Origin of the sequence: Streptomyces subrutilus, assembly GCF_008704535.1 — a bacterium.
GTDB lineage: Bacteria > Actinomycetota > Actinomycetes > Streptomycetales > Streptomycetaceae > Streptomyces > Streptomyces subrutilus.
In genome coordinates, this window is sequence record NZ_CP023701.1 from 5,253,437 (window position 1) to 5,309,973 (window position 56,537).

General features: G+C 74.4%; 48 protein-coding genes and 2 pseudogenes (2 of these 50 running past the window's edge). 21 read left to right on the forward strand and 29 right to left on the reverse strand.

Features of this window, described 5'->3' with window-relative positions; all coding sequences use genetic code 11:
• Positions 1-416 carry the 3' portion of a peroxide stress protein YaaA gene (gene yaaA, locus CP968_RS23265; RefSeq protein WP_150519839.1) on the forward strand. 388 nt of this gene lie to the left of the window's left edge, so the window shows 416 of its 804 coding nt (coding positions 389-804); the start codon falls outside the window, past its left edge; it ends in the stop codon at positions 414-416.
• Between the two features lie 111 nt (positions 417-527).
• Here the strand turns inward: yaaA and CP968_RS23270 are convergent, their stop codons facing one another.
• Together CP968_RS23270 and CP968_RS23275 are read right to left on the reverse strand one after the other, a co-directional pair.
• The gene (locus CP968_RS23270; protein ID WP_150519840.1) at positions 528-1,277 is read right to left on the reverse strand and encodes a bifunctional DNA primase/polymerase; all 750 of its coding nucleotides are present in this window, start codon (positions 1,275-1,277) and stop codon (positions 528-530) included.
• Positions 1,278-1,447: 170 nt separating this feature from the next.
• The gene (locus CP968_RS23275) at positions 1,448-2,059 is read right to left on the reverse strand and encodes a TetR/AcrR family transcriptional regulator (protein WP_150519841.1); all 612 of its coding nucleotides are present in this window, start codon (positions 2,057-2,059) and stop codon (positions 1,448-1,450) included.
• A 15-nt stretch (positions 2,060-2,074) separates the two neighbouring features.
• Between CP968_RS23275 and ddaH the strand changes: the two genes are divergently transcribed.
• Positions 2,075-3,016 (forward strand): dimethylargininase, encoded by a 942-nt coding sequence (gene ddaH / locus CP968_RS23280; RefSeq protein ID WP_341873775.1) that lies wholly within the window; start codon positions 2,075-2,077, stop codon positions 3,014-3,016.
• Positions 3,017-3,034: 18 nt separating this feature from the next.
• Here the strand turns inward: ddaH and CP968_RS23285 are convergent, their stop codons facing one another.
• Positions 3,035-4,051, reverse strand: coding sequence for a small ribosomal subunit Rsm22 family protein (locus CP968_RS23285; RefSeq protein ID WP_150519843.1), 1,017 nt, complete (start codon positions 4,049-4,051; stop codon positions 3,035-3,037).
• A 201-nt stretch (positions 4,052-4,252) separates the two neighbouring features.
• On the opposite strand from CP968_RS23285, the gene CP968_RS23290 reads away from it, so the two are divergent.
• Positions 4,253-4,972, forward strand: a complete 720-nt coding sequence (locus CP968_RS23290; RefSeq protein WP_150519844.1) for a DUF4232 domain-containing protein — start codon at positions 4,253-4,255, stop codon at positions 4,970-4,972.
• Between the two features lie 50 nt (positions 4,973-5,022).
• Here CP968_RS23290 and CP968_RS23295 read toward each other — a convergent pair whose 3' ends face one another.
• On the reverse strand, positions 5,023-6,417 hold the full coding sequence (locus tag CP968_RS23295; RefSeq protein ID WP_150519845.1) for a Bcr/CflA family multidrug efflux MFS transporter: 1,395 nt from the start codon (positions 6,415-6,417) through the stop codon (positions 5,023-5,025).
• Positions 6,418-6,525: 108 nt separating this feature from the next.
• On the opposite strand from CP968_RS23295, the gene CP968_RS23300 reads away from it, so the two are divergent.
• On the forward strand, positions 6,526-7,287 hold the full coding sequence (locus CP968_RS23300; protein ID WP_150519846.1) for an SDR family oxidoreductase: 762 nt from the start codon (positions 6,526-6,528) through the stop codon (positions 7,285-7,287).
• Between the two features lie 86 nt (positions 7,288-7,373).
• A complete protein-coding gene (locus tag CP968_RS23305; RefSeq protein WP_150519847.1) occupies positions 7,374-8,234 on the forward strand; it encodes a PhzF family phenazine biosynthesis protein in 861 nt (286 codons plus the stop codon).
• Between the two features lie 75 nt (positions 8,235-8,309).
• Here the strand turns inward: CP968_RS23305 and efeU are convergent, their stop codons facing one another.
• The 6 genes from efeU to CP968_RS23335 form a co-directional block, all read right to left on the reverse strand.
• Positions 8,310-9,164, reverse strand: a complete 855-nt coding sequence (efeU, locus tag CP968_RS23310) for an iron uptake transporter permease EfeU (protein ID WP_150519848.1) — start codon at positions 9,162-9,164, stop codon at positions 8,310-8,312.
• A 24-nt stretch (positions 9,165-9,188) separates the two neighbouring features.
• Positions 9,189-10,496, reverse strand: coding sequence for an iron uptake transporter deferrochelatase/peroxidase subunit (gene efeB, locus CP968_RS23315; RefSeq protein WP_150519849.1), 1,308 nt, complete (start codon positions 10,494-10,496; stop codon positions 9,189-9,191).
• 36 nt (positions 10,497-10,532) lie between these two features.
• Positions 10,533-11,684 carry an iron uptake system protein EfeO gene (gene efeO / locus CP968_RS23320; RefSeq protein ID WP_150519850.1) on the reverse strand — a complete coding sequence of 384 codons (1,152 nt, stop codon included), beginning with the start codon at positions 11,682-11,684 and terminating at the stop codon, positions 10,533-10,535.
• Positions 11,685-11,871: 187 nt separating this feature from the next.
• Positions 11,872-12,759 carry a heme ABC transporter ATP-binding protein gene (locus CP968_RS23325; protein WP_373304141.1) on the reverse strand — a complete coding sequence of 296 codons (888 nt, stop codon included), beginning with the start codon at positions 12,757-12,759 and terminating at the stop codon, positions 11,872-11,874.
• Positions 12,756-13,925: a FecCD family ABC transporter permease gene (locus CP968_RS23330; protein ID WP_229886920.1), complete on the reverse strand. Its 1,170-nt coding sequence runs from the start codon at positions 13,923-13,925 to the stop codon at positions 12,756-12,758. Before CP968_RS23330 ends, CP968_RS23325 begins: the two co-directional genes overlap by 4 nt.
• A 1-nt stretch (position 13,926) precedes the next feature.
• Positions 13,927-14,967 carry a heme/hemin ABC transporter substrate-binding protein gene (locus CP968_RS23335; protein WP_150519851.1) on the reverse strand — a complete coding sequence of 347 codons (1,041 nt, stop codon included), beginning with the start codon at positions 14,965-14,967 and terminating at the stop codon, positions 13,927-13,929.
• A gap of 120 nt (positions 14,968-15,087) precedes the next feature.
• On the opposite strand from CP968_RS23335, the gene CP968_RS23340 reads away from it, so the two are divergent.
• From CP968_RS23340 to CP968_RS23350, 3 genes are all read left to right on the forward strand, one after another.
• Complete coding sequence (locus CP968_RS23340; protein WP_150519852.1) at positions 15,088-16,587, forward strand: HtaA domain-containing protein; 1,500 nt, start codon at positions 15,088-15,090, stop codon at positions 16,585-16,587.
• Positions 16,588-16,682: 95 nt separating this feature from the next.
• Positions 16,683-18,218 carry an HtaA domain-containing protein gene (locus CP968_RS23345; protein WP_150519853.1) on the forward strand — a complete coding sequence of 512 codons (1,536 nt, stop codon included), beginning with the start codon at positions 16,683-16,685 and terminating at the stop codon, positions 18,216-18,218.
• A 19-nt stretch (positions 18,219-18,237) separates the two neighbouring features.
• Positions 18,238-18,918 (forward strand): PhzF family phenazine biosynthesis protein, encoded by a 681-nt coding sequence (locus tag CP968_RS23350; RefSeq protein WP_150519854.1) that lies wholly within the window; start codon positions 18,238-18,240, stop codon positions 18,916-18,918.
• 275 nt (positions 18,919-19,193) lie between these two features.
• Here CP968_RS23350 and CP968_RS23355 read toward each other — a convergent pair whose 3' ends face one another.
• Both CP968_RS23355 and map read right to left on the reverse strand, forming a co-directional pair.
• Positions 19,194-19,841 (reverse strand): biliverdin-producing heme oxygenase, encoded by a 648-nt coding sequence (locus tag CP968_RS23355; RefSeq protein WP_150519855.1) that lies wholly within the window; start codon positions 19,839-19,841, stop codon positions 19,194-19,196.
• Positions 19,842-19,974: 133 nt separating this feature from the next.
• Complete coding sequence (gene map, locus CP968_RS23360) at positions 19,975-20,832, reverse strand: type I methionyl aminopeptidase (protein WP_150519856.1); 858 nt, start codon at positions 20,830-20,832, stop codon at positions 19,975-19,977.
• A gap of 72 nt (positions 20,833-20,904) precedes the next feature.
• On the opposite strand from map, the gene CP968_RS23365 reads away from it, so the two are divergent.
• The gene (locus tag CP968_RS23365; RefSeq protein ID WP_150519857.1) at positions 20,905-21,147 is read left to right on the forward strand and encodes a hypothetical protein; all 243 of its coding nucleotides are present in this window, start codon (positions 20,905-20,907) and stop codon (positions 21,145-21,147) included.
• Between the two features lie 81 nt (positions 21,148-21,228).
• Here CP968_RS23365 and CP968_RS23370 read toward each other — a convergent pair whose 3' ends face one another.
• On the reverse strand, positions 21,229-21,834 hold the full coding sequence (locus tag CP968_RS23370; RefSeq protein ID WP_150519858.1) for a hypothetical protein: 606 nt from the start codon (positions 21,832-21,834) through the stop codon (positions 21,229-21,231).
• A 125-nt stretch (positions 21,835-21,959) separates the two neighbouring features.
• Here CP968_RS23370 and npdG point away from each other — a divergent pair, with 125 nt between their 5' ends.
• Positions 21,960-22,676, forward strand: a complete 717-nt coding sequence (gene npdG / locus CP968_RS23375) for an NADPH-dependent F420 reductase (RefSeq protein WP_150519859.1) — start codon at positions 21,960-21,962, stop codon at positions 22,674-22,676.
• A gap of 109 nt (positions 22,677-22,785) precedes the next feature.
• Positions 22,786-22,974, forward strand: a complete 189-nt coding sequence (locus CP968_RS23380) for a hypothetical protein (RefSeq protein ID WP_150519860.1) — start codon at positions 22,786-22,788, stop codon at positions 22,972-22,974.
• Between the two features lie 34 nt (positions 22,975-23,008).
• On the opposite strand, the gene CP968_RS23385 is transcribed toward CP968_RS23380, so the two are convergent.
• Both CP968_RS23385 and CP968_RS23390 read right to left on the reverse strand, forming a co-directional pair.
• Entirely contained in the window at positions 23,009-23,683 is a 675-nt protein-coding gene (locus CP968_RS23385; protein ID WP_150519861.1) for a DUF4232 domain-containing protein, read from the reverse strand.
• Positions 23,684-24,056: 373 nt separating this feature from the next.
• The gene (locus tag CP968_RS23390) at positions 24,057-24,857 is read right to left on the reverse strand and encodes a site-2 protease family protein (RefSeq protein WP_150519862.1); all 801 of its coding nucleotides are present in this window, start codon (positions 24,855-24,857) and stop codon (positions 24,057-24,059) included.
• A gap of 73 nt (positions 24,858-24,930) precedes the next feature.
• On the opposite strand from CP968_RS23390, the gene CP968_RS23395 reads away from it, so the two are divergent.
• Positions 24,931-28,386 carry an AfsR/SARP family transcriptional regulator gene (locus CP968_RS23395; RefSeq protein WP_150519863.1) on the forward strand — a complete coding sequence of 1,152 codons (3,456 nt, stop codon included), beginning with the start codon at positions 24,931-24,933 and terminating at the stop codon, positions 28,384-28,386.
• Between the two features lie 56 nt (positions 28,387-28,442).
• Here the strand turns inward: CP968_RS23395 and CP968_RS23400 are convergent, their stop codons facing one another.
• From CP968_RS23400 to panB, 3 genes are all read right to left on the reverse strand, one after another.
• Positions 28,443-29,297: an ABC transporter permease gene (locus CP968_RS23400; RefSeq protein WP_150519864.1), complete on the reverse strand. Its 855-nt coding sequence runs from the start codon at positions 29,295-29,297 to the stop codon at positions 28,443-28,445.
• Positions 29,294-30,316, reverse strand: coding sequence for an ATP-binding cassette domain-containing protein (locus CP968_RS23405; RefSeq protein WP_189829201.1), 1,023 nt, complete (start codon positions 30,314-30,316; stop codon positions 29,294-29,296). The genes CP968_RS23400 and CP968_RS23405 overlap by 4 nt, the downstream gene beginning before the upstream one ends.
• 298 nt (positions 30,317-30,614) lie before the next feature.
• Positions 30,615-31,484 carry a 3-methyl-2-oxobutanoate hydroxymethyltransferase gene (gene panB / locus CP968_RS23410; RefSeq protein ID WP_150519866.1) on the reverse strand — a complete coding sequence of 290 codons (870 nt, stop codon included), beginning with the start codon at positions 31,482-31,484 and terminating at the stop codon, positions 30,615-30,617.
• A gap of 288 nt (positions 31,485-31,772) precedes the next feature.
• Between panB and CP968_RS23415 the strand changes: the two genes are divergently transcribed.
• Complete coding sequence (locus CP968_RS23415) at positions 31,773-32,801, forward strand: endonuclease/exonuclease/phosphatase family protein (RefSeq protein ID WP_150519867.1); 1,029 nt, start codon at positions 31,773-31,775, stop codon at positions 32,799-32,801.
• A 78-nt stretch (positions 32,802-32,879) separates the two neighbouring features.
• On the opposite strand, the gene CP968_RS23420 is transcribed toward CP968_RS23415, so the two are convergent.
• Both CP968_RS23420 and CP968_RS23425 read right to left on the reverse strand, forming a co-directional pair.
• Entirely contained in the window at positions 32,880-34,634 is a 1,755-nt protein-coding gene (locus CP968_RS23420; RefSeq protein WP_150519868.1) for an NAD+ synthase, read from the reverse strand.
• 92 nt (positions 34,635-34,726) lie between these two features.
• Positions 34,727-35,977, reverse strand: coding sequence for a DUF4190 domain-containing protein (locus tag CP968_RS23425; protein ID WP_150519869.1), 1,251 nt, complete (start codon positions 35,975-35,977; stop codon positions 34,727-34,729).
• Positions 35,978-36,160: 183 nt separating this feature from the next.
• Between CP968_RS23425 and CP968_RS23430 the strand changes: the two genes are divergently transcribed.
• Positions 36,161-36,556: an MTH938/NDUFAF3 family protein gene (locus CP968_RS23430; RefSeq protein WP_229886944.1), complete on the forward strand. Its 396-nt coding sequence runs from the start codon at positions 36,161-36,163 to the stop codon at positions 36,554-36,556.
• Positions 36,557-36,670: 114 nt separating this feature from the next.
• On the opposite strand, the gene CP968_RS23435 is transcribed toward CP968_RS23430, so the two are convergent.
• Positions 36,671-38,386, reverse strand: a complete 1,716-nt coding sequence (locus tag CP968_RS23435) for a multicopper oxidase family protein (RefSeq protein ID WP_150519870.1) — start codon at positions 38,384-38,386, stop codon at positions 36,671-36,673.
• 402 nt (positions 38,387-38,788) lie between these two features.
• On the opposite strand from CP968_RS23435, the gene CP968_RS23440 reads away from it, so the two are divergent.
• Together CP968_RS23440 and CP968_RS23445 are read left to right on the forward strand one after the other, a co-directional pair.
• Positions 38,789-39,490 carry a DUF998 domain-containing protein gene (locus CP968_RS23440; RefSeq protein WP_150519871.1) on the forward strand — a complete coding sequence of 234 codons (702 nt, stop codon included), beginning with the start codon at positions 38,789-38,791 and terminating at the stop codon, positions 39,488-39,490.
• A complete protein-coding gene (locus tag CP968_RS23445) occupies positions 39,487-40,443 on the forward strand; it encodes an alpha/beta fold hydrolase (protein ID WP_229886945.1) in 957 nt (318 codons plus the stop codon). Before CP968_RS23440 ends, CP968_RS23445 begins: the two co-directional genes overlap by 4 nt.
• A 65-nt stretch (positions 40,444-40,508) precedes the next feature.
• On the opposite strand, the gene CP968_RS23450 is transcribed toward CP968_RS23445, so the two are convergent.
• From CP968_RS23450 to CP968_RS23460, 3 genes are read right to left on the reverse strand one after another with little or no spacing between them, the layout of a single operon-like run.
• Positions 40,509-41,180 carry a DUF305 domain-containing protein gene (locus tag CP968_RS23450; RefSeq protein ID WP_150519872.1) on the reverse strand — a complete coding sequence of 224 codons (672 nt, stop codon included), beginning with the start codon at positions 41,178-41,180 and terminating at the stop codon, positions 40,509-40,511.
• Entirely contained in the window at positions 41,177-41,857 is a 681-nt protein-coding gene (locus tag CP968_RS23455; protein ID WP_150519873.1) for a DUF3105 domain-containing protein, read from the reverse strand. Before CP968_RS23455 ends, CP968_RS23450 begins: the two co-directional genes overlap by 4 nt.
• A gap of 57 nt (positions 41,858-41,914) precedes the next feature.
• Positions 41,915-42,397 carry a hypothetical protein gene (locus tag CP968_RS23460; RefSeq protein WP_150519874.1) on the reverse strand — a complete coding sequence of 161 codons (483 nt, stop codon included), beginning with the start codon at positions 42,395-42,397 and terminating at the stop codon, positions 41,915-41,917.
• Between the two features lie 173 nt (positions 42,398-42,570).
• Here CP968_RS23460 and CP968_RS23465 point away from each other — a divergent pair, with 173 nt between their 5' ends.
• Positions 42,571-43,932, forward strand: a complete 1,362-nt coding sequence (locus CP968_RS23465; RefSeq protein ID WP_150519875.1) for a glutamine synthetase family protein — start codon at positions 42,571-42,573, stop codon at positions 43,930-43,932.
• An 86-nt stretch (positions 43,933-44,018) separates the two neighbouring features.
• Here CP968_RS23465 and CP968_RS23470 read toward each other — a convergent pair whose 3' ends face one another.
• Positions 44,019-46,337, reverse strand: coding sequence for a PIG-L family deacetylase (locus CP968_RS23470; RefSeq protein ID WP_229886946.1), 2,319 nt, complete (start codon positions 46,335-46,337; stop codon positions 44,019-44,021).
• 173 nt (positions 46,338-46,510) lie between these two features.
• Here CP968_RS23470 and CP968_RS23475 point away from each other — a divergent pair, with 173 nt between their 5' ends.
• On the forward strand, positions 46,511-49,498 hold the full coding sequence (locus CP968_RS23475) for a bifunctional [glutamine synthetase] adenylyltransferase/[glutamine synthetase]-adenylyl-L-tyrosine phosphorylase (protein ID WP_150519876.1): 2,988 nt from the start codon (positions 46,511-46,513) through the stop codon (positions 49,496-49,498).
• Here the strand turns inward: CP968_RS23475 and CP968_RS23480 are convergent.
• Positions 49,495-49,986 (reverse strand): annotated as a pseudogene (locus CP968_RS23480) (TetR/AcrR family transcriptional regulator C-terminal domain-containing protein); the annotation flags it as partial. The gene CP968_RS23475 and the pseudogene CP968_RS23480 sit on opposite strands and share 4 nt — an antisense overlap.
• Here CP968_RS23480 and CP968_RS23485 point away from each other — a divergent pair.
• A pseudogene (locus CP968_RS23485) lies at positions 49,975-50,697 on the forward strand (amino acid permease); the annotation flags it as partial. The pseudogenes CP968_RS23480 and CP968_RS23485 sit on opposite strands and share 12 nt — an antisense overlap.
• The gene (locus CP968_RS23490; protein ID WP_150519878.1) at positions 50,619-52,208 is read left to right on the forward strand and encodes an amidohydrolase; all 1,590 of its coding nucleotides are present in this window, start codon (positions 50,619-50,621) and stop codon (positions 52,206-52,208) included. The pseudogene CP968_RS23485 and the gene CP968_RS23490, both read left to right, overlap by 79 nt.
• Before the next feature lie 90 nt (positions 52,209-52,298).
• Here the strand turns inward: CP968_RS23490 and CP968_RS23495 are convergent, their stop codons facing one another.
• The 3 genes from CP968_RS23495 to CP968_RS23505 all read right to left on the reverse strand — a co-directional run bounded on the left by CP968_RS23495 (position 52,299) and on the right by CP968_RS23505 (position 56,043).
• A complete protein-coding gene (locus CP968_RS23495) occupies positions 52,299-53,189 on the reverse strand; it encodes a phosphatase PAP2 family protein (protein WP_150519879.1) in 891 nt (296 codons plus the stop codon).
• A 92-nt stretch (positions 53,190-53,281) separates the two neighbouring features.
• The gene (locus CP968_RS23500; protein WP_150519880.1) at positions 53,282-54,313 is read right to left on the reverse strand and encodes a LacI family DNA-binding transcriptional regulator; all 1,032 of its coding nucleotides are present in this window, start codon (positions 54,311-54,313) and stop codon (positions 53,282-53,284) included.
• A gap of 26 nt (positions 54,314-54,339) precedes the next feature.
• On the reverse strand, positions 54,340-56,043 hold the full coding sequence (locus CP968_RS23505) for a glycoside hydrolase family 13 protein (RefSeq protein WP_150519881.1): 1,704 nt from the start codon (positions 56,041-56,043) through the stop codon (positions 54,340-54,342).
• Positions 56,044-56,264: 221 nt separating this feature from the next.
• On the opposite strand from CP968_RS23505, the gene CP968_RS23510 reads away from it, so the two are divergent.
• A protein-coding gene (locus tag CP968_RS23510) for an extracellular solute-binding protein (protein ID WP_150519882.1) crosses the window boundary here: on the forward strand, positions 56,265-56,537 show its beginning. 1,002 nt of this gene lie beyond the right edge of the window; only the first 273 of its 1,275 coding nucleotides appear in the window; its start codon is at positions 56,265-56,267; its stop codon lies beyond the right edge, outside the window.

A 56,537-nucleotide genomic window follows, 5' to 3' on the forward strand; every position in this document is an offset into this window, starting at 1 on the left:
GCTCGATGGGTGTCAAGCTGCCCGGCCTCGGGGCGCTCGGCGCGTACTGGCGCGGGCCGATGGCCGAGGTGATGCCGCAGGCCGCCGGGGACGGGCTGGTCCTGGACCTGCGCTCGTCGGCGTACGCGGCGGCGTGGAAGCCCAAGGGGGAGGTGGCCGGGCGGACGGCGACGGTGCGGGTGCTGCACGCGCAGTGGGTCGACGGGGTCGAGAAGCGGTCGGTGGTGAGCCACTTCAACAAGGCGACCAAGGGCCGGCTGGTCCGGGACCTGCTGCTCGCCGGCGCGGTGCCGGCCGGACCGGCGGAGCTGGTGACGGCCCTGCGGGACCTGGGCTACACCGTCGAGGCCGAGGCCCCCGCGAAGAGCGGCAGGGCGTGGTCGCTGGACGTGGTCGTGACGCAGATCCACCACTGACGGGTCCACCACTGACGGGCACGCCGGCACCCGCCACCAGCGGGCCCCGGCACGACCGAGCCCCTCGTACGGCCGGAGCGCGGCGGCCGTACGGGGGGCTCGGTCGTGCGGTCAGCGGCCCAGGGGCCAGGCGACGGCCGCCGGGGTCTGGGCCGAGCTGCCCGCGTACCGGGCGCAGGCGTCGGTCAGGGTCTCCAGCAGGGTCAGCGGGTCCGGCAGCGGGTGCTCCATGCCGCGCACCCAGGTGACGGCCTGGTCACCGGGCAGGGCCGCGGGCGGGACCAGGACGTAGCTGCCGCGGCAGTGCCAGCGCAGGCCCGGGTGCTCGTCCATCGTCTCGGGGTGGCAGTCCAGTTCGCAGGGCCACCACTCGTCCTCGTCCTCCGGGGTGCCCCGGGTGGCGGTGAAGAACAGCATCCGGGCCTGGTCGCCCGTGCCGCCCGACTCGGCGACCGGACCGACCTCGATCCCGGCCTCCAGCAGCCGGGCCAAGGCGCTCGCACCGGCTTCCAGGGGCACGTCGAGCACGTCGTGCACCATGCCGGTAGCGGTGACGAAGTTGGCCTGGGGCTGGTTGCGCGCCCACCGCTCGACCTGGGCGCGGTCGGTGGTGGACTGGGTCTGCCAGGCGAAGGAGACGGGGTGGCGGGCGGGCGTCGGACAGCCGATCCGGTCGCACGAGCACCGGTAGCCGGCGGGATGGGCGGCGGGGGCGAGCGGCAGCCCGGCGGCGGCGACGGCCAGGAGGAGCGCCTCGCGCTCGCGCGCGGGATCCTCGGCGGCGGGCTTCTGCCGCCGGCGCAGCCACTGGGACATCCTGCTCTGCTCGCCGCGCGTGACGCGGCCGGACTCGGACCCCATCTATCCCCTCACCCACACCGTTGCCCCGGAAGACCCTCACATGCTCCCACCATCCTGCGCCCCGGGTGACCGGACTCCTCAACCGGGGGGTTGGGGATGGGGAGGGGGTAACACCCAGATAATCATACAAATCGTGCGGATGTTCCCGGCCGGACGCGCTCCCCGGCCGGTCAGCCCGCGGTGACCTTGGCCACCCCGGCCAGCACCCCGTCCACGACGGCGTCGGTGTACGCGTGCGTGAGGGGGGCGGTGCGCAGCAGCCAGCGGTACGTCAACGGACCGAGGAGCATCTCCACCGTCAGGCGCAGATCGGTATCCGGCGCCAGCTGACCCGCGTCCCGGGCCGTGCGCAACCGTGCCTCGTACAGGGCGAGCTGCGGCTCCAGCACCCGTTCGGTGAAGCGGGCGCCGAGCTCGGGATCGGCGGCCCCGGCCGCCGTCAGGGCGCGCGCGGGAGCCTCGTACTTCTCGTCGTTGAACTCGTCCACCGTCGCCCGCAGCACGTACTTGAGGTCGGCGGCCAGGTCCCCGGTGTCCGGGAAGCCGGTCCAGCCGGACCCGGCCCCGGCGTCCCCGGACAGGGCCAGCGAGGCGTCCAGCAGGACGGCGGCCTTCGACGGCCACCAGCGGTAGATGGTCTGCTTGCCGACCCCGGCGCGGGCGGCGATGGCCTCGACGGTCAGCCGGTTGTAGCCCACCTCCCCGACCAGGGCGAGGGCGGCGTCGAGGATGGCGCGCCGGGATCGGTCGCTGCGGCGCGCGGGGTCGGGAGGCTTGGGCATGCCGAGAACGTACCAATGCGAGACGTCTCGTCTCCCGCGGGTCCGGTAAACCACCCGATCAGTTCACTGCGCGCGCCCCCCTTGAGGAGAGACGATTCTCTCCACACCCGTCGCGAGGCGGGTCGTGAAAGTCGTGAGGAGCCTTCTTTGCGCAGAGACGCCACACCCCGGCGCTACCTGATGTGCCCACCCGCACACTTCAAGGTCACCTACTCCATCAACCCGTGGATGGATCCCACGAAACCGGTGGACCTCCCGCTGGCGCTCGCCCAGTGGGAAGACCTGAGAGACCGCTACCGCGCGCTCGGCCACACCGTCGAGACCCTCGTACCGGACCCCGCCCTGCCCGACATGGTCTTCGCCGCGAACGGGGCCCTCGTCGTCGACGGCCGGGTGCTCGGCGCCCGGTTCGCCCACCGGGAGCGGGCCGCCGAGGCGGCGATCCACCTGGCCTGGTTCCGGGAACGCGGATACCGGGAGGTCCTCGAACCCTCCCACGTCAACGAGGCGGAGGGCGACTTCGCCGTCACCGCCTCCTACCTGCTGGCCGGCCGGGGCTTCCGGTCCAGCCCGCTCTCGCACGCCGAGGCGCAGGAGTTCTTCGGCCGGCCCGTCATCGGCCTGGACCTCGTCGACCCGCGCTACTACCACCTGGACACGGCGCTCAGCGTCCTCGACGGCGACGAGGTCATGTACTACCCGGACGCGTTCTCGCCGGGCAGCCGGGCCGTGCTCCGGCGCCTGTTCCCCGACGCCCTGATCGCGGACGGACAGGACGCGGCGGCGCTCGGCCTCAACGCCGTCAGCGACGGCCGGCACGTCCTGCTCCCCCAGGCGGCCACCGGCCTCCTGGCACCCCTGCGCGACCGGGGCTTCGAACCGGTCCCGATGGACCTGGGGGAGCTGCTCAAGGGCGGCGGCAGCGTGAAGTGCTGCACGCAGGAGCTGCGGCCCTAGGTCGTGCACGGCCGCCGGCTACTCGGCCGGCGGCCACTGCCGGCCCCAGTCGGCGTCCCGCGCCGCCTTGTAGAGGGCGCCGTGGCGCTTGGTCACGGTGGCCCGGGTCAGCCCCGTCTCCGGGCCCGCCCCGGCCTCCGGCGGGCCGCACAGGTCCAGCAGGACCAGGCCCTTGCGGATCTGCGGCCTGCGCGTGATCCGCGCGGGCACCGGCTCCACCGGGAAGCGGGCCGCGGCGACGTAGCTGAACTTCTCGTCCTCGTAGGCCAGGGAGCCGCCCTTGACCTGCCGGTGCAGCGAGGACCGGCTGACCCGCGCCGAGAAGTGGCACCAGTCCTGGCCCACCTCGATCGGGCAGGTCCCGTCGTGCGGGCACGGTGCGGCCACCCGCAGCCCGGCCGCGATCAGCTGCTCGCGCGCCTCGCGGATGCGCAGGTACCCCTCCGGCGTGCCCGGCTCGATCAGCACCACGGCGCGGCCCGCCCGGGCCGCCTCGGCCACCACGGCCGTACGGGCCTGCGCGGTCAGCTCGCCCAGTACGTACGACACCGTCACCAGGTCGGCGTCGGGCAGGGCCAGGCCGGAGCCGATGACGGCCCGCCGCCAGCCCGCGCTGCGCAGAGCCGGGGAGGCGGAGGCGGCCGCGAGCTCCTCGCCGAGGGCGAGGGCCGGCTCCGCCCAGTCCAGCACCGCGGTCTCGCGGGGTCCGTCCCAGGTGGCGTCCACCGCCCAGGTCGCGGCCCCCGTGCCGCCGCCCACGTCCACGTGCGAGCCCGGCACCCAGTCGGGAGCCGCCTGCGCGAGGCCGTCCAGGGCCGCGCGCACCGCCTCGAAGGTGGCGGGCATCCGGTACGCCGCGTACGCCACCACGTCGGAGCGGTCGCGCAGGACGGGCGCGTCGGTCGGGGTCTGCCCCCGGTAGCTGGCGATGAGCCGTTCGACGGCGGCCGAGGCCTGCTTGGGCGGGAGCCCGTCGAGCAGCCGGCCGAGCGTGCTGCGGAGGGTCTCGGCGGTGGTGGGGGCGGAGGCGTTCACCTGCGAAGTTTACGGCGCCGGTGCGGCGGCCCGGTCCGCGCCCGGCGCCGGACTTCGTGACCATGTCACCGCTCTGCGACAGCGTCGTCCGGGAACGAGGACGCCCGGCCCCGGGGGCCCGACGGCCCCGCATAGTGATCGAACACGCACCGGGGAGCCGAACCGCTTCCGCCGCGACCAGCGATCACCAAGGGGAACCCCATGTCCGGCAACCGTCGCAAGGCCCTCCTCGTCTCCGCCGCCCTCGTCGGCGGCGCCCTGCTGATGACGGCGTGCCAGAGCGCGGGTGCGGCCACGGACACCGGCGCCGCGCAGGGCGCTCCGGCCGCGGCCCCCTCCGCCCCGTCCGCCGCTCCCGCCGACGCCGCGGCCGCACCCGCCGGCGCCCCGGCCACGGGCGGCAACCAGGGCTCCGCGAACCGTGCGCCGAAGGGTGCGGCCAAGGGCTCCGACGCGTCGGCCAAGGGCACCGGCGGGGCCGGTTCCGGCGCCGACACCGGCGCGGGCGGGCGGCAGCCGGTCCGGCAGTCCTGCGCCGCGAGCGACATCGCGTGGAGCACCCGGTCCGAATCCCAGGCCGGCGGCTACGTCCTGATCATCGCGAAGGCGAAGCCGGGCGTCACCTGCGTCCTGCCGGGCACGTTCCCGATCGTGGCGTTCGGTTCCGACGGCACCGAGGCGGGCCCCGCGGAGCACTCGGTCGGCGAGCCGATCACGCTGAGCGGGAACACCGCCGCCTACGCCGGGGTCAACCCGAAGACGACCCGCGAGGACGGCGGCCGGGAACTCGACTTCCTCGTCGTCGCCGTCGACAGCGACGACCCCGCCCCAGTGTCCCTGCCGGTCGGTGCCCTCACCGTCGACAAGCCCGTCGTCACCAACTGGCACACCGCGCCGAAGGACGCCGTCCCCCTCGGCTGAACGGCCCCGGAGCCCCTGCGCGCATCCGTATCCGTACGCGCATCCGTCGCCTACGCCGCCTGCGGCTCGCGCTGCTGCCAGGGCCGGCACAGGCCGACGAAGCAGGCCACGGCCAGCAGCGAGCAGACCAACTGGACGACCGCCATGGGCACCGCGGTGGACTCGCCCGCGATCCCCACCAGCGGTGAGGCGACGGCGCCGACCAGGAACGAGGAGGTGCCGATGAGGGCGGAGGCCGATCCCGCGGCGTGCGGCGTGCGCATCAGCGCCTGCGCGTTCGTGTTCGGCATCACCAGGCCCATCGCCGACATCAGCACGAACAGCCCGGCGGCGATCGGGACCAGCCCCACCTCGCCGAAGACGCCGGTCGACATCAGCAGCAGCGACACCGACGCGGCCGTGATGACGCCCAGACCGACCGCCAGGGCCTTGTCCAGGCTGACCCGGCCGACCAGCAGCTTGCCGTTGACCTGGCCCACGGCGATCAGGCCGACGGAGTTCAGCCCGAACAGCAGGCTGAAGGCCTGCGGCGAGGCCCCGTAGATCTCCTGCACCACGAAGGGCGAGGCCGAGATGTAGGAGAAGAGCACGGCGAAGGCGAAGCCGCCGGCCAGGGTGTAGCCGGTGAAGACGCGGTCGCCGAGCAGTCCGCGCATGGTCCGCAGCGCCGCTCCCACCCCGCCCGTGTGCCGCCGTTCGGGCGGCAGCGTCTCGCCGAGGCTGCGCCAGACGACCAGGGTCAGCGCGAGGCCGACCACGGTGAGCACGGCGAAGACCCCGCGCCAGTCGGAGAAGCGCAGCACCTGTCCGCCGATGAGCGGCGCGACGATCGGCGCGACCCCGGAGATCAGCATCAGGGTGGAGAAGAACCGGGCCATCTCGACCCCGTCGTACAGGTCGCGCACGACGGCCCGCGCGATGACGATCGCGGCCGCCCCGGCCAGGCCCTGGAGCAGCCGGAAGGCGATCAGCGACCCGGCGGTCGGCGCGAGCGCGCACAGCGCGGTGGCCAGGACGTAGACGACCATGCCGGCCAGCAGGGGCCGGCGGCGGCCCCACTTGTCGCTCATCGGGCCGATCACGAGCTGGCCCAGCGCCATGCCGGCGAGGCAGGCGGTGAGGGTGAGCTGGATCGTCGCGGCCGGGCTGTGCAGGGCGTCGGTGACCTCCGGCAGGGCCGGGAGGTACATGTCCATCGACAGCGGGGGCAGGGCGGTGAGCCCGCCGAGGACGAAGGTGACCAGCAGACCGGTGCGGCGGGCGGCCGCCAGGGGAGCGGCCGCCGCGGGAGCCGGCCCGTCGGCCACCGGGGGTATCGGCCCGGTGGGGGCGCCGGGGGTGACCGGGGTCATCGGAGGGCTCTGGGTTGTGGGGGCTTCGGCGGCGGAGGGTGATGCGGGCGACGACGCGTGCGTGGGGGCCGCCGCGGGGCCTCTCTCCGACATGCGGAACTCCAGTCTTCTCATCTGATCGGTACACCCCTGACCGCCCCATGCTCTCAGCTATCGGAACGGCCGGGGCCGCACGGGCGCTGTGACGTACCCTGCGGCCCCATGAACGAAAGTGGGAAGAAGACCGCCGTGGTGACCGGGGCCGGCTCCGGGATCGGCCGTTCCGTGGCCCTGACCCTCGCCGCCGCCGGCTGGGCCGTGGCCGCGGCCGGCCGCCGGCCCGGACCGCTGGAGGAGACCGCGGCCGCCGCCGGGCCCGGCGCCGACGTGTTCCCCGTCCGGGCCGACGTCGGCGATCCGGACGACGTGACCGCGCTGTTCGCGGCGGTGCGCGAGCGGTGGGGCCGCCTGGACCTCCTCTTCAACAACGCGGGCACCTTCGGACCGGGCGGCGTCCCCCTGGAGGACATCACCTACGAGGCCTGGCGGACGGTGGTGGACGTCAACCTGACCGGCGCCTTCCTGTGCGCCCAGGCCGCGTTCCGCCAGATGAAGGACCAGGACCCGCGGGGCGGCCGGATCATCAACAACGGCTCGATCTCGGCGCACGTACCGCGCCCGAACTCCGTCGCCTACACGGCCACCAAGCACGCGATGACCGGACTGACGAAGTCCCTGTCCCTCGACGGCCGCCCGTACGACATCGCCTGCGGCCAGATCGACATCGGCAACGCCGCGACCGAGATGACCGAGCGGATGGAGACCGGCATCCTCCAGGCCAACGGAGAGCTCGCGGCCGAACCGGTCATGGACGCGGCCGACGTGGCCCGCACCGTCCTGCACATGGCCGAACTGCCGCTCGGGGCCAACGTGCAGTTCGCGACGGTGATGGCGACGAACATGCCGTACATCGGGCGCGGCTGACCCGCACCCCGGCCCGGACCGCCGGCCCGCGCGCACGCGCCCGGCCCCGCGGGAATCAGCTCCGGGGGGCCGGGGTTGTGGCACACATGACGAACGACGTGCTGCGCTACACCGCCTTCTCCCGCGACCCGCAAGGCGGCAACCCCGCCGGGGTCGTGCTCGACGCGGAGGGCCTGGACGACGCCGCGATGCTGGCCGTCGCCGCCGAGCTCGGCTACAGCGAGACCGCCTTCCTGACCGCGCCCCCGCGGGGACTGGCCGGCGAGCCGGGCCGGACCTTCACGGTGCGCTACTTCAGCCCCCGGACCGAGGTCCCCTTCTGCGGGCACGCCACCGTGGCCACCGCCGTCGCGCTGGGCGAGCGGATCGGGCCGGGAGAGCTCGTCCTCGCGACCCGGGCCGGGACCGTGCCGGTCTCGGTCACCTCCGAGGACGGGGCGCTGCGGGCCGTGCTGACCAGCGTCGAGCCGCACACCGAGGAGATCGCGGACGCCGACCTCGCCGAGGCACTCGCCGCGCTGGGCTGGCCCCCGGCCGACCTCGACCCGGCGTTCCCGCCGCGGATCGCCTACGCCGGAGCCCGGCACCTGGTGCTCGGCGCCGCGACCCGGGCCCGGCTCGCCGACCTCGCCTACGACTTCGACCGGCTGGCGGCCCTGATGCGGCGCATGGACCTGGTCACGGTCCAGCTGGTGCACCGGGCGGGCCCGACGGAGTTCCACGTGCGCAACCCCTTCCCGGTCGGCGGCGTCGTCGAGGACCCCGCGACGGGAGCGGCGGCGGCCGCCTTCGGCGCGTACGCGCGGGAGGCCGGCCTGGTGCCGGACGACGCGGTGCTGACCCTGCACCAGGGAGCCGACATGGGCCGCCCGGGGGTGCTCACCGTGGAACTGCGCGCGGGCGACCCGCGGGTGCGGGTCGGCGGCACGGGCGTACGGATCGGCTGACACGGCGCGGCCCGGCGCGGACGGCCGGCGTACGGGTGCCGGGGATACGGAACCCGTACGCGGGCCGTCCGGCCGTCAGCCGACGTCGGCCGTGGAGACGGGGGCGGTCCGGGGCGTCGGCGCGGGCGGCCGGCGCGAGCCGGCGAGGAACAGCGCGAGCACCGGGACCACGTACAGCAGCCACACGACGAGCTGGAGCACCGTCGGGTCGGGCTGGAAGTTGAACACGCCCTTGAGCAGGGTCCCGTACCAGCTGTCCGGGGGGATCGTGGCGCTGATGTCGAAGGCCCGGGAGTTCAGGCCGCCCAGGAAGCGGGCCTCCTGGAGGTCGTGCACCCCGTACGCGAGGACGCCCGCCGCGACGATCACCAGCATGCCGCCGGTCCAGGTGAAGAACTTCGCCAGGTTGATCCTGAGCGCGCCCCGGTAGAAGAGCCAGCCCAGCACGATCGCGGTGGCGATGCCGAGCAGCACCCCGATCAGCGGCGCCGAGGACCCCTCGCCGCTCGCCCGTACCGACGCCCACACGAACAGGGCGGTCTCCAGGCCCTCGCGGCCCACCGCCAGGAAGGCGGTGGCGACGAGCGCGCCGGTGCCCATCGCGAGGGCCGCGTCGAGCTTGCCCTGGAGCTCGGCCTTCAGGTGCCGCGCGGTGCGCTTCATCCAGAAGACCATCCAGGTCACCAGGCCCACCGAGACGATGGACAGGCTGCCGCCGAGCAGCTCCTGCGCCTCGAACGTCAGCTCCTGGCTGCCGAAGGTGAGCAGGGCGCCGAACGCGAGCGAGATCCCGCAGGCGATCGCGATGCCGGTCCACACCGGGCGCAGGGCGTCCCGGCGGCCGGTCTTGACCAGGTAGGCCACCAGGATGCAGACGACGAGGCTCGCTTCGAGCCCCTCGCGCAGACCGATCAGATAGTTGCCGAACACGCTGCTTTTCCTCTCCGGCGGGGACTACGCGAACAGCGTCCGGCCCCACCAGTCGTCCTTGTCGCGGACGCCCGGCGGGACGGCGAAGACGGCCGAACCCACGTGCTGGATGTATTCGTTGAGCGCGTCGTGGCGCGCCAGGTTGCGCTGGACGGGGACGAAGCCGGTGCGGACGTCCCGCTGGTAGGCGAGGAAGAACAGGCCCGCGTCGAGCCGGCCCAGACCGTCGGTGCCGTCGGTGAAGGAGTAGCCGCGCCGCAGCAGGGCCGCGCCGCCGTTGCTGTCCGGGTGGGCGAGACGCACGTGGGCGTCGGGCTTCATCGCCTTCAGGAACGGCTCGTCGCGCTCCTTCGGCTTGCCCACCGGGGCGCCCTCGCCCTTGTCGCGGCCGAAGACGTCCTCCTGCTCCTGGAGCGAGGCCCGGTCCCAGGTCTCGATGTGCATCCGGATGCGCCGGGCGACCAGGTACGAGCCGCCGGTCATCCAGTCGCTGCCGTCGCCCGGCCCGACCCACACGTGCCGCTCCAGGGCCGCCCGGTCGGTGCCCGCGACGTTCCGGGTGCCGTCCTTGAAGCCCATCATGTTGCGCGGGGTCTGCTCGTCGGGCGTGGTCGAGGAGGTCTTGCCGAAGCCGAGCTGCGACCAGCGGACGGCGGTGCGGCCGAAGCCGATGCGGGCCAGCTGGCGGATGGCGTGCACGGCCACCTGCGGATCGTCCGCGCAGGCCTGGACGCACAGGTCGCCGCCGGAGCGGGCCGGGTCGAGGTTGTCGCCGGGGAACAGCTCCAGGTCGACCAGGGCCCCGGGCCGCCGGTCCTCCAGGCCGAACCGGTCCTTGGCGAACAGGCCCGGCCCGAAGCCGATCGTCAGGGTCAGCCGGGAGGCGTGCAGGCCCAGCGCCTCGCCGGTGTCGTCCGGCGGGGCCTCGGGCAGGCCGCCGAAGCCGCCCTCGCCGACCGGCAGCCCGGCCGTCATCAGCCGGGCCGCGGCCGTCCAGTCCTTCAGGAGCGATACCAGCTCGGCGCGGTCCGCGGTCTTCACGTCGAAGGCCGCGAAGTGCAGCCGGTCCTGCACGGCGCTGGCGATCCCGGCCTGGTGCTCGCCGTGGAACGGCACGGCCGTCCCGGAGGAGGCGGCCGGAACGCCGTCGGAGGCGCCCCCGAACGCGGCCACCGCGCCGCCGGCCGCGGCGGCGCCGAGCGCGAGCCCGGCCCCGCCCCAGCCCAGCACCGACCGGCGCGAGGGCGCGGCGGCCGCGGGCACGGCCGCCGTCCGGGCCGCCGCGTCGTCGTTCCCGTGTCCCGGCTGCGCCGCCGGCTCCGACTCGGCCATGGTGTCCTCCTCTGCCTGCCCCGTGCTGCTCGGCGGTTACTTCGCGACGGACGCGGCGAGCTTGGAGAGCGGCTCGGCGAGCGCGTTGACGCCGTCCGACAGCTCCTTGCGCTCCGGCTCGCCGACCTTGTCGTACGAGGTGAAGTCGTAGCCCGCCTTGTCCGCGCGGTACTTGTCGAGCAGCGTGTTCAGGGCCGCGAAGCGGGTGTCGAGCTGCTGGGCGAGCGCCGGGTCGTTCTTCGAGGCGATCGGCTTGAGGAGCTCGTAGGCCTTCTCGGCGCCCTCCACGTTGGCCTTGAAGTCGACCAGGTCGGTGTGCGAGTAGCGCTCCTCCTCACCCGTGACCTTGCCGGTGGCTACCTCGTCGAGGAGCTCCTTGGCGCCGTTGGCCATCGAGGTGGGGGTGATCTCCGCCTGGCCGACCTTCTTCTGCCATTCGGTCAGGTCGGCGATCAGGGTGTCGGCGAGCTTCTTCTCCGCGTCGCCGATCGTGTTGTCGGCCCACAGGGACTTCTCCAGGCGGTGCCAGCCGGTCCAGTCCTTCGCCGGGTCCTGGCCGGCCTCCAGGCCGTCCTCGCGGACGTCGACCTTCGGGTCGATGTCGCCGAAGGACTCGGCGACGGGCTCGGTGCGCTCCCAGCCGATGCGCGAGGCGGCGTACGCCTTCTTCGCGGCCTCGACGTCTCCGGCCTTGACCGCGTCCGCGAAGGCCTGGGCCCTGGGGAGGGTCTCCTCGGCCTGCGCGACCACGTACTGGCGGTAGGCGGCGACCGCGGCGTCGGCCTCGGGGCTGCGCTTCTCGCCGGACGCCTGGCCGGTGACCTTGACGTTCGTGCGGATGCCGTCGCCCTTCATGCCGGGCTTGCAGACGACCTCGTAGTCGCCCGCCTTGATCTCGGCGGTGAGGGAGGCCTTGGTGCCGGGGCCGATGTTCTCGCGCTCGGTCACGATCCGGTCGTCCGGGAAGAGGACGTACAGCTCGGTGACCTTGGAGCCCTTGTTCTCGACGTCGATCTGCACCTTGCCCGCCGGGAACTCCGTCTTGGAGACGTCGCACGCGGTGTCGGAGGCGGCGACCTTGATCGCGCCGTCGCCGCCCGCACCGCTCTTCTCGGCGCAGCCGGTGACGGCGGTCAGCGCGGCCACCAGCGAGGCGGCGGCTACGACGGTGAGGCGGGCGGGGCGCATAGGGGGCTCCTGGGCGTCGGACGGGGGGCCGTCCCGAAGGGGAAAGCCTGGTGAGGCGGACCTAACTTAACCGAGGCTTACCTGACTCTTCCCCGGTCGTCCAGTGATTCGGCTCTCACCGTCGGCCCCCGGACACGGAGCCGTCACGGCTCGTCCACACCCGCCCCATGGACAGGTCAAGCAGGGGTCAAATCGCCCCTCCGGCCGCCGTGTCGGCCCCTCCCCGGGAGGCGGGCGCGACCCGTACCGGAACGACCATCGGGGCACCGCCGCGCGGGTGCGCGAAGACCTCCACCGGCTGCCGGTAGACCCGACTCAGGAGGGCGTCGTCGAACACCTCGGCCGGCGGCCCGGCCGTCGCGATCCGTCCGTCGTGCAGGACGGCGGCCCGGTCCGCGTAGGCGGCGGCCAGCCCCAGGTCGTGCAGGACGACGACCACGGCGTCCCCGGCGGCGGCCCGCTCGCGGCAGATCCGCAGCACCAGCTCCTGGTGGCGCAGGTCGAGGGCGGCGGTGGGCTCGTCGAGCAGCAGCAGCGGTGCCTGCTGGGCCAGGACGCGGGCCAGCGCGACCCGGGCCCGCTCGCCGCCGGACAGGGCGGAGAAGGGGCGCGCCGCGAAGTCGGTGACCTCGGTCGCGGCCATGGCCTCGGCCACCACCCGCTCGTCGGAGTCGGCGAAGGGGGTGCCGGCCCAGGGCGCGCGGCCCATCCGTACGACGTCCTCCACCGGGAACGGGAAGGACAGCGCCGCCGACTGCGGGAGCACGGAGCGGCGCAGGGCGAGCTCGGGGGCGCTCCAGTCGCCGACCGGGCGGCCGTCGATGCGGATCCCGCCGGAGGCCGCGGGCAGGTCGGCGGCGAGGGCCGCCAGCAGTGTGGACTTGCCGGCGCCGTTCGGCCCGACCAGCGCCAGCACCTCCCCGGCCCGGGCGGTGAGGTCGATGCCGGCGAGCACCTCCCGCCCGCCGAGCCGTACGTACAGGTCCTCGATCTCGGCGAGGGCCGCTCCGGGGACGGGCCGGGCCGGGACGGTCCGCTTGTTCCGGGCGAGCAGCCCGGTGAGCCTGCTGGTCACGCCCAGCCTCCTTGCTTGCGGCGGGTGCGGCGCAGCAGCCAGAAGAAGAACGGGCTGCCGATCAGGGCGGTCAGGACGCCGAGTGGCAGCTCGGCGGGCTGGGCGACGGTACGGGCGGCCAGGTCCCCGGCCACCAGCACGACGGCTCCGGCGAGGGCGCTGCCGGGGACGAGGAAGCGGTGGCCGGGGCCGTTGGCCATGCGCAGCAGGTGCGGGACCAGCAGGCCGATGAAGGTGATGACGCCGGCCACGGCGACGGCGGCCGCGGTGAGCAGCGCGACGACCAGGATCAGTGCGAGGCGCAGCCGTTCGACGTCGATGCCGAGGTGGCGGGCGGGCCGCTCGCCGAGCGCGAGCAGGTCGAGGCGGCGGGCGTAGAAGGGGGCGACGAGCAGGCCGGCGAGGGCGCAGGGCAGGACGGCGAGCACCTTCGGCCAGGTGGCCTGGGCCAGGGAGCCGAGCTGCCAGAAGGTGATCTGGTTGACCTGGCCGCTGTCCGCGAAGAAGACGAACAGGCCGATCAGGGCGCCCGCGAAGGCGTTGACGGCGATGCCGGTGAGGATGAGGGTGACGACCTCGGTCTTCCCGCCGTTGCGGGACAGGAGGTAGACGGCGCTCACGGTGACCAGACCGGCGACGAACGCGCAGACCGTGATGGTCCAGTTGCCGAAGAAGGTGAGCCCGAGCCCGATGGCGGCGACCGCGCCGACGGCCGCGCCGGCCGAGATCCCGATGACGCCGGGCTCGGCGAGCGGGTTGCCGAACACGCCCTGCATGAGCGCGCCCGCGCAGCCGAGGCTGGCGCCGACGAGCAGCGCGAGGACCACGCGGGGCAGCCGTACGTTCCACAGCACGCTCTCCCCGACCCGGTCCAGCGGCGCCCCGCCGAGGCCCGCGCGGTGCTGGACGGAGGCGAGCACGTCCCCGAGGGGGATGTCGTACGCGCCGGTTCCGGCGGAGACGAGCGCGAGGAGGGCGAGGGCGGCGACGAGGGCGCCGGTGAGCAGGACCGCCTTGCGGCCGCGGGGCCGGGGCGGGACGGGCGCGCCGCCCGGCCGCCTGCCGGGGGAGGGGGCGGGGGAGGGCGAGGGGGCGGCGTCGGCGGCCGGGGCCGTGGCGGCCGGGGCGGTCGCGTCCGCGCGCGGCGGGTCGTGGGGCAGGGTCACGTCAGGCGCCCTTGCCGTAGAGCTGGGCGACCAGCGAGGTCAGCACCTGGTCGGTGCGGGGGCCGTAGTTGAGCAGGACCCCGTCGTCGATGGTGATCACCCGGCGGTCCATGCCGGCCGGGGTCTCGGCGACTCCGGGGATCTTGACGAGCCCGTCGACGCCGCCGACGGACTCCAGGCCCTTGGACATGACGAGGATCGCGTCGGGGGCCGCGGCCGCCAGCGCCTCGCTGGTGATCGGGGTGAAGTCCTTGCCGAGTCCGGACTCCTTGCCCGTGTCGACCGCGCCCGCGGCCTCCAGCAGCGAGGCCGCGCCGGAGTCGGAGCCGCCGAGCAGGTAGACGGAGGCGGTGCCGCGCAGGTAAAGGAACGCGACCCGGGGCTTCTTCCCGGAGGCGGCCGGAACCTCCGTGCGGGCGGTGGCGATCCGCGCGGCGGTGCGCTCGTTGAGCCGGGTGCCCGCCTCCTTGACGCCGAGCGCGGCGGCCACGGCATCGGTGCGCTTCGCCACGTCCTCCAGCGTCTTGGCCGGGGCGACGACCAGGACCGGGATGCCCGCGTCGCGGATCTGCTGGACCGCTTCGGCCGGACCGCTCGTGGTCTCGGCCAGGACCAGGGTCGGACGCAGCGACAGCACGCTCTCGGCGGAGACGTCGTGGCCCCGCGTCACCACGGGCAGCTTGGCGGCCTGTTCGAAGGTGGCGGTGATGTCGCGGGCGACGACCTGGCCGCCGAGCCCGAGGGTGTACACGATCTCGTTGAGGCTGCCGGTCAGCGGAACGATGCGGTCCGCCGAGGCCACCGTGACCTGCGTCCCGTCGGCCGAGGCCACCGTCACGGGCAGCGCGGGAGCGGGCGGCGGCATCAGCGGCTCCACCCGGTCCGGGGCGGCGGCCGGTGCGGAGCGGGCGGCCGGGCCCGCTGGGGCGGCCGGGCTCCCGCACCCCGTCGCGGCCAGGGCCAGGGCGACCAGAGTGGTCGTCAGGGCCAGTCCGAGACGGGAGGGTCGGAAGGGGCGGGGTGACGCGGCGGGCGAAGGCACGAAGGCACCGTCCTGATCGTGCGACTGGTGAATGTTGCGGGGACCGGGGGGTTCCGCACCCAGCCGCCGGTAGTTTAGGTTAGCCTAACCTGACTTCGCTAGCCCCTGGAGGGGACAACCATGTCCGCAAGACCCGCCCGTGCCTGCGCAGTCGCCCTGCTCGCGGCCCTGCTGGGAGCGCTGCTCCCGGCCACCGTCGCACAGGCCGCCGACCGCGCCGTGCAGGGGGGCCGACTGGACTGGGGCATCAAGTCGTCCTTCCAGAGTTACGTCACCGGCCCCATCGCGAAAGGCGGGTTCACGCTGAAGGGCGGCGCCGCCACCGTCGGCGGCAGCCTCTTCCGCTTCCACTCGGCGGCCGGCTCCTACGACCCGGACAGCGGCACCTTCAGCGCCTCCTTCTCCGGCGGCGTGACCTTCCAGGGTCACCAGAAGCCGGACGGCACCAACGAGCTGGACATGACCGTCAGCCGGCCCACCGTCAAGATCTCGGGCGGCCGCGGCACCCTGTACGTGGACGTCTCCAGCAAGGCCAAGGACACCGGCGCGGTCAGCAACCGCTCCCAGGTGGCCTTCGCCACCCTCGGCCTGGGCGGCATCGACATGAAGGGCGGCGGCACCCCGATCGCCCTCACGAACGTCCCGGCCACCCTCACCGCCGAGGGCGCCCAGTCCTTCGCCGGCTACTACGCGGCCGGCACCCGGCTCGACCCGGTCTCGCTCTCCGCCGACGTCAAGGCCCCCGCCGCCGACCCGGCCCGGCAGCCCGCCGCGTCCCCGAGCGCCCGGCCGAGCACCTCCGCCGAAGCGCCGCAGGCCGGCGGCGCCTTCACCGACGCCGCCGTCGACTGGGGCGTGCGGCGCACCTTCCGCGAGTACGTCACCGGCTCCGTCGGCCAGGGCAAGTGGACCCTCGCCGAAGGCGCCGAGGACGGCGGCGCGCTCTTCCGCTTCCCCCAGGGCAAGGGCTCGTACGACGGCGGGAAGGGCGTCCTCGACGCGGCCTTCGCGGGCAGCGTCCACTTCACCGGCGCCCACCTCGACCTGAAGCTCGCCAAGGTCACCGTCAAGGTGGAGAACGGCAAGGGCGTCCTGTCCGCCGACGTCACCACCCCCGCCGAGACCAAGCCCGCCGTGCCGCTCGTCGAGTTCGACGCCAAGGGCCTGAAGGCCGAAGGCGCGCTGGCCACCCTGACCGAGGCCCCGGCCACCCTCACCGAGGGCGGCTCCCAGGCCTTCAACTCCATGTACAAGGCCGGCACCGAGATGGACCCCGTCTCGCTCGCCGTCGCCCTCGACGCCACCGCCCAGCTGCCCGCCCTGCCCGACCTGGGCTCGACGGCCCCGCCCGCCGACCCCGCCGCGACGGCCACGGCCCCCGCCGCCGCGCCCGCCGCCGCGTCCGAGACGTCCTCCCGTACCGGGCTGTACGCCGCCCTCGCCGTCGCCGTGCTGCTCCTCGCGGGCGGCGCAGCGTTCCTGGTCGTGCGCAACCGCCGCACGTCGGCCGCGGCCGGGCCCGAGGCCGAGGCCGCGACCGAGGCCGACGCGGCCGACGCGGCCGACGCCGGAGCCGAGCCCGGGACCACCCCCGCGTCGGGCCCCACCGACGCCCGGTAGACCTCCCCCACCCCCACCCCCACCCCCACGCGCCACCCCACCCCCCCATCCCCCCGCGCCATCCCCGTATCCCGTTCCCCCAGGAGTACCCAGCCATGTCGTCCACCCGCCGTCCGATCGCCATCGCCGCGGCCATCCTCACCGCCGCCGCACTCGGCACCACCGCCTTCGTCCTGCCCGCGGCCGCCGCCGGCGCCCCGGCCGCGGCCCCGCTGGCCGGCGGCGCCCCGACCGCACCGATGAAGATCGTCGGGGGCACCCTCGACTGGGGCGTGCTCGCCAGCTACCGGGCGTACGTGACGGGCATGGCCAAGGGTGCCGTGACCGTGGCCGACGGCGCCAAGGCCAACGAGGACGGCAGCCTGCGCTTCGGCGAGGCCACCGGCCAGTACGACCCGACCGCCGGGCACGTGGTGACGGCCGCCTTCAAGGGCAGCGTCACCTTCACCTCGCCGGCCCCGCCGGTCGGCCACGGCTTCGATGTCAAGCTCGCGGACTTCCGCATCGACACGGGCACCAAGAAGCTCACCGCCGACGTCACCCGGGACGGGACCACCGCCCAGGACGTCCCGCTCGCCACCGTCGCCTTCGGCGGCCAGGCGATGGACAAGCTGGAGACCAAGCTCACCAAGGAGGCGGCCACCGCGCTCGGTTCGGCCGGCTACGAGGGCAGGACCGGCGACCCGCTGACCGCGAAGCTGGAGTTCGCGAAGCCCGAGCCGAAGCCGACCGAGCCCACGCCGGACCCGACGAAGCCCACGACCGACCCGACGAAGCCGACGCCGGACCCGACCAGGCCCACGACCGACCCGGTCAAGCCGACCACCGACCCCACGAAGCCCCCCACCCAGCCCGTCGCCCCGGCCGACGGCGCGCAGAAGGTGCTCAGCGCCAAGCTGACCTGGGGCGTCAAGGAGTCGTTCCGCACGTACGTGCTGAACGCGGGCACCATCACCCCGGGCAGCGGGGCCGTCAAGAACGGCGACCTCTACGACTTCGCCCTCGCCAAGGGCGAGCTCGACGCCGCCGGGCAGAAGCTGAACGTCTCCTTCGAGGGCGGCCTCCGCTTCCAGTACGCGGCCCACGGCATCGACATGCGCTTCGCCAACCCGCGCGTCGAGGCCTCCGGCAAGACCGGAACCCTGTACGTCGACGTCCACAACAACACCGGCAGCAAGACGGGCGTCCCCTTCGCCACGCTCGACCTGTCGAAGACCGACTACAAGACCAAGGGCGGCGTGCTGGCGGTCAACGCGCCCGCGGCCTTCACCGCCCAGGGCGCCGCCGCCTTCGCCAACGACACGACCGGCTCCCTGTACAAGGCGGGCGACGCGATCGACCCGGTCGGCTTCTCCCTGGCCGTGGACAAGGACGCCACCCTCCCGTCGACCGGCGGCGCCACCGGCGGCACCGGTGGTACGGGCACCACCGGCGGTACGGGCGGCACCGCGGGCGGTGGCTCCGTCGGCGGTTCCACGGGCGGTTCCACGGGCGGTTCCGTGGGCGGCAACCTGGCCGCCACCGGCGCCGAGGTCCCGGCCGGGGTGCTGCTCGGCACCTCCGGCGCGATCGTCGCCGCCGGTGCGGGCGCGGTGTACTTCGCGCGCCGCCGCCGCATGGCCCAGAACTGACCCGTGCTTCAATGCCCGCGTGAACGATCTCGACGTCCTCAGGGTCTTCTGCGCGGGTGACGGCCGGCACGGCAACCTGCTCGGAGTCGTACGCGACGGCCGGACCTGCCCCGACGACACGTCGCGGCAGGCCCTGGCCGCACGGCTCGGCTACAGCGAGACGGTGTTCGTCGACGACCCCGAACGCGGGGTCGTCGACATCCGCACGCCCGGCACCCGGATGGACTTCGCGGGACATCCGCTGGTCGGGGTCGCGTGGCTGCTGGACGTCGAGGAGCTGCGGCCCCCGGCCGGCGCCGTCTGGGCCCGCGACGACGGCGAGTTCACCTGGATCACGGTGCGCCCCGAGTGGGTCCGGGGCAAGCGCACCGAGCAGTACGCGAACGCGGCCGAGGTCGACGCGCTGCCCGCCCCGCCGCCCGGCGAGGGCTGGCTCTACGCGTGGGCGTGGGAGGACGAGTCGGCGGGCCGCGTGCGCGCCCGCGGGTTTCCGCGCCGCCCCGACGGGGTCATCGCCGAGGACGAGGCCACCGGTTCGGCGGCCGTCCTGCTGACCGCACGGCTCAACCGCGCCCTCAACATCACCCAGGGCGCGGGCTCCCAGATCCTCACCGCCCCCGGCCCGGACGGCACGGTCGAGATCGGCGGCCGCGTCCGCTTCGCCGAACCCTCCCAGGTGCGCTTCCCGGCCCCGGCCTAGGCCGTCTCTTTCGGATCTTGCCGGGCCCGCGACGCCTGGCACCGTGCCTGGCCGCACTGCCGAGGCGACCACGTACGTCCAGTACGCGAGCGCCCGGCAGCACGCCCAGGCACGGCACCAGACGCCGCGGGCTCGGCCGACAAGATCCGAAAGAGACGACCTAGGTCGCCCCTCTCGCCCCGGCTGCGCCGTGCGCACGCGGACGGGCCGGCCCGGTGCTGTTCGCACCGGGCCGGCCCGTTCCGTACGGCTCGTACGCCCCGCGGGCTACGTGCTCACGCGCTCAGCGGGAACTGCTCGCCCAGCTCGCGGAAGACCGCGCCGTTGAAGTCGAAGGCGCGCTTGCACTCGTCGATGATGCGCTGCTTCTCCAGGTCGTCCGCGGAGATCGCGTCGAGCAGCTCGCGGTAGCCGCGCTTGAACGCCGCCGGGTTGGAGATGTCCGCGAACACGTAGAAGCGGACGCCGTCGCCCTTGCGCTCGAAGCCCCAGGTGCGCTCGGCCTTGTCGCGGATGATCTGGCCGCCGGAGAGGTCCCCGAGGTAGCGGGTGTAGTGGTGGGCCACGTACCCGCCCGGCCACTCGGCCGCGCACTGCGCGACCCGCGCGGCGTAGGCCTCGGTCGCGGGCAGCGCCACCACGCTCTCGCGCCAGTCGGGGCCCAGCAGGTGGGCCAGGTCGCGCTCGATCTCCTCGACGCGCATCAGCTCGGGCTGGATGAAGGGTCCCGCGACCGGGTCGTCCTTCAGGGTTTCGGCCGCGTCCTCCAGGGCCCGGTACACGAACCACAGCTGTTCGGTGTAGCGCGTGTACGCGTCCACGCCGAGCCGGCCACCGAGCAGGTCGCTCATGAAGGTCGACGTCTCGGCCTCGGTGTGCTGCTCGTGCGAGGCGACGCGGATGACCGTAGAGAAGGCGTCCAAGACGGACCTCCAAGAAAGGGGAAACAGGCGTGGCGGTCTGACCGCCACACCGATCCTCCTACTTAGGCTTGCCTAAGTCAATGTGTTCCCGACGGCTTGTCGGTAAAAAATCCGGGCGTACGGGCCCTCCTGCCTAAGGCAGCGTCAGGATGTCCGCTCCGGTGTCCGTCACCACCAACGTGTGTTCGAACTGCGCCGTGCGCTTGCGGTCCTTGGTGACCACCGTCCAGCCGTCCGCCCACATGTCGTACTCGTGCGTGCCCAGGGTCAGCATCGGCTCGATGGTGAAGGTCATCCCGGGCTCGATGACGGTGGTGGCGTGCGGGCTGTCGTAGTGCGGGACGATCAGGCCGGAGTGGAAGGACGAGTTGATGCCGTGGCCCGTGAAGTCGCGGACCACGCCGTAGCCGAAGCGCTTCGCGTACGACTCGATGACCCGCCCGATGATGTTGATCTGGCGGCCCGGCCTGACGGCCTTGATGGCCCGGTTCAGGGCCTCGCGGGTGCGCTCCACCAGCAGCCGCGACTCCTCGTCCACCTCCCCGCACAGGTAGGTGGCGTTGTTGTCGCCGTGCACCCCGCCGATGTAGGCGGTCACGTCGAGGTTCACGATGTCGCCGTCGCGCAGGACGGTGGAATCGGGGATGCCGTGGCAGATGACCTCGTTGACGGAGGAGCACAGGGACTTCGGGAAGCCCCGGTAGCCGAGCGTCGAGGGGTAGGCCCCGTGGTCGCACATGTAGTCGTGGGCGACCTTGTCGAGCGCGTCGGTGGTCACCCCCGGCGCGATCAGCTTGGCGGCCTCCTCCATCGCCTGGGCGGCGATCCGGCCGGCGGTGCGCATGGCCTCGATGGTCTCGGCGGACTGCACCTCCGGCCCGGTGTACGGAGTGGGCGCGGGCTTGCCGACGTACTCGGGCCGGCGGATGTTTCCGGGAACGGAACGGACGGGAGAGAGCTCGCCTGGTACGAGCAGCGACTGACCGGACATGCAGGCGAGTGTATCCAGCGGGTATGGGGCAGGCTGGCGGCAGAGAGCGGCATCGAGAGGAGCAAGACGACGATGGCCCTGTTCAAGAAGCGCCAGGTGGGCAAGCCGGGCGAGTGGTACTACTGCCTGGTCCACAAGAAGGTCGAGGAGGGCCCCGACTGCCCCGCGAAGGACCGCTTCGGGCCCTACGCCACGCCCGAGGAGGCCAACCACGCCATGGAGACGGCGCAGGAGCGCAACCTCGAATGGCAGAACGACCCCAAATGGAACGACAAGACCCGCGAGCAGGAGGAAGAGGGCGGGGGCACGGCGTAGGCCGCCACCGCCGGAGCCGGTCCCGGCCGGGGCCGATCGGGGACGCGGGCGGTCGACCGGCCGGCGGGCGGCGGGGAGCGCCTACCAGCGGCTGGGCGGCGGGGCCGTCAGCTGGTCCGCCAGCCGCGCCAGCCGGTCCCGGAAGCGCCGCGGCCCGCGCTGCGCCGGCAGGCTGTTCTCCCCGGCCGCGGCACTGACCAGGTGCTGCACCGTGTCCAGGTCCAGCTCGGCGGTACCCTCCGCCACCGACAGCGCCTCGTGCGCGAGGGTGCCCAGGTCCGGATCGCCCCCGTCCAGGGACAGCACGGTCGCCCCCGCCCGGCGGGCGTCGTGCACCCGCTCCAGCAGCCCCGTGCCCGGCGCCCCCGGCGCCACCACCAGCAGCGTGTGCCCGCGCCGGGCCGCCTCCAGCCGCCCCAGCCCCACCGACAGGTGCGGCGGCTCCCCGCGCCGCACCCGGTGGCGCACCAGTGTCGGCGCCAGCTCCGGCAGCCCCGACCAGGCGGCCTCGTCGACCAGGTGCGCGGCCAGGTGCCAGGGCTCGTACCGCTCGGTCCCCACCAGCAGCAGGCTCCCGGCCTCCGGCGCGACGCACCTGCGCAGCGACCCGGCGAACCGGCGCGCTGCGGCCGGCCACTGCGTACCGGCCAGCACCTCGCGCAGCAGCGCGACTCTCACGGCGTCCACACCGGCATCCTGCACCACACGCGAGCCGCACGGGGGCGGTTCCCCCGGCCGTACCCGGACGGAGGCGGCGCGGAGGTGGCGCGGAGCCGTTCGACTCTGCCGACCGCGGGGTTACCCTCGCCCTCATGACCTCCACAGACAGTACGCAGCAGCCCCCCGCGAAGGCGCCGGCCAAGGACCCGTGGGACCTCCCCGACGTCTCCGGTCTCGTCGTCGGCGTCCTGGGCGGCACCGGTGACCAGGGCCGCGGCCTCGCGTACCGGCTCGCCCGCGCCGGCCAGAAGGTGATCATCGGCTCCCGCGCCGCCGACCGCGCGCAGAGCGCCGCCGCCGAGCTGGGCCTCGGCGTGGAGGGCGCGGACAACGCCGAGTGCGCGCGGCGCAGCGACGTCGTCATCGTCGCGGTGCCGTGGGAGGGCCACGCCAAGACCCTCGAATCGCTGCGCGAGGACCTCGCCGGCAAGCTCGTCGTCGACTGCGTCAACCCGCTGGGCTTCGACAAGCAGGGCGCCTACGCCCTCCAGGTGCCGGAGGGCAGTGCCGCCCAGCAGGCCGCCGCCCTGCTGCCCGACTCCCGCGTCACCGCGGCCTTCCACCACCTGTCGGCCGTGCTGCTCCAGGACGAGTCGATCGACGAGATCGACACCGATGTGATGGTCCTCGGCGAGGCCCGCGCGGACACCGACCTGGTCCAGGCCCTGGCCGCCCGCATCCCGGGCATGCGCGGCGTCTTCGCGGGCCGCCTGCGCAACGCCCACCAGGTCGAGTCCCTGGTCGCCAACCTCATCTCCACCAACCGCCGCTACAAGGCCCACGCGGGCCTCCGCCTCACGGACGTGTGACACCCGGCCGGCCGCGCCGGGCCGGGGCGGTCCCTTACGGGAGTACTGCGGGGCATGGGGGAGACTGGTGGGGTTCGGCCCCGTTCAGTGTTCCCGAGGAGCTCTTCCCATGCCCCGCCTTGCCGTCTTCGCCGTTGTCGTCTGCGTCCTGTCCGTGGTCGCGGCCGTCGTCGCCTTCGTGGAGGCCAGCTTCCTCGGGATCGTCTGGGTGCTGCTGGCCGGCCTCACCTCGAACATGGCCTGGTACTACCACCGCAAGGCGAAGGCCGAGAAGGCCGCCCGCGAGCGGACGGCCTAGCCGGGGGAGCGGGTCGCTCGGGCGGGGGTGGCGGTCAGCCGCCCTGGCCGGCGCTGCCCATCGGACCGACCTTGACCGAGGAGCCGGCGCCTTCCGTGACGGGCAGCGTGGCGGCGCCCGGCCAGGCGAGGGTGACCGACTTCGTCTCGTCCGGCGGGGTCACCACGAGGCCCGTCACGCGGACGCCGGAGCCGCCCGAGTCGTTGACCGGGTAGGTGACGCCGAAATAGACCGACGTCGCCTTCTTGAGGACGACCGGGCCGGGGTGCTCGCCGGTGCGCTTCGCCGAGATGGAGCCCGCGCTCGTCTTCAGGTCGACGCCCGCGTACTCGGAGAGCGTGCAGTCCCGGTTGGCGCGGCTCTTCAGCTCCACCGCGACGGTGCCGTTGGCGTCGCCGCTGATGGTGGCGTCGATCGCCGTGATCTCCAGCTCGTCGGTGCGGCACTTGGCGGACGTGTCGGTGCCGGCGGCCGTGCCCTTGCCGTTGGATCCCGTCGTGGAGGAGTTTTTGCCGCCGCCCTGGTCGGCGCTGCCCGAGCTCGAACCGCCGCCCGCTGCGGACGGGGCGGACGCGGAGGGCGCGTTGGAGGCGGTGGACGCGGACGACGGGCCGCCTTGCGCCACGCCGTCTTCGCCGTTCTGGCACGCCGTGAGCGTGAGACCGGCGGCAACGGCGAGGGCTGCGACGGTGAGCTTGTGAACGCGCATGGTTGCTTCCTCAGGATCGGTCGGCGGGGTCTGCCGCTCGGGCCGCCGCGGGCCGGTACGAGCGAGCGTTTCTGATCACCAGGACCCGCCATGACCGGTGAGCCGTTCCCCCCGGCCGCCCCCTAATACCTTCCTGTTACACGCACGCCCGGGCGCACCGCACCGGGGCCGCGCCGCCGGCCAGGCGGGACGGGGGTTCCCTTCGTCGTTCCGCCGTTTCCCGCGGGTGACGGCCGCCGGGACAGAGCCGTGACGTGGCGGATCTTGACCCGAAGCGGTGGCATGCCCTCCTCACCGGCCTCACCGGCCTCACCGGCCTCACCGGCCCTGTCCGTCCCCTGTCCGTCCCACCCCTCCCCCCCGTGCCCGCCCCTCAGTCCAGCGGGACGGCGCAGAAGCCGCCGCCCTCCTGCCAGAAGCGGTAGAGGTCGCGGCCGCAGTACGTGTCCAGGTCCGAGACGCCGAGGGCGGACAGCAGGCCCTGCACCGTGTCGAAGAAGAACGCGTTCACCGCCGGCACCCACAGCAGCGCGAACACCGCGATCAGACCGAACGGCGCCAGCGGCGCCAGCTCGCGGCGCGCCCGCCGCGACAGCCACGGCTCGATCACCCCGTACCCGTCGAGCCCCGGCACCGGCAGGAAGTTCAGGATCGCCGCCGAGACCTGGAGCAGGGCGAGGAAGCCGAGGGCGTAGCGGAACGCCAGGGGCACCCCGTCCAGGGCGTCCAGCCAGAACGGGGCCGTGCAGACCACCGCGAAGGCCACGTTCGTCAGCGGGCCCGCCGCCGAGATCAGGCTGTGCTTCCAGCGGCCCCGGATGCGGTCGCGCTCGATGTACACCGCGCCGCCGGGCAGGCCCAGACCGCCCAGGATCACGAAGAGCACCGGCAGCACGATGCTGAGCAGGGCGTGCGTGTACTTCAGGGGGTTCAGCGTCAGGTAGCCCTTGGCACCGACCGAGAGGTCCCCGCTGTGCAGGGCGGTGCGCGCGTGCGCGTACTCGTGCAGGCACAGCGAGACCACCCACGCCGACGTCACGAAGAGGAACACCGCCAGCCCGGTGCTCGTCCCGTAGCCGCTCCAGGCGGCCCAGCCGGTGACCGCCATGACGGCCACGATGCCGAGGAACACGGAACTGATCTGCCGCTCGCCGCGGACGCCCTGGTGACCCATGCCGCGAAACCTATCCCGGCCCCGGGGCGTATATCGGTTCGGGGTGGGGAGCGGATCCGGTGACAATGGGCCGGTGCGCTACGCGATTCTCGGCACCGCCCAGGCCATCCGCGACGACGGGACCCCCGTCGCCGTCGGTGGAGCGCGCCTGCGGGCGCTGCTGACCGCCCTCGCGCTGCGCCCGGGGCGGGCGGTGCCCGTGCACCTGCTGGTCGACCAGGTGTGGGACGGCGACCAGCCGGCCGACGCCCCGGCCGCCCTGCAGGCGCTGGTCGCCCGGCTGCGGCGGGCGCTGGGCCGCGCGGCCGTGCGCTCCGCGGAGGGCGGCTACCTGCTGGCCGCCGAGCGCGAGGACGTCGACCTGTACCGCTTCGAGCGGCTGGCCCGGGCCGGCGGCGAGGCGCTCGCCGAGGGGGACGCCGCGAAGGCGGCCACCCTGTACGAGGACGCGCTCGCGCTGTGGCGCGGCCCCGCCCTCGCGGACCTGCCGGACCCGTCGGCCGTGGAGTCCGCGCGCTGGGAGACCGTACGGCTCGACGCCCACCGGGGCCGGCTCACCGCGGCCCTGGCCCTCGGCGAGGCGGTACGGGTGCTGCCCGAGCTGACCGCGCTGTGCGCCCGGCAGCCGCTGGACGAGCCGTTCCAGGCCCTGCGGATCCGGGCGCTGCGCGACGCGGGCCGACCGGCCGAGGCCCTGGCCGCGTACGACGGCGTACGGCGCGAGCTGGCCGACCGCCTGGGCACCGACCCGGGCCCCGCCCTGCGCGCCCTCCACACGGAACTCCTGACGTCATCGGCGGCGCCCCCGGCCCCGGCGATACCCCCGGCCCCGGCGGCGCCCACCGCCCCGGCTGCGACACCCGCCCCGACCGCCCCCGGAGCCCCGACCGCCCCCGGAGCCCCACCCGAACCCGGAGCCCCACCCGAACCCGGAGCCCCACCCGAACCCGGAACCGCACCCGAACTCGCAGCCGAATCCGCACCCGCACCCGAATCAGCCCCCGGCCGGCCCGGGAACCTGCGCGCCCGGCTCACCACCTTCGTCGGGCGGGAGGAGGACATCCGCGTCATCGGGGAGGACCTCGACCGCGCGCGGCTCGTCACCCTCCTCGGCCCCGGCGGGGCCGGGAAGACCCGGCTGTCGCAGGAGGTCGCCGAGGCCTGCGCCGGGGATGCCTGGCCCGACGGGATCTGGCTCGTCGAGCTCGCCCCCGTGGACGACCCGGACGACGTCGCCGAGGCGGCCCTCGCCGCCCTCGGCGCCCGCGAGACCAAGCTCCGCGGCGGCGCCGCGGAAGAGCTGCGGGTGCTCACCGACCGCGCCGGGAGCGACGCCCTCGCCCGCCTCGCCGACCACTGTGCGCAGCGTCGGATGTTGTTGCTGTTGGACAACTGTGAGCACGTGGTGGGTGCCGCGGCGGTGTTGGCGGAGCGGTTGTTGGTGCAGTGTCCCGGGGTTCAGGTGTTGGCGACGAGTCGTGAGCCGTTGGGTGTGCCGGGTGAGGTGGTGCGTCCGGTGGAGCCGTTGCCGGATGGGGTGGCGTTGCGGTTGTTGGGGGACCGGGGCGGGTTGGTGCGGCCCGGGTTCCGGTTGGAGGAGGATCTGGGCGCGGCGGTGGAGGTGTGCCGGCGGCTGGACGGGATGCCGTTGGCGATCGAGTTGGCGGCGGCGCGGTTGCGGCTGTTGTCGGTGCGGCAGGTCGCGGATCGGTTGGACGATCGTTTTCGGTTGTTGACGGGTGGGGCGCGTACGGGGTTGCCGCGGCAGCAGACGTTGCGTGCGGTGGTCGACTGGTCGTGGGAGTTGTTGGATGGCCCGGAGCGGGTGGTGTTGCGCCGGTTGTCGGTGTTCGCGGGTGGGTGTGATCTGGGGGCTGCCGAGGCGGTGTGTGCGGATGCGGCGTACGAGGTCGCCGATGTGCTGGGGTCGTTGGTGGACAAGTCGCTGGTGGTCGCCGAGCCGGTGCCGGATGGCTCCGCGATGCGCTACCGGCTTCTGGAGACCATCCACGAGTACGCGGCCGAACGCCTCGACGCCGCCGACGGCGACCGCACCGCCACCGAGCACCGCCACCTCGTCCACTACCGCGAACTCGCCCGCACCACCGAGCCGCTGTTGCGCGGCCACGGCCAGCGCGCCGCCGCCGACCGGATCGCCACCGAGTACGAGAACCTGCGCACGGCCCTGCGCCGGGGCGTCGCCGCCCGCGCCGCCCACGACGTCCTGTGCCTGGCCCACTCCCTCGTCTGGTACTGGCAGATGCAGGACCTGCGCGCCGAGTCCCTCCACTGGTCCGAAGCCGTCGCGGCCCTCGGCCCCAACCCCTTCGCGGCGCCCGTCGTCCCTGCCGAGCCCGTCTACGAGCGGCTGCTGGACTCGCCGCCGCCCTACAGCGGCGCCGTGCTCACCGAGGCCTGGCGCGGCATCCAGATGATCCGGCTCGCCACCCGGGACCAGGCCAGCAGCTCCTGGGACACCCCCGACGTGCGCGCCCAGGTCGAGGGCGTGCTCGCCGCCTACCGGCCGGGCCTGCCGCAGACCAGCCGGCCCCCCGCCGGCCTCTGGATCTACGCCGTCATGATCTCCGGGGACGCCGGACTGCTGCGACGGGTCGTGGACGAGAACGTCCGCGTCGCCCGCGCGCTCGGCTACGACTGGGAACTGGCCTCCGCGCTCCAACTGCGCGCCAACATCCTCGCCAACCGGGCCGACTGGGGCGGCGACGCCGCCCGCGACGCCGACGAGAGCCTGGCTCTCTTCCGCGCCCTCGGCGACGACTGGGGCTGCGCCGAGGCGCTCTCCGCCCGCGCCGAGTCCCTGGAGAGGCGCGGCCGCTACGCGTCGGCGACCCGGGACTACCGCGCCGCGATCGAACACGCCGAACGGCTCGGCGCCAGATCCCAGGTGACGGTCCTGCGGGTCCGGATGGCCGGCACGCTCACCGAGAGCGGCCGGGCCGCGGACGCCGAGGAGATCCTCGGCGAGATCATCGCCACCGTCCGGACGCACGGCAGCGAGGCCATGCCCGCCGCCCGCATGTTCCTCGCGGGCATCTTCGGCCGGACCGGCCGCTACGCCGAGGCCCGCGAGCAGCTCGCGACGCTGCGCGCGGAGTTCGCCCACGGCGCCTTCGCCGTCTTCGAGGTCTTCCTCCTGTCGACGACCGCCTGGCTGGACAACGAGGAGGAGCTCTACGAGGACGCCCTCGCCGCCGTCCGCACCGCCGCGCCCGCCGCCCGGGACCAGCTCGCCACGATGATGGCCCCCCACCTGCCCGCCGTGCTCCTGGCGACGGCGGCCCTCTCGCACGCCTCGCTCGGCGGCCCGGGGCACGCGTCCGACGCGGCCCGGCTCATCGGCGCCTACCGGGCCCACCTGCCGCCCGGCCACGTCCAGGTGAGCTCCGAACGCGAGGGCGCCGCCCTGGCCGAGGAACGGGCGAGGGCGGCGTTGGGCGACGCCGCGTACGAGCGGGCGCACGCCGAGGGCGGCGGCCTCACCCTGGAGGAGGCCACCGCCCTGGTCTGACCCGGCCCCCGCCGGGGCCCGTCCGGGACGCGATCCGGAACGGACCGGTACGCGGGTCAGGTCTTCTGGCGGAACTTCCGCACGGCCAGCGGCATGGTGACCGCCGTGATCGCGAACGACCAGGCCAGCGTGATCCACACCGAGTGGCCGATCGGCGTCCCGTTGATCAGGGCGCGGGCCGCGTCGGCCAGGTTGGACAGCGGGTTGTAGTCCGTGAAGCTCTGCAGCCAGCCCGGCATCGTGGACGGCGGGGCGAAGATCGAGCTGCCGAACTGCAGCGGCATCAGGACCAGCATGGCCATGCCCTGCACGGCCTGCGCGGTCTTCATGGTGAGGCCGAGCAGGATGAAGATCCACATCAGCGAGGCGCCGAAGACCGCCGCCAGGCCGATGGACAGGAACAGGTCCAGCACCGAGGTCTTGATCGACAGGCCGAGGGCGAAGCCCACGGCCAGCAGGATCGCGATGGCCACCATCATCCGGCCGAGTTCGACCACGATCTTGGCGATCAGCACCGAGGACCGGGCGATCGGCATGGACCGGAAACGGTCCATCACGCCCTTCTTGAAGTCGTCGTTGACCCCGCTGCCGACCCCCATGGCGATGTTCATGCCCATCATGGCCATCAGGCCGGGGACCACGTAGTTGACGTACTCGGCCTGGTTCCCCTTGCCGGAGATCGCGCCGCCGAAGACGAACACGAACAGCAGCGTGAAGATGATCGGCATCAGCAGGACGTCGAACATCGACTCCGGGTCCTGCTTGATCTGCAGCACGTTGCGGCGCGCCAGGGCGCCGATGTGCCGCAGGTTGGCCCGCAGGCCGATCCGGCCCTCCCCGGCCGCGTGCGGCGCGGCCGCCGGGGCGGCGGTCGCGGTGTCGGCGGGCTTCGTCGTGGTTACGGTGCTCATGCCGCGACCTCCTCGGTCTGCTCGGTCGGAACGCTCTCCTCGATCGAGGACGGCTTCTGCCCGGTGATGGACAGGAAGACCTCGTCGAGGCTGGGCAGGTAGGTGCCGAGGTCGGCGATCGCGTACCCGCGGGCGGCCAGCAGCCCGACCACCGCGGTCAGCTGCCCGTCGCTCAGGATCGGGACGAGCAGCGCCCCCTCGTCCGGCACCGCCTGCGAACCGGCCACGCCGTCCAGTCCGGCCTCGGCCAGCGAACGGGCCATGCCGGGCAGGTCCGCCACGTCCACCGGCCGGACCCGCAGGGTGCGGCCGCCGACGCGCGCCTTCAACTCGTCGACCTTGCCGTTCGCGATGACCTTGCCGCGGTCGATGACCGTCAGGTCGCTCGCGAGCTGCTCGGCCTCCTCCATGTACTGGGTGGTGAGCAGCACGGTCGCCCCTTCGGCGACCAGCCGCTGCACCTCGTCCCACACCTCGTTGCGGGTACGGGGGTCCAGACCGGTGGTCGGCTCGTCCAGGTAGAGGATGGCCGGGTTGCCGATCAGCGAGGCGGCGAGGTCGAGCCGCCGCCGCATGCCGCCGGAGTAGTGCATGGCGGCCTTCTTGGCGGCCTCGGTCAGGGAGAACCGCTCCAGCATCTCGTCCGCGCGGCGGCGGGCGTCCTTGCGGGGCAGGTCGAGCAGCCGGCCGATCATGTAGAGGTTCTCCCAGCCGGAGAGCTTCTCGTCGACCGAGGCGTACTGGCCGGTCAGGCCGATCGTGCGGCGCAGCTGCCGGGGCTGGCGGACCACGTCGTACCCGGCGACGACGGCCGTGCCCGCGTCCGGGATCACCAGGGTGGACAGGCAGCGCACCAGGGTGGTCTTGCCGGCGCCGTTGGGTCCGAGCACCCCGAGGACGGTGCCCTCGGGGACGTCCAGGTCGACACCGTCCAGGGCTTTGGTCTCGCCGTAGTGCTTGACCAGTCCCCGCACCTCTACGGCGTTGGGATTCTTGTCGTTTCGCGTCATGTCCACCATGGGACCATCCGCCACCGACAAAGCACCGACAGCCGACCGACAGCCCGCCGACGAACGGCCGACACCCGGGCGCCGGGACGCGCCGACGGCCCGCCGGCTGCTGCACCGGCGGGCCGCGGTGAACCGGCCGCCCCTAGGCCGTCTCTTTCGGATCTTGCCGGGCCCGCGACGCCTGGCACCGTGCCTGGCCGCACTGCCGAGGCGACCACGTACGTCCAGTACGCGAGCGCCCCGGCAGCACGCCCAGGCACGGCACCAGACGCCGCGGGCTCGGCCGACAAGATCCGAAAGAGACGACCTAGTGGAAGGCGTGCTCCTCCAGCGGGAACGTTCCGCCGACCACGTCCTCGGCGAAGGCCTTCGCCGCGTCGCCCATGGTCTTGCGCAGGTTCGCGTACTGCTTCACGAACTTCGGCATCCGACCGCCCGTCAGACCCATCATGTCGGTCCACACCAGCACCTGCGCGTCGCACTGCGACCCCGCGCCGATCCCGACCGTCGGGATCTGCAGGGACCGCGTGACCTCGGCGGCCAGCTCGGCCGGGACCAGCTCCAGCACCACCGCGAAGGCACCCGCGTCCTGCGCGGCCTTCGCGTCGCGCAGCAGCTGGTGCGCGGCCTCGTCCCCGCGCCCCTGCACCCGGTAGCCCATCGCGTTGACCGACTGCGGGGTCAGGCCCAGGTGGGACATGACCGGGATGCCGGACTGCACGATCAGCTCGGTCTGCCGCAGCGAGCGCTCGCCGCCCTCCAGCTTCACCGCGCCCACCCCGGCCTCCTTGACCAGCCGGGTCGCGCTGCGCAGCGCCTGCACCGCGCCCTCCTGGTACGAGCCGAACGGCAGGTCGCCCACGATCAGGGCGCGGCTGGTGCCCCGGACGACGGCCGCGGACAGCAGCGTCATCTCGTCCATGGTCACCGGGACGGTGGTCTCGTAGCCGAGGTGACAGTTGCCCATCGAGTCCCCGACCAGCATGACCGGGATGCCGGCCTCGTCGAAGACGGACGCGGTCATCGCGTCGTAGGCGGTGAGCATGGGCCACTTCTCGCCGCGCTCCTTGGCGAGGTTCAGGTCGCGGACGGTGACCCGCCGCGTGCCCGTGCCGCCGTAGAGGGTGGGGGCGGCCGTCGATGCGGGCTCGCGGGCAGGCGAAACGGCATGCGTCATGGGAACTGCTCCTTGTGTCATCTCGAGGCGCCCTCACGGCGTCCCCGGACTCACCCACCATGGTGCATCCCCGCGGCCCGCGACGGAAGTGCGCCCCGGGGACGCGCCCGGCCCGGTCGCGCCAATGTGCGCGTTTCGTGACAACCGGAACCCTGTGCGCACGGCCGTTCGTCCTTCCGGACGTACGACCGCGACAGGCGGTCGTGACGGAGGGCACGGAAGGCCGCGTCCATCGCCTAGGGTCAAGGGGCGGGGACGCAGCGCGAGCACGGCAGTGAGGGCAGTGGCATGGCACAGGCGTACATGACGGAAACGGGGAACGGCGGCTCGGACCCCGAGCCCTCCGCATCCCGCTTCCGGCGCCGTCTGACAGCGCTGCGCGGCGACCGTGGCATCTGGCGGCGCGGGCTGGTGCTGGCGGGCATCGCCCTGCTGACCTCGTTGATCATGATCTTCCACGCCGATCTGCCCAACGACGTCGGCAACCTGGGCAGCCTCACCGAGACCTTCCTGCCCTGGCTGGGGCTGGCCGTCCCGGTGCTCTTCGCCTGCGCCGTCTACCGCACGTCCGCGACCGCCCTGATCGCGATACTGCTGACGGCCGCGGTCTGGGCCAACATCTTCGGCGGCCTGGTCTTCGACAAGTCCGGCGCCGGCGGCAACCTCATGGTCGCCACCCACAACGTCGACGCCGACAACGCCGACCCGCAGGGCACCGCCGAATCCGTGGCGAAGTCCGGAGCCGACGTGCTGGCCCTGACCGAGCTCAAGTCCGGGGCCGTCCCCGTCTACGAGAAGGCGCTCGCCGACACGTACAAGTACCACGCGGTCGAGGGCACCGTCGGCGTGTGGAGCCGCTACCCGCTCACCTCCAGCCGGCCCGTCGACATCAAGATGGGCTGGGTCCGCGCCATGCGGGCCACGGTGACCACCCCCGTCGGCGACGTCGGCGTCTACGTCGCCCACCTGCCCTCGGTACGGGTCAAGCTCAAGGCCGGCTTCACCGCCAACCAGCGCGACAACAGCGCGGAGGCGCTCGGTGCCGCGCTCGCCGCCGAACCGCTGAAGAAGGTCATCCTGCTCGGCGACCTCAACGGCACCATGAACGACCGCGCCCTGTCCGAGGTCACCTCGCAGATGCGCTCCACGCAGGGCGCGGCGGGCGACGGATTCGGCTTCAGCTGGCCCGCCCAGTTCCCGATGGCCCGGATCGACCAGATCATGGTCCGCGGCATCACGCCGGAGGCCTCCTGGACCCTCCCGCGCACCGGCAGTGACCACCTCCCGATCGCGGCGCGGGTCACCGTCACGCGCTAGCCGCACCGACCCGCGGGGCGTGGCGCGGGTCGCCCCGGCCCCGCGGCCTCGGTCCGCGCGCCGGGGCCGGGAGCGGGTCTACGCCCGCTCCCGCCAGCCGTTGGTGATGGGCAGCCGGCGGTCCTTGCCGAAGCCCTTCGCCGAGATCTTCGTGCCCGGCGGGTACTGGCGCCGCTTGTACTCGGCGGTGTCCACCATCCGCAGGGTCCGGGCGACCAGCTCCGGATCGAAGCCGGCCGCGACGATCGACTCCAGGCCCTGGTCGCGGTCCACGTACCTCGCCAGGATCGCGTCGAGCACCGGGTAGTCCGGCAGCGAGTCCGTGTCCACCTGGCCCGGGCGCAGTTCGGCGCTCGGCGGCTTGTGGATCGAGTTCTCCGGGATCGGCGGGGTCTCGCCCCGTTCGGCGGCCCTGCGGTTGCGGTACCGGGCGAGCAGGAAGACGTCCGACTTGTAGACGTCCTTGATCGGGCCGTAGGCGCCCACGGAGTCGCCGTACAGGGTGGAGTAGCCGACGGCCAGCTCCGACTTGTTGCCCGGGGCCAGGACGATGTGGCCCTCCTGGTTGGAGAGGGCCATGAGCAGGGTGCCGCGCAGCCGCGACTGGAGGTTCTCCTCGGCGAGGCCGGTGAGGCCCAGCGACCCCATGTAGGCGTCGAACATCGGCTCGATCGACACGGTCCGGAAGTTCAGCCCGGTGCGCTCGGCCAGGTCGGCCGCGTCGCCCCGGGAGTGCTCCGAGGAGTACTTCGAGGGCATGGAGACGCCGTACACGTTCTGCGCGCCGATCGCGTCGCAGGCGACGGCGGCCACGAGCGCGGAGTCGATGCCGCCGGAGAGCCCGATCAGGACCGAGCGGAAGCCGTTCTTGCGGACGTACGCGCGCAGGCCCACGACCAGCGCGTCGTAGATCTCCTCGGCGTCGTCGAGGCGGTCCGCGTAGCCGCCGGCCACCACCGTCCCGTACGGTTCCACCGGCTCCTCGGAGAGGATCACGCGGTCGATGCGCAGACCGTCGTCGACCACGCCCTCGGGGGCGTCGGCGCGGGCCGCCGGCAGGTCGAGGTCGACGAGCACGCAGCCCTCGGAGAACTGCGGGGCGCGGGCGACGACCTCGCCGTCGGCGTCCACGACGACGGAGTCACCGTCGAAGACCAGCTCGTCCTGACCGCCGATCATGGCGAGGTAGGCCAGGGTGCAGCCGGCCTCCCGGGCCCGCCTGCGGACCAGGTCGAGGCGCAGGTCGTCCTTGTTGCGCTCGTAGGGCGAGGCGTTGATCGAGATCAGCAGCCCGGCCCCGGCGGCGCGGGTGGCCGGGACCCGGCCGCCGTCCTGCCAGAGGTCCTCGCAGATGGCCAGGGCCACGTCCACGCCCCGGACCCGCACGACCGGCTGGGTGTCGCCCGGCACGAAGTACCGGAACTCGTCGAACACGCCGTAGTTGGGCAGGTGGTGCTTGGCGAAGCGCAGGACGACCTCCCCGCGGTGCAGCACGGCCGCCGCGTTCTCCGGGGACCCGGCCGGCCGGCCGAGCCGGGGCACGGCCTTCTCGGTGCGGTCGAGGTAGCCGACGACGACCGGCAGGTCGCCGAGCCCCTCGGCGGCGAGGCGCTCGGCGAGGGCGCGGAGCGCGGCGCGGGAGGCCTCGACGAAGGAGCCGCGCAGCGCGAGGTCCTCGACGGGGTACCCGGTCAGCATCATTTCGGGGAAGGCCACCAGGTGGGCGCCCTGCTCCGCGGAGTGCCGGGTCCAGTGGACCACCGAGTCCGCGTTGGCCGCGATGTCGCCGACGTGCGAGTCGATCTGATTCAGGGCGAGGCGTAGTTGAGGCACGGGGCCCAGTCTAATCGTCTTTCTGACGCGATGTCCTGGGCCCCGCCGTTTCCCGGCGGCCGGTCGGGGTCGTCGGGGTCAGCCGGTCGGGATCAGCCGATCGGGCCGGCGTACTGCACGTCGTCGAGCAGGGTCCCCGCCGAGATGTCCGCCGTGACCTCCTTCGTCCCCTCGGGGACCTCGAACGCCACGATCCCGCTGGCCGTCGCGCCCGGCAGGATGCTGCCCTCGATCATCTTCGGCACGTCGCCGTCGAAGAAGAGCCGGGCCGTCATCCCCTTGTCGTCGCGGACGTTGGGCACCGCGTAGATCACCTCGTGCGGCTTGTCCGAGCCGTTGGTGATGGTGACCGTCATCGCGATGGCGTTGACCGCCTTCTCCTGGCCGTAGAGGCTCTTCGGCTTGTACTTCTTCGGCGCCGACAGGCTCACCTTGACGCCGTCGGGGTACGTGAAGGTCTCGCCGAACGGCAGCGCGCTGTCCACGCCCGGCACCTTGGCCGGCGGGGGAGCGGACGGGGACTGCCCGGGCCACGGCTCGTCCTCGGGGTCCGTCCCGCCGGGGTCGAGCTGCTCGTCGATGCTGCGGTCGACCCGGTCGGCCGCCGTGTCGACGACGTACGCGGTGAGGAAGAAGCCGCCGACCGAGGCGGCCAGGCCGAGCACGCCGAGGGAGGTGCCCACGACGGCCATCGCCTTGCGCGGGGCGCCGCGGGCGGCGCGGACCAGGGCGGCGATGCCCAGGCCGAGCCCGACGACCGCGAGGATCGTGCCGACCCAGAAGAAGAAGGGGACGAGGCCGAACAGCACGCCGCCGATCCCGAGCACCAGCGCGGCTACGGCCTGCCCGTTGCTCGGGGCGGGCGCGGGGTAGGCCGGGTAGCCGTACCCGTACCCGCCGCCTTCGCCACCGGCCGGGCCGTAGCCGGGACCCGGCTGCGCCCAGGGATTGCCGGGGACGTCCGGGGCACCGGCCCCCGGGCCGAAGCCCTGCGCCGCCGGGCCGCCGGGCGGGACCGGGACGGGCGGCGCGAACGGCGACGGGCCGGTCGGAGCGGCGGGCGCGCCGACCGGGGGCGCGGGGGAGGCCGGAGCCCCGGGGGCGCCGACGGCGGGCGTCTCGGCCGCGGGGGCGCCGGCCGGGGCGGCGTCGGCCGGGGGCGCGGACGCGGGCGGAGCGTCCGTCGGGGGCGCGGTCGGGGCGGGCGCCGCGGGGGCCGGGGTCTTGTCGAACGAGAGGGTCGGCGCGGGAGCCGGTACGGGGGCCGCCCCGGGTATGGACGTGCCGGCCGGCTCGGTCGGCGGGCCGGGCGGCGTGCTGGGCGGGTTGGGCGGGGTGGTCATACCGGCGGGCGGTCCTTCGGTCGCAGCTGTGGTGATCACCGCTAGAGTCCCACGCCCCCGCGGTGCGACAACCCGTTTTCCGTACGGCCGCGGCCCGGGCGCTCTCCGGCCGGAGCCGTCCGGTCCCGTCGGAGGCACCCGGGGCCGCCCTCGACCGCGGCCGCGGATGCGACCATCGTCCCCGTGACCGGATCCCGTAGGCCGACCAGTCCGCCGCCTCCCCCGAGGGTCATCCGGCTGGAATGGGGGCTGATGGAGGTCGAAGGCATCGCCCCCGGCAAGGACTTCGTCCTGTACCCGGGCGGCGGCCACGCGTGGGACCGGGCCGTGCACGGCACCCGCCACAGCCCCGGGATCCAGCCCGGGGACGTCCGGGAGCTCCTCGGGCGGGGCATCGGGGTGGTCGTCCTCGGTCTCGGCATGCAGCGGCGGCTGCACGTCGCGCCGACGGCCCTGGAACTGCTCCGGGAGGCCGGGGTGCGGGTGCACGCGGACGAGACGCGGGCGGCCGTCGGCATCTACCCCGCCGTGGCGGCCGGACCCCGGCCCGTGGGCGCCCTGTTCCACTCGACCTGCTGAGCCGGCCTGGCGACCCCGGTCTGCCGGGGCCGGCCTGCCGACCCCGGTCTGGCGGGGCCGAGCTGCCTGGGCCGAGCTGTCGGGGCGGCCGCCGAGGTCCGAGAGGGACGCGCGCTAGCGCCGGTAGCCGAGGACCGTCATCATCCCGGATTCCGAGTGGTAGACGTTGTGGCAGTGCAGCATCCACAGACCGGGGTTGTCGGCGTCGAACTCCACCGTCAGCCTGCCGCGCGGCAGGACGATCGCGGTGTCCTTGCGGGCCCCGCCCGCCGCCGAGCCGAGCGCGAAGGTGTGGCCGTGCAGGTGCAGCGGGTGCCACATCGCCGTCCGGTTCTCGAACTCCAGCCGGACCCGCTCGCCCGCCTGCACCGGACGCCGCTGGTCCGGGGTGTACGGCTGCCCGTCGAACGCCCAGTCGTACCGCGCCATGGAACCCGTCAGCCGCAGCCGCACCGTCCGGTCCGGCTCGCGCGCGGCCAGCGCGGCGGAACCGGCGGCCTTCAACGCCCCCGCCTGCAGCGGCGGCCCGTCCAGCTCGGCCGGGCGGGTGGCGGCGGTGGGCGCCGTGCCCGAGCCGGTGCGCAGCAGGGCGAGGGCGGACCCGCCCTTGCCCTCGGCCAGGGCGGTGAGCGGGAACACCCCGTCCAGGGCGGTCACCAGGACGTCGTACCGCTCGCCCATGCCCAGCAGGAGGGCGCCCGTCCGGGCGGTTTCGACGGGGAAGCCGTCGGTGTGGGTGACCGTCATCTCGTGGCCGCCGAGGGCGATCCGGAAGGCCGTCTCCCCGCCCGCGTTGATGATCCGCAGCCTGATCCGGTCGCCGGGCTGGGCCGTGAACACCGAGGGGTCGTCCGCCGTGCGGCCGTTGACCAGGTAGTACGGGTAGAGGACGTTGCCCGGCTCGTCGCCGAGGACGTCGCTCGTGTCGGCGGCCCGGCCGTGCGCGGGCGCGGGCGCGCCGGAGCGGCCCGTCCGCGGCCGACCCGGCTGGCCCGGATGGTGGCCGGGCGCGCCGGCGCCGCCGTTGCGGCCGCTCGCGCCCTTGCGGAGGTCGGCGAGGACGGCGTCCGGGGTGGAGCCGTCCACCCCGTCGAGCCAGTCGTCCAGGACCACCACCCATTCCTTGTCGTACGCCAGCGGCTCCTTCGGGTCCTCGACGACGAGCGGGGCGTAGAGGCCGCGGTCCTGCTGCACGCCGGTGTGGGGGTGGAACCAGTACGTGCCGGGCTGCGGGACGGCGAACCGGTACGGGAACGAGCCGCCCGGCGGGATCTCGCGCTGCGTCAGCCCGGGGACGCCGTCCATGTCGTTGCGCAGGGCGAGCCCGTGCCAGTGCAGGGAGGTGGCCTCGGGGAGGTTGTTGGCCAGGGTGAGCGCGAGGGTGCCGCCCGCGGTGGCCCGGACCTCCCGGCCCGGCAGCCGGTCCCCGTAGGCCCAGGAGCGGACGGTGCGGCCGCCGCCGAGGTCCAGCGGCGTGGCGGTCGCGGTGAGCTTCACCTCGGTGAGCGGCCCGGTCGCCGTGCGGGCCGCCTCGGCGGCCCGCACCTCCGGTCCGGCCGGATCGACGTACCCGTCGGTGCCGTCGGCGGGGGCGCCGGCGCGGGGCGCGCCGCCGTGGCCGTGGCCGTGCGCGGCTCCGGCGGCGGTGGCCGCGCCGCCGCCCCCGGCCGCGCCCGGGGCGGAGGGGCGGGCACAGGCGGACAGCAGGCCGGTGCCGGCGAGGACGGCGCCGCCGGCGGTGGCGAGCACGGCCCGCCGTGAGGACACCGGCAGGCCGGCCGGGACGGGGGCGGCGTCGGGGGTCGCGGGACGGGCGGGGCGGGAGCGCATGGGGGCACCTCGTGGGTCGGGCGGGGTGGGGTCGGCCGGACGACGGCCGGGGGACGGCTGCTGCGGGTGCGGGTGCGGGTGCGGGAGTGGGTGCGGCTGCGGGGAGTGGGGAGCGGGGAGTGGTGCGGGTCACCGTGTCGGAACGGGGTCCGTGGGGCCGGGGAGGCAACGGAGCGGGCCGCGCGGACGTCTTCCGTGACGCGGGACCCGGTCGGACGACCCTGGCGGGCCCGGTGACGGCGGCGACGCCGGGCGGCAGCCCGGCGGGCGGCAGCCGCGGCCGGGGCCGGGGGCGGTCCACCCGGCCCGCGCTTCATGATCGGGACCTTACCCCGGGTGGGTATCCGATCCTCGGACCGACTCCGCTTCCGCACCGGACGCCCGCACAGGATGAGTCACACCATGTCGCCACACGGCCCCCCGCCCCGGACCGCCTGGCCGGTCGCCCTGCTCATCGGCCTCGGCGCCGCCGCCTACACCGCGTGGGTGCTCGAAGTCGTCCTCTCCACGGGCCTCAATCCCATCGAGACCTATGTCAGCGAACTCGCCGCCCAGGACCAGCCGCTCGGCGGCCTCTTCCGGGCCACCGACTTCATCGCCGGGCTGCTCGTCTTCGCCGGCGGCCTGGTCGCGTTGGTGCGGCTGGTGCGGTACGCGCAGTCCCGACGGCCCTGGGCCGTCGTCGGCTGGGCCGCGATCACCCTCTTCGGGGCGGCCACCGCCACCGACGCCTGGCTGCCGCTCAGCTGTACGCCCACCGCCGACCCCGAGTGCGCCGCCCGGGAGACCGCCGGCCTCGTCCCCGCCACCCACCAGGCCCACGCCATCAGCAGCAGCCTCGCCATGTGCGGCGCCCTGGCGGGGATCGTCGCACTGACCGTCGCGGCGCGCCGCTACGGCTGGTTCGCGCCGCTGGCCCGCTACGGGCCCGCGCTCGTCGCCCTCGAACTGCTCGCCACCGCCTGGACCCTCACCGCCATCGCGATGTTCACCGCCGGGCGTGGGACCTGGGCCCTGGGCGCCGGGCAGCGGCTGCAGGTGCTGCTCGTCGCGCTCTGGCTGGGCCTGCTGGCGTACTCCGTCCACAAGGAGCGTCGCACGTGACCACCACCGGGCGGCTCGTGCGGGTGGACGGGGTCGCGCTGCACGTGCTCGTCGAGGGCCGCGGACCGGTCTGCGTGCTCGCCGCCGGTCTGGCCATGGCGTGGTTCGACTGGGACGAGGTGGCCGCGCGGCTCGTCGCGGCGGGCCGCACCGTCGTCCGCTTCGACCGCCCCGGGCACGGCCTCAGCGGCCCGGCCCGCACCCCGCCGACCGCCGCCGGCGAAGCGCACCGCATCGCGGCCCTGCTGGACGCGCTGGACCTGCCGGGCGCGGATGCGGCTCCGCGTACGGGCGCCGCTGCGGGAACGAGCCGGGACGCGGGCGCGGGCGCGCGGGCCGGGGGCGCGGCCGGTCCGGTCACCGTGGTCGGACACTCCCTGGCCGGTTTCCACGCCGAGGCCTTCGCCCGGCTCCACCCCGACCGCACCGCCGCCCTGGTGCTCGTCGACACCAGCGTGGAGGAGGCGCCCCGGACGGCCGTCCCCGCCGCCCTGCGCACCGCGGCCGCCCGCGCGCTCGGCCGCCTGCTGACCGCCGCGGGACTGCCGGCCGCGCTGGGGCCAGCCGCCCGGCGCGCGACCGTACGGCTGTCGCGGACCGGCGGCGGCGACCCGGCCCCGCGGGACCTCGTACGCCGCTGCTACCGCACCGGCCGGGTCTGGCGGGGCGCCCTGCTGGAGAACTCCCGCTACCCGGACACGGCCGCCGAGATGCAGGCCCTGCGCGCCGCGCTCCCGCTGGCCGCCCCCACGACCGTGATCGTCGGCCACGACGGCTCCGCGGGCCGCGCGGCCGCACGCTGGGCGGCCCGTCAGGCCGCCCTCGCCGACCGCCTCGGCGCCCGCTTCGAAGTGGCCCGGCCGTCCGGCCACCTGGTCATGCTGGACCGCCCGGACGACGTGGCCCGGGCGATCCTCCACGCGCGGAGCGCGGGACGCGGGGAGCGGCCCTGACGCACCGGCCCCCCCGCGCCCGTGCGTCGGGCGGAGGGGGCCGGTGCGCGTACGGGCGGTGCGCGTCACCCGCGAGGGGCCGCTCCGCGCTGCCTGAGCATGTCCGCCATCAGGGTGAGTTCGGACTGCTGCGCCGCCACCATCCCCTCGGCCAGCTCCCGCTCGACCGGGGTCGCGCACTGCTCCGCGCAGCCCCGGGCCATCGCGACGCCGCCCTTGTGGTGGTCGGTCATCAACTGGAGGTACAGCACCTCGGCCTCCCGGCCGGTGGCCGCGTCCAGCGCCGCGAGCTCCTCCTTCGTGGCCATGCCGGGCATCAGCGAGCCGGGCTTGGCCGTCTGGTGCCCTTCGTGGCCGGAGCGCCCGCCGCCCTCCGCGCCCATCCAGGACATCGGAGGCTCGCCCGCCACCACCTTGGGCAGCCCCCACAGGTCGAGCCAGCCGAGCAGCATGCCCCGCTGATTGGCCTGGGTGTTGGCGATGTCGTAGGCGAGGCTGCGGACCGCCTCGTCCTGCGTGCCGTCCCGGACGATGAACGACATCTCCACCGCCTGCTGGTGGTGCACCGCCATGTCCCGGGCGAAACCGGCGTCGGGGGAGTGCAGCGCCGGCGATCCGGCCCCCCGCGGCGCGCCCCCGCCCCCGCTCGCGGCGGCGACCGTGGCGGCCGCCGCGAACAGCAGCGCGAGCAGGACGGCGGTGCCGGCCACCCAGTACGTACGGGGCGTACGGCTCACTTCTCGGCCAGTCCGTTCGTGCAGGCCGCGCCCGGTTCGGGCGTCTGCGGGCCCTGCACGTACTTGGTGAAGAACTGCGCGACCCGGGGATCGTCGGCCTTCTCGACGGTCAGCTGCTTGCCCCACGCGCTGAGCATGATCGCGCCGGCCTGCTCCTTGACCGGGCTCATCAGCGTGTACGGGGTCTTGCCGACGGTCTCGGCGAGCTTGTCCACGTCGCCCTTGGCGGCCTTCTCGCCGTACGTCACCCAGACCGCGCCGTGCTCCAGCGAGTGGACGGCGTTCACCTCCGGGAGCGGGTTCTTGTAGACGTCGCCGTTGCAGTTCATCCAGCGGGGGCTGTGGTCACCGCCGACCGGCGGGGTCATCTCGTACTTGACGGGGGTCTCGACGTGGTTGCGTCCCAGGGTCTTGGCGTCCCAGGTCTGCTCTCCGTCGACCGGCGTCTTGCGCGCCGTCTCCGCCGCCTGCTCCTCGCGCTGCTGCGCCTCCCGCTGGTCGATCATCACCCAGGCGCCGAAACCGACCAGGCCGGCGACGATGACGGTGGAGACCGTGATCGCTATCGCCTTGTTGCGGCGGTCGCGCGCCTTGTCGGCCCGGCGCATCTCGGCTATGCGCGTCTGGCGGGAGTGGTGCTCCGAGGTCCTGTCGGACCGGTTGGGCTGGCTGGCCATGTGCCCTGGTTCCTTCTGCTGAGGGGGGTGGGGTGGTGGGACGCGAAACCGGACCCGTCAGGTCCGCAGCACCTGGAGGGCGTACGGGTCGGGGGCGCGCACCCGCGGCAGGGCCGGCCGGAGCGGTTTCGCCCCGGCCACGGCCGCACCGGCGGGCGGCGCACCGGCCGGAAGGACCACGGGGGGCGGCGGAACGGGCAGCACGACGGGCACCCCGTGCGCGAGCGGCGAGCAGCCGGGCAGGTCGTACGGCGACACGCAGACGGCGCGCACGGACCCCGGCGCGCCCGCCCGACCCCGCGCGTGGGCCTGGGCGGAGGCGTCCGGGTGGGCCTGGGCGGGGGCGTCCTCCGGGTGGGCCTGGGCGCTGCTCGCGGGACCGCTCCCCGCGCCGCTGCCGGGACCGCTCTCGTGGGCGGTGGCGGGGCGGCCGCACAGGAACAGCGTCCCGACCAGCAGCCCGAGGGCCGTCAGGAGGAGGGCGCGCCGAGGGGAGGGGCGTACGTGACGCCCTGCCCGCGTGTGCTCCCGGCCCCCCATGGGCGCAGATGGTAGTGCTCATGACGGGTCCATGGTCAGTGCGGGGGTGCCGCGGGCTTGGCGGTGTGCGTAATGTGGCGGAAACCACCGCTGGCGATACTGGGCCGGCACTTCTGTGCCCCCGGCTCCCGGGGCTGTGGTGCACAGGCCGTCTGAACTGCGAGGATGAAGGCATGGACAAGCAGCAGGAATTCGTCCTCCGGACGCTCGAGGAGCGCGACATCCGCTTCGTGCGCCTGTGGTTCACCGACGTACTGGGCTTCCTGAAGTCCGTCGCGGTCGCCCCGGCCGAGCTGGAGCAGGCTTTCGACGAGGGCATCGGCTTCGACGGCTCGGCGATCGAGGGCTTCGCCCGCGTCTACGAGTCCGACATGATCGCCAAGCCGGATCCCAGCACGTTCCAGATACTGCCGTGGCGCGCGGAGGCTCCCGGGACCGCCCGGATGTTCTGCGACATCCTGATGCCCGACGGCTCGCCGTCCTTCGCCGACCCCCGCTACGTCCTCAAGCGCATCCTCGCCAAGACCTCCGACCTCGGCTTCACGTTCTACACGCACCCCGAGATCGAGTTCTTCCTGCTGAAGGACAAGCCGCTCGACGGCTCCCGCCCGGTCCCGGCGGACAACTCGGGCTACTTCGACCACACCCCGCAGAACGTGGGCATGGACTTCCGCCGCCAGGCGATCACCATGCTCGAATCGATGGGCATCTCGGTGGAGTTCAGCCACCACGAGGGCGCCCCCGGCCAGCAGGAGATCGACCTCCGCTACGCCGACGCCCTGTCCACGGCCGACAACATCATGACGTTCCGCCTGGTCATGAAGCAGGTCGCCCTCGAACAGGGCGTCCAGGCCACCTTCATGCCCAAGCCGTTCTCGGAGTACCCGGGCTCGGGCATGCACACCCACCTCTCCCTCTTCGAGGGCGACCGCAACGCCTTCTACGAGTCGGGCGCCGAGTACCAGCTGTCCAAGGTCGGCCGCTCCTTCATCGCGGGACTCCTCAAGCACGCCGCCGAGACCGCCGCGGTCACCAACCAGTGGGTCAACTCCTACAAGCGCATCTGGGGCGGCTCCTCCCGCACGGCCGGCTCGGGCGGCGAGGCCCCCTCGTACATCTGCTGGGGCCACAACAACCGCTCGGCGCTGATCCGCGTCCCGATGTACAAGCCGGGCAAGACGGGCTCCTCCCGCGTCGAGGTCCGCTCCATCGACTCCGGCGCGAACCCCTACCTGACCTACGCCGTCCTCCTGGCGGCCGGCCTCAAGGGCATCGAGGAGGGCTACGAACTCCCGGCGGGCGCCGACGACGACGTCTGGGCCCTCTCGGACGCCGAACGCCGCGCGATGGGCATCGAGCCCCTGCCGCAGAACCTCGGCGAGGCCATCGCCCTGATGGAGCGCAGCGAACTGGTCGCCGAAACCCTCGGCGAGCACGTCTTCGACTTCTTCCTCCGCAACAAGAAGCAGGAGTGGGAGGAGTACCGCTCGGAGGTCACGGCCTTCGAGCTGCGCAAGAACCTGCCGGTGCTGTAGGCGCAGGCCCCCGCGCCCACCCGCCCGCGTGCGCACGTCCCGACCCTCCGGGCCTCCGGTCACCGACCGGCGGCCCGGAGGCCGGTTCAGGGGGGTGGGGCTATGCGTTGCCAGGGGGCCAGGTGGGCGTCCGGGGTGTCGGTCGACGAGGTGACGTAGAGGCGGGCGTCGAGGCCCAGGACGGCCAGGGAGACCAGGTCGGCGCCGGTCGTCGTCGAGGACGGGGCGCCGACGAACATCAGTGGCGAGCGCTGCCAGGGGCGGCCCGGGCCGAGGTCCGAGCCGAGTTGGCCGCCCGCCGCGCGGCCCGCCAGGACGTGCCCGCTCGCCGTGACCGAACCGAAGCCGCGCAGTCCGCCGAGGTCGGTGGGACCCGTGGCGCGCAGGTGGCCGCCGGTGGCGGTGAGGAGGGCGGTGCGGACGTTGCCCGAGCCCGGTTTGCGGAACCACAGCCGTACCCCGCCCTCGCGGCCCTCGGCCGTGAGGGGGAGCGTGGTGGCCGGGAGGCCGGTGGCGGTGGCCGGGCCCAGCGGGGCGCCCGGCCGGGGCTGCGTCCAGCCCGTCACCGTCTTCGAGGTGGTGGCGAGGACCATCCGGCGCCCGGCGGCGTCGGTCGCGGTCACCGGGGTGCCGTGCAGGTCGGAGCCGCCGTAGCGCTCCCAGGGCCCCCAGCCGCCGTCCGCGCGCTGCACGCGGCCGCGCAGGGTGGAGGCGCCGTCGCGGACGTACGCGGCCAGCCGCCCGGTGCCGTCGGCCGCCACGGCGGGCGCGCTGATGTCGGAGGTCCGGTCCGCGTCGGCGGCCTCCGGGGTGCCGAGGGAGCGCCAGGCGCCGAACCGGGCCGCGCCGGGGGCCTGCTGGACGGCGTGGACGACCTCGCGCCGGTAGTCCGCGGGCCGCGGGCCGAGGGTGGTGCGGGTGGCGAAGGCGGCGATGCGGCCGTCGGCGAGGGTGACGGCCGAGACCCCGGGGTCCATGCCGGTGCCGGGCAGCAGGACGGGGCCGGTCCACGCGCCGAGCAGGCCCGGGCGGTGCCAGACGGCGACCTGTCCGTCGAGCACCTTGAACGCCCACAGGCCGTGGCCGCGGTCGCCGGTCAGCCAGGACGTGCCGGTGCCGTCGGCGTAGTTGATCGAGTCCGTCCACCGGTTGCCGGCCGGGTGGTCGGCGACCTTGAGGTCCCCGCAGCCGGCCTCGCTGCCGCAGTGGTCCTGACGGTCCAGCCAGGCGTAGGTGTCCAGGACGTCGAGCTTGGCCCTGGCCTCCTCGGGGTCGAGGGCGCTGGGGAGGGAGCCGTTGAAGTAGCCGAGGTAGCTCTGCACGGCGAAGTGCGGGCGGTCGGTGACCTCCTTCGCGTAGGCCGCGGTGGCCAGTTGCACGAAACGGGCGCCGTAGAAGTGGTCCTGGTGGTCGGCGTACCGCCCGGTGCCGGGGAGCCGGCCCGGGGTCGGGTCCTGGGCGCGTACGGTGGTCGGCCGGTACCGCTCCAGGACGCCGACGAGGGTCCGTACGACCTGGTCCTTCGTGTACGTGAACGGCTGCTTGACCGGTGAGCCGGAGGCGAGGGCCGACTCCAGGCGGGGCACCCTGCCGTCCCACAGGCCGTGGAGGCTGTCGGGGCGGTCGGCGTAGACGTGGCCGGCCTCGCGCAGTTGCAGCCAGACCAGGTTGACCCGGGGGCGGGCGAGGAGGACGTCGAGCTCGGCGCGGCCGCCGCCGGCGGTCGGTACGACGGTACGGCGCCAGGCGCTGCCGCGGTCGCCGGTGGCCATCTGGGCGTAGGCGGCGCGGATGCCGTTCTGGCGGGCCTCGGCGTAGGCGGGCTTGTCGGGCCGGGCGGTGGACCTGCCGGCGGCGCCGGCGTTGATGCCGTCGGCCTCGCCGGAGGTGAGGTAGACGGAGGTGACGGGGTGGCCGGCGGAGAGGGAGTACCGCAGGTCGGGGTTCATGAAGTACAGGTCGTCGTCGGGGTGGGCGACGACCTGTAGCACCCGTCCCGGGTCGGGTACGTCGGCCGGGGCGGCGGGGGCGATGGCGCGGCCGTCGGGGGCGGCGGGGTGGGCCACGGCGTCGAGCGCGGCGTTCCCGCGGAGCACCAGCATGGTGCCGGCCGCGGTGGCCGCGCAGAAGACGACGGCCTTGACGAGCACCTCGCGCCGCCGCCGCCCCCGCCGGTCCGCCGCCGGGGCCGCGGGGGCGTCCGTGGGGCGGCCGTCCGTGGGCCGGGCCGCGGCGGGCCGGGCCGCGTTCCGACCTTCGGCCGCGTCCGCCCCGTCGGCCGCGTCCGCCCCCTCTGCCGCGCTCGCCCCGTCCCTCGCGTCCTCCCGCGGGCGCGGTCGCGGGCGCGGGAGGGGGCCCGGGGCCGGTGGGCGGGGGCGGGGGCGGGCGGGGGTGCGGTCACGCACGGGGGGTCCTCCTGGCCGGTCGGCGGAGAACAGGCCCCAGCACATGCCATAAGTCTTGGGATAATCCGATAAGCCGGTCCATGGTACGCGGCGGTGAGTCGAACGACTGCTCCGGCTAGGCTCACCCCAGGCCCGTCAGGGCAGTGGCGGCACCAACCCCGGGAGGCGGCGGGATGACGGTCCCGGGACGCAGGAGCAGCACCTTCATCCGGCTTCTCCGCAGCGGTTTCACCGACCCCTCGACCGCCGCGCGGCTGCTCGACGCCGACGCGCTGGCCGCCGTACGGTCCGATCCGGTGCTGCTCGACGCCCTCGGCGCGACCGCCGACCCCGACCTCGCCCTCCTCGGGCTCGTCCGGCTCGCCGAGGCGCAGAGCGCCGACGACCGGCCCGTGCTCCTCGACACCCTCGTCAGCGCCAAACCGCTGCGCGACCGCCTCCTGGGCGTGCTCGGTGCCTCCGAGGCCCTCGGCGACCACCTCGCCCGCCACCCCGGCGACTGGCGGTCGCTCGTCACCTACGAGGCCGCCGACCTCCACCCCGGCCTGCCCGAGTTCGAGCGGGGCCTGGCCGACGCGCACGACCCCGTCCGGCTGCGCGTCTCCTACCGCCGCTGCCTGCTGTCCATCGCCGCCCGCGACGTCTGCGGCACCACCGACGTCGCCCAGACCGCCGCCGAGCTGGCCGACCTCGCGACCGCCACCCTCCGCGCCGCCCTGCGCATCGCCACCGCCGCCGCCCCCCAGGACGCCGCGCAGTGCCGCCTCGCCGTCATCGCGATGGGCAAGTGCGGCGGCCACGAGCTCAACTACGTCTCCGACGTCGACGTGATCTTCGTCGGGGACGCCGCCAACGGCGCCGACGAGGCCAAGGCCGTCCAGGCCGCCACCCGCCTCGCCTCCCACCTCATGCGGATCTGCTCCGAGACCACCGTCGAGGGCACCATCTGGCCGGTCGACGCCAACCTCCGCCCCGAGGGCCGCAACGGCCCGCTCGTGCGGACCCTCGCCTCCCACCTGGCCTACTACCAGCGCTGGGCCAAGACCTGGGAGTTCCAGGCCCTGCTGAAGGCCCGCGCCGTCGCCGGGGACGTCGAGCTCGGCGCCGCGTACATCGAGGCCATAAGCCCCCTCGTCTGGCAGGCCGCCGAGCGCGAGAACTTCGTCGTCGACGTCCAGAAGATGCGCCGCCGCGTCGTCGACAACATCCCCGCCGCCCAGGTCGACCGCGAGCTCAAGCTCGGCCCCGGCGGCCTGCGCGACGTCGAGTTCGCCGTCCAGCTGCTCCAGCTCGTGCACGGCCGCAGCGACGCCACCCTGCACTCCGGCAGCACCCTCGACGCCCTGCACGCCCTGGCCGCCGGCGGCTACGTCGGCCGCGCCGACGCCGCGCAACTGGGCGACGCGTACCGCTTCCTGCGCGCCATGGAGCACCGCATCCAGCTCTACCGGCTGCGCCGCACCCACCTCGTCCCCCAGGACGAGGCCGACCTGCGGCGCCTCGGCCGCTCCATGGGCCTGCGCACCGAACCCGTGGCCGAGCTCAACAAGGCCTGGCGCCGGCACGCCTCCGTCGTCCGCCGCCTGCACGAGAAGCTGTTCTACCGGCCGCTGCTCGACGCCGTCGCCCAGCTCACCCCCGGCGAGACCCGGCTCTCGCCGCGCGCCGCGGGCCAGCGCCTGGAGGCCCTGGGCTACGCCGACCCGACCGCCGCCCTGCGCCACCTCGAAGCCCTCTCGTCCGGCGTCACCCGCAAGGCCGCCATCCAGCGCACGCTGCTGCCGGTCCTGCTGGGCTGGTTCGCCGACTCCGCCGACCCGGACGCCGGCCTGCTGAACTTCCGCAAGGTCTCCGACGCCCTCGGCAAGACCCCCTGGTACCTGCGGCTGCTGCGCGACGAGGGCGCCGCCGCCGAGAACCTCGCCCGCGTCCTGTCCGCCGGCCGGCTCGCCCCCGACCTGCTCATGCGCGCCCCCGAGGCCGTGGCCCTGCTCGGCGACCCCGAGGGGCTGCGCCCCCGTACGCACGAGGCCCTCGAACAGGAGGTGCTGGCCGCCGTCGGCCGCGCCCCCCACGCCGAAGCCGCCGTGGCCGCCGCCCGCGGGGTGCGCCGCCGCGAGCTCTTCCGCACCACCGCGGCCGACATCATCGGCTCCTACGGCACGGAGGACAGACCGGCCGAGGAGGACCACGGAGCCCTGGTCGACCGGGTCGGCGGCGCCGTCTCCGACCTCACCGCCGCCACCCTCGCCGGAGCGCTGCGCGCCGCCGTGGGGGACAACTGGGGCGACACCCTCCCCACCCGCTTCGCCGTCATCGGCGTCGGCCGCTTCGGCGGCCACGAGCTCGGCTACGGCTCCGACGCCGACGTGCTGTTCGTCCACGAGCCCCGCGCCGGCGTCGACGAGCAGGAGGCAGCCAAGGCCGCCCAGGCCGTCATCGCCGAGATGCGCAGACTGCTCCAGCTGCCCACCGCCGACCCGCCGCTGCTCATCGACGCCGACCTGCGCCCCGAGGGCCGCTCCGGCCCGCTGGTGCGCACGCTCGGCTCGTACGCCGCCTACTACCGCCGCTGGTCCCTGACCTGGGAGAGCCAGGCGCTGCTGCGGGCCCAGCCGGTCGCCGGCGACGCCGAGCTGGGCAGCCGCTTCATCGACCTGATCGACCCGCTGCGCTACCCGGTGGAGGGCCTCGGGGAGGACGCCGTACGGGAGATCCGCCGGCTCAAGGCCCGCATGGAGTCGGAGCGGCTGCCGCGCGGCGCCGATCCGACCCTGCACACCAAACTCGGCCGCGGCGGCCTCAGCGACGTCGAGTGGACCGTCCAGCTGATGCAGATGCGGCACGCGTGGGCGGAACCGGGCCTGCGCACCACCCGCACCCGCGAGGCCCTGGCCGCCGCCCACGCGGCCGGGCTGATCCCCACCGAGGAGGCGCAGATCCTCGACGAGGCCTGGGTGCTCGCCACCCGGGTCCGCAACGCCGTGATGCTGGTCCGCGGCCGTGCCGGGGACACCTTCCCGACGGAGGCGCGCGAGCTGGGGGCGGTCGGCCGCTACCTCGGCTACGCGGAGGGCACCGCCGGCGAGATGCTGGACGACTACCGGCGCACCACCCGGCGCGCCCGTGCGGTGGTGGACGAACTGTTCTACGGCTCCTAGCCCCCGCGCCGGGACCCGCCGCCCGTCCCCGGCCCGGCCTCCGTCCCCGGCCCGCCGCCGGCGTCCGCGTCCGCCGCCAGCAGGGTCCGGGCGTACGCGAGCTGCGCCGCCAGGGCCAGTTCGAAGGCGGCGTCGGCGCGCCCCTCGCCGACCGCGCCCAGGGCCCGCGCCGGCAGCGGGGTCCGCGCGGTCGGCTCCCACATGGCCTCGGGGGCGGCCAGGTCCAGCGCCGAGCCCAGGACCAGGTTCTCCAGCCCCGTGAGCAGCGGCATCACCCGCTCCACGGCGAACCCGGCCGCCAGCAGCAGCTCCACCGCGCGCTCGTACTGCGCGAGCACGCGGGGGGCCCGGACGGGCGTGGTCATCAGCAGCGGGATCGCCCGGGGGTGGGCGGCGAAGGCGGCCCGGTAGGAGCGCGCCCACTCCTCCAGGGCGCGGTCCCAGGGGGCCAGGCGCAAGGCGTCGTCGGTGATGCGCTCGCACACCTTCACGCCATCAACCGCTACGCGCTGGCCCTCTCCGAGGAGGGCGTGCTGCCCGCGGTCCTCGGCCGGGTCCACCCGCGCCACCGCTCCCCGTACCTCGCCGGACTCGCCCAGACCGTGCTCGGCGCCGTCATCGTGCTCGCCTTCGCCCTCGCCGGGGCCGACCCGTACCAGCAGCTCCTGCTGTGGGTGAACACCCCGGGCATGATCGCCCTCATGGCCCTGATGCTGCTCGCCGCCATCGCCGTACCGGTCTACTTCCGGCGCACCGCGCACCGGGAGGGCGTGTGGCGCACCCTGGTCGCGCCCTGCACCGCGGCCGTCCTGCTGGCCGTGGCGATCTGCCTGGTCGTCTCCGAGGTCGGCCTGTTCACCGCCGCCTCCGCCACCGTCGACACCGTCCTCGTCAGCCTCGTCCCCGCCGTGTTCCTCATCGGCCTCGCCCTCGCCCAGCGGCTCAAGACCCGCCGCCCCGAGGTGTACGCCCGCTTCGCCGAGGAACCGGCGCCGGCCGACCTCCCCGACCTCTCCGACCTCCCCGACACCGCGACCCAGACCACCACCACCACCGGCGCCGGAGCCGGTGCCCGTACCGCCCCGGCCCCCGCCCCCGCCCCCGAAGGAGAACACCCGCCGTGCCCGCTGCCGACACCGTCCTCACCGGAGCCCGCGTCCGCACCCTCGACCCCGAGCGCCCCGAAGCCCGTGCGGTAGCCGTCCGCGACGGCGAGATCACCGCCGTCGGCGACGAGCCCGACGTACGGGACTGGCGCGGCCCCGCCACCGAGGTCATCGACCTGCACGGTGCCACCCTCACCCCCGGCCTCACCGACGCCCACAGCCACCCGGTCTGGGGCATCGAGATGGCCACCGGCACCGACCTCTCCGCCGTCCGCGACCCGGACCAGCTGCGCGCCGCCCTGCGCGCGGCCGACCGCGGCCCCGGCGGCTGGATCCAGGGCTACGGCCTCGACCACAACGCCTTCGCCGGCCGGCCCGTCGACCGCTGCCTCGTCGAGGACGCCCTCGGCGGCGCCCCCGCCTTCCTGCGCCTCTACGACGGCCACTCCGCCCTCGCCTCCGGCGCGGCCCTCGCCGCCGCCGGCATCACCGGCCCCCGCGCCTTCGACCAGCGCTCGGAGATCGTCTGCGACGCCGACGGCCGACCCACCGGACACCTCGTCGAACACGCGGCGATGGACCTGGTCGGCGCCCTGGTCCCCAAGCCCTCCTCCGCCGAACGCCGCGCCCGCCTCCTCGAACTCCTCGGCGCCATGGCCGCCACCGGCCTCACCGGCGCCCACGTCATGGACCTCGGCGACGGGGACGTACCGGCCCTGCTGGCCGCCGTCGAGTACGGGGGGGACCTGCCGCTGCGGCTGAACCTGGCCCCCTGGTGCATGCCCGGCACCGGAGACGAGGAGCTGGCCGAGCTGATCGCGCTCCAGCGGACCGGCGGCCGCCACTGGCGGATCGGCGGAGTGAAGTTCTTCATGGACGGCACCGTCGAGGGCGGTACCGCCTGGCTGGAGCACGCCGACTGCCACGGCCAGGGCACCGACGCCTTCTGGCCCGATCCGCAGGCCTACGCCCGCGCCGTACGGGTCCTGGACGCGGCCGGGGTGCGCACCGCCACCCACGCCATCGGCGACGCGGCGGTCCGCCACGTCCTGGACACCGTGGCCGCGCTGGGCCCCGGGGCCCGGATGCGGCACCGGATCGAGCACATCGAGACCGTTCCCGACGACCAGCTGGGCCGCTTCGCGGAGCTCGGGGTGATCGCCTCGATGCAGCCCCCGCACACCGCCTACACCCGCGCCGACCACACCGACGAGTGGTCCAGGCGGCTGGGGGAGGAGCGGGCCGCGCACGCCTGGCGCTGCCGCGACCTGCGCGACGCGGGGGCGGTACTGGCACTCGGCTCGGACTGGCCCATCGCCCACTACGACGCCCGCCGCATCCTGACCACCGCCCGCAGTCCGCTCGGGGCGGCCTCGGCCGGGCCCGCGCTGACGGGGCTGATGGCGCTGGAGGGGCTCACTTCGCACGCCGCGCTCGCGGCCGGGGAGGAGCGGGTGGGGGGCACGATCGCTCCGGGGCACCGGGCGGACCTCACGGCCTTCACCGTCGACCCGGTCACCGCCGGGGTGGACGAACTGGCCGGGGCCCCGATCCGGCTCACCCTGTCCGGCGGTCGCATCACCCACCGCGAGGAGACGGTCTGACCCGGGGCCCTGCGTGCCGGGGCGTGATCCGGGAGCCCGGCCCGACGGCCGGCCCGGAGGCCCGCGGCCCGGAGGTTCCGGGCTGCCGGGCTACGCCCGCCGGAAACGGTTCAGCAGGGCGACCGCCACCGGGTGCCGGTCCGCGTGCTCGGGGTGGCGCGGCAGCCGGTGCGGCAGGGCGCCGTACCAGCTCCGCGAGACGGCGTAGCCGAAGGTCAGGCAGAGCATGCCGCCCACGGCGTCGAGCCAGAAGTGGTTGGCGGTGGCCACGATGACCACGAGGGTCGAGGCCGGGTAGAGCAGGCCCAGGATCCGGGCCCAGGGGGCCGAGGCGACCGCGAAGATCGTCAGCCCGCACCAGAGCGACCACCCTATGTGCATGGACGGCATCGCCGCGTACTGGTTCGACATGTGCTTGAGGTTGCCCGAGGCCATGGAACCCCAGGTGTGGTGGACCAGCACGGTGTCGATGAACTGCTGCCCGTTCATCAGCCGGGGCGGGGCGAGCGGGTAGAAGTAGTAGCCGACCAGGGCCACGCCCGTGGTGGCGAAGAGGACCAGGCGGGTGGCCGCGTAACGCCCCGGGTGGAAGCGGTAGATCCAGACCAGCACGCCGATGGTCACCACGAAGTGGAGCGTGGCGTAGTAGTAGTTCATGCCCACGATCAGCCACGTGACCGAGTTCACGGCGTGGTTGACGGACTGCTCCACGGCGATGCCGAGGTCCCCCTCGACGCGCCAGATCCAGTCGGCGTTGGCCAGGGCGGCGGCCTTCTGCTCCGGCACCGCGTTGCGGATCAGCGAGTACGTCCAGTAGCTGACCGCGATGAGCAGGACCTCGAACCAGATCCGCGGCCGTCGCGGGCTCCGCAACCGGGTGAGCAGGGTGCGCTCGGGAGCCGGGCGGGCCTCGCCCCCGGTCGCGCTGGGCGCCGGGACGGCCGTCCGGGTTTCCAGTGTCTTCACGCTCGCTTCACCCATGGGGAGAGAGTCTGCCAGATGGGATCTCGCCTTCGATCATCCCTCGGGACGGTCTTGGGCGCAGCGGCTCCGCCCTGCGCAGTACCCCGGACCTACGGCCTGCGCCGCTGTCCGGGACCCGAGGCGGTGGAACCGCGGACGACCAGTTCTGGCAGGAAGACGAATTCGCTGTGCGGGGCCGGCGTACCGCCGATCTCCTCCAGCAGGGTCCGCACCGCGGCCTGCCCCATCGCCTGCACGGGCTGGCGGATCGTGGTCAGCGGCGGATCGGTGAACGCTATGAGCGGGGAGTCGTCGAAGCCGACCACCGAGACGTCCTGCGGGACGCGCAGCCCCTGCTGTCGGGCGGCCCGGATCGCACCGAGCGCCATCATGTCGCTCGCGCACACCACGGCGGTGCAGCCGCGCGAGATCAGCGCGGCCGCGGCGGCCTGCCCGCCCTCCAGGGTGTAGAGGGAGTGCTGGATCAGCTCCTCGGTCCCGGCCTCGTCGAGCCCGAGCCGTTCGCGCATCCCGAGCCGGAAGCCCTCGATCTTGCGCAGCACCGGGACGAACCGCTTCGGTCCGACCGCCAGGCCGATCCGGGTGTGCCCCAGCGCCGTCAGGTGCGTCACGGCGAGCTGCATCGCGGCCCGGTCGTCGGGGGAGACGAAGGGGGCCCGCACCTTGTCGGAGAACCCGTTGATGAGGACGTACGGGACGCCTTGGCCGCGGAGTTGGTCGTAGCGGCCCATGTCGGCGGTGGTGTCGGCGTGCAGCCCGGAGACGAAGATGATCCCGGAGACCCCGCGATCGACCAGCATCTCGGTCAACTCGTCCTCGGTGGACCCGCCGGGGGTCTGCGTGGCCAGCACCGGCGTGTACCCCTGCCGGGTCAGGGCCTGGCCGATGACCTGGGCGAGGGCGGGGAAGATCGGGTTGTCCAGCTCCGGCGTTATCAGGCCGACGAGTCCGGCGCTGCGCTGGCGCAGCCGCACGGGGCGCTCGTAACCGAGGACGTCCAGGGCGGCCAGTACGGATTCACGGGTGCCCGCGGCCACACCGGGCTTGCCGTTGAGCACGCGGCTGACTGTGGCTTCGCTGACCCCCGCCTGGGCTGCGATGTCGGCTAGCCGTGCGGTCACGGGATGGGACTGTACCCGTCGCGCGTTCAGATTGCCCACCACGTGCAGGAATCCGCGGGGAGCACCGCGGTGCGGCCGTCGGCGGCCACCGGGGCGCTGGAGAGGACGGGCCGTCCGGGCGCGGGGAGCTCGACCGGGACCGGGCGGCCGTTGAGGGTGCACGCGAAGCCGGGCCGGGAGAAGAGGAGCACGCCCTCGGGCGCGGGCAGCCAGCGGATCCCGGTGTCCGCGGCGCCGTCCTCGGCCCGGTCCGCGTCCCCCTCGGCCCGGTCGCCGGCCGCCTCGCGGGCGGGCCCGGGGCGGCCGGCCTCGGGCGCCCCCAGGCCCGGCAGGGCCCGGCGCAGTTCCAGGGCCGCGCGGTACAGCTCCAGCGTGGAGTGCGGGTCGCCGGTCTGCGCGGCCACGCTCAGCCCGGCCCAGTCGTCGGGCTGCGGCAGCCAGCTGCCGGCCGGCCCGAAGTCGTACGGCGGCCGCCGCCCGGACCACGGGATCGGGACGCGGCAGCCGTCGCGCAGCCCCTCCTGGCCCGCGGTGCGCCGGAAGGCCGGGTCCTGGCGGACGTCGTCGGGGAGGTCGAGGACCTCGGGGAGGCCGAGTTCCTCGCCCTGGTAGACGTACGCGGATCCGGGCAGGGCCAGCATCAGCAGGGCGGCCGCCCGTGCCCGGGCCAGGCCCCGCTCCCCGCCGCCGTAGCGGGTCACGTGCCGGACGACGTCGTGGTTGGACAGCACCCACGTCGTCGGCGCGCCCACCGCGGAGGTCGCGGCCAGCGACTCGTCGATGACGGCGCGCAGCGCGCCGGTGTCCCAGGGGCAGTTCAGGAAGCGGAAGTTGAAGGCCTGGTGCAGTTCGTCGGGGCGGACGTAGCGGGCCAGGCGTTCGGAAGTGGGGGCCCAGGCTTCGGCGACGCCGATCCGGGCGCCCGGGTAGGAGTCGAGGAGCCGGCGCCAGGAGCGGTGGATCGCGTGGACGCCGTCCTGGTCGAAGAAGGGGAGCGGCTCGGTGCCGATGAGGGTGGCCTGCGCGCCGTGGCCGATGTCCGGCAGGCCGGGGGCCTTGACCATGCCGTGGGCGACGTCGACGCGGAAGCCGTCGACGCCGAGGTCCAGCCAGAACCGCAGGACGGAGGCGAACTCGGCGGGCACCTGCGGGTGCTCCCAGTCCAGGTCGGGCTGCTGGGGCGCGAAGAGGTGCAGGTACCACTGCCCGTCGGCGACCCGGGTCCAGGCGGGGCCGCCGAAGACGGACTCCCAGTCGTTGGGCGGCAGCTCCCCCTCCGCGCCCCGCCCGGGGCGGAACAGGTACCGGGCGCGGGCCTGCGGGTCGCCGGCCAGGGCGTCGCGGAACCAGGGGTGCCGCTCGGAGGTGTGGTTGGGCACGACGTCCACGATGACCCGCAGTCCGAGCCCGTGCGCGGCCCGGACGAGGTCCTCGGCGTCGGCGAGGTCGCCGAAGAGCGGGTCGACGGCCCGGTAGTCGGCGACGTCGTAGCCGCCGTCGGCCTGCGGGGAGAGGTAGAAGGGGGTCAGCCACACGGCGTCGACCCCCAGCCGGGCCAGGTGCGGCAGCCGCTCGCGCACGCCGCGCAGGTCCCCGACGCCGTCGCCGTCGCTGTCCGCGAAGGACCGTACGTACACCTGGTAGATGACGGCATCGCGCCACCAGGCACCGCCCGCGCCGGTGTTGCTGGAAGCGCTTGCAAGGGGCACGGCCGTCAACTCGTGGGTCATATCGGGTCAACGCGACGGCACACCCGCTGGTTGCGGGCCCGGAGGATCGAAGAGGACTCGAACTAACAGCAAGCTCCGGCAACCGTACGGACACACGGATGTAACGATCACCCGGTCTTGCAGAAAATTGCCGCAAGGTCTTTCGGACTTCTTTCAGGCTTGTTACGTTCCTGGCAACTCGGGACCGCGAGGGAGCGGCCGGGATCATCGAAGGAGTTCATATGCGGCGTGGCATAGCGGCCACCGCGCTGGTCGCGGCCCTGGCGCTCGCGGCGACGGCTTGCGGCGGTGACAGCAAGGACGACGGTCAGGGCACCCAGGCCGGCGGCGAGCTTTCCGGCACGGTCACGTGGTGGGACACCTCGAACGACGCCGAGAAGGCCAGCTTCCAGAAGATCGCCGAGGCGTTCACCGCGAAGCACCCGAAGGTGACCGTCAAGTACGTCAACGTCCCGTACGGCGACGCGCAGAACAAGATCAAGAACGCCTTCAGC

What these genes read in the sequence shown, in the direction of transcription:
- CP968_RS23495 (WP_150519879.1), bottom strand. Translation starts at nt 53,189, where the DNA reads ATGGGTGAAGCGAGCGTGAAGACACTGGAAACCCGGACGGCCGTCCCG.
- CP968_RS23380 (WP_150519860.1), top strand. Translation starts at nt 22,786, where the DNA reads ATGCCCCGCCTTGCCGTCTTCGCCGTTGTCGTCTGCGTCCTGTCCGTG.
- CP968_RS23365 (WP_150519857.1), top strand. Translation starts at nt 20,905, where the DNA reads ATGGCCCTGTTCAAGAAGCGCCAGGTGGGCAAGCCGGGCGAGTGGTAC.
- efeO (WP_150519850.1), bottom strand. Translation starts at nt 11,684, where the DNA reads ATGCGCCCCGCCCGCCTCACCGTCGTAGCCGCCGCCTCGCTGGTGGCC.
- CP968_RS23305 (WP_150519847.1), top strand. Translation starts at nt 7,374, where the DNA reads ATGACGAACGACGTGCTGCGCTACACCGCCTTCTCCCGCGACCCGCAA.
- CP968_RS23275 (WP_150519841.1), bottom strand. Translation starts at nt 2,059, where the DNA reads ATGCCCAAGCCTCCCGACCCCGCGCGCCGCAGCGACCGATCCCGGCGC.
- CP968_RS23505 (WP_150519881.1), bottom strand. Translation starts at nt 56,043, where the DNA reads ATGACCCACGAGTTGACGGCCGTGCCCCTTGCAAGCGCTTCCAGCAAC.
- CP968_RS23300 (WP_150519846.1), top strand. Translation starts at nt 6,526, where the DNA reads ATGAACGAAAGTGGGAAGAAGACCGCCGTGGTGACCGGGGCCGGCTCC.
- CP968_RS23455 (WP_150519873.1), bottom strand. Translation starts at nt 41,857, where the DNA reads ATGGCCAGCCAGCCCAACCGGTCCGACAGGACCTCGGAGCACCACTCC.
- CP968_RS23465 (WP_150519875.1), top strand. Translation starts at nt 42,571, where the DNA reads ATGGACAAGCAGCAGGAATTCGTCCTCCGGACGCTCGAGGAGCGCGAC.
- ddaH (WP_341873775.1), top strand. Translation starts at nt 2,075, where the DNA reads ATGCGAGACGTCTCGTCTCCCGCGGGTCCGGTAAACCACCCGATCAGT.
- CP968_RS23440 (WP_150519871.1), top strand. Translation starts at nt 38,789, where the DNA reads ATGTCGCCACACGGCCCCCCGCCCCGGACCGCCTGGCCGGTCGCCCTG.
- map (WP_150519856.1), bottom strand. Translation starts at nt 20,832, where the DNA reads ATGTCCGGTCAGTCGCTGCTCGTACCAGGCGAGCTCTCTCCCGTCCGT.
- efeB (WP_150519849.1), bottom strand. Translation starts at nt 10,496, where the DNA reads ATGGCCGAGTCGGAGCCGGCGGCGCAGCCGGGACACGGGAACGACGAC.
- CP968_RS23400 (WP_150519864.1), bottom strand. Translation starts at nt 29,297, where the DNA reads ATGAGCACCGTAACCACGACGAAGCCCGCCGACACCGCGACCGCCGCC.
- CP968_RS23390 (WP_150519862.1), bottom strand. Translation starts at nt 24,857, where the DNA reads ATGGGTCACCAGGGCGTCCGCGGCGAGCGGCAGATCAGTTCCGTGTTC.
- CP968_RS23385 (WP_150519861.1), bottom strand. Translation starts at nt 23,683, where the DNA reads ATGCGCGTTCACAAGCTCACCGTCGCAGCCCTCGCCGTTGCCGCCGGT.
- CP968_RS23475 (WP_150519876.1), top strand. Translation starts at nt 46,511, where the DNA reads ATGACGGTCCCGGGACGCAGGAGCAGCACCTTCATCCGGCTTCTCCGC.
- CP968_RS23345 (WP_150519853.1), top strand. Translation starts at nt 16,683, where the DNA reads ATGTCGTCCACCCGCCGTCCGATCGCCATCGCCGCGGCCATCCTCACC.
- CP968_RS23405 (WP_189829201.1), bottom strand. Translation starts at nt 30,316, where the DNA reads ATGGTGGACATGACGCGAAACGACAAGAATCCCAACGCCGTAGAGGTG.
- panB (WP_150519866.1), bottom strand. Translation starts at nt 31,484, where the DNA reads ATGACGCATGCCGTTTCGCCTGCCCGCGAGCCCGCATCGACGGCCGCC.
- CP968_RS23425 (WP_150519869.1), bottom strand. Translation starts at nt 35,977, where the DNA reads ATGACCACCCCGCCCAACCCGCCCAGCACGCCGCCCGGCCCGCCGACC.
- CP968_RS23435 (WP_150519870.1), bottom strand. Translation starts at nt 38,386, where the DNA reads ATGCGCTCCCGCCCCGCCCGTCCCGCGACCCCCGACGCCGCCCCCGTC.
- CP968_RS23270 (WP_150519840.1), bottom strand. Translation starts at nt 1,277, where the DNA reads ATGGGGTCCGAGTCCGGCCGCGTCACGCGCGGCGAGCAGAGCAGGATG.
- CP968_RS23460 (WP_150519874.1), bottom strand. Translation starts at nt 42,397, where the DNA reads ATGGGGGGCCGGGAGCACACGCGGGCAGGGCGTCACGTACGCCCCTCC.
- CP968_RS23340 (WP_150519852.1), top strand. Translation starts at nt 15,088, where the DNA reads ATGTCCGCAAGACCCGCCCGTGCCTGCGCAGTCGCCCTGCTCGCGGCC.
- npdG (WP_150519859.1), top strand. Translation starts at nt 21,960, where the DNA reads ATGACCTCCACAGACAGTACGCAGCAGCCCCCCGCGAAGGCGCCGGCC.
- CP968_RS23295 (WP_150519845.1), bottom strand. Translation starts at nt 6,417, where the DNA reads ATGTCGGAGAGAGGCCCCGCGGCGGCCCCCACGCACGCGTCGTCGCCC.
- CP968_RS23290 (WP_150519844.1), top strand. Translation starts at nt 4,253, where the DNA reads ATGTCCGGCAACCGTCGCAAGGCCCTCCTCGTCTCCGCCGCCCTCGTC.
- CP968_RS23415 (WP_150519867.1), top strand. Translation starts at nt 31,773, where the DNA reads ATGGCACAGGCGTACATGACGGAAACGGGGAACGGCGGCTCGGACCCC.